This window comes from Streptomyces sp. CA-251387, assembly GCF_050936625.1.
GTDB lineage: Bacteria > Actinomycetota > Actinomycetes > Streptomycetales > Streptomycetaceae > Streptomyces.
Window position 1 is genome coordinate 1 of the sequence record NZ_JBNJMJ010000002.1, and the last position, 56,895, is coordinate 56,895.

46 protein-coding genes and 7 pseudogenes are annotated in these 56,895 nt (G+C 70.0%); 27 read left to right on the forward strand and 26 right to left on the reverse strand.

Annotated features, from left to right (window positions below; all coding sequences use genetic code 11):
* Positions 1–2,655 precede the first annotated feature (2,655 nt).
* The gene (locus tag ACQEV2_RS41530; protein ID WP_433055325.1) at positions 2,656–2,904 is read left to right on the forward strand and encodes a hypothetical protein; all 249 of its coding nucleotides are present in this window, start codon (positions 2,656–2,658) and stop codon (positions 2,902–2,904) included.
* A 558-nt stretch (positions 2,905–3,462) separates the two neighbouring features.
* Here the strand turns inward: ACQEV2_RS41530 and ACQEV2_RS41535 are convergent.
* Positions 3,463–3,651: pseudogene (locus ACQEV2_RS41535) on the reverse strand (cold shock domain-containing protein).
* Positions 3,652–4,013: 362 nt separating this feature from the next.
* Entirely contained in the window at positions 4,014–4,160 is a 147-nt protein-coding gene (locus ACQEV2_RS41540; protein ID WP_433055328.1) for a hypothetical protein, read from the reverse strand.
* Between the two features lie 1,098 nt (positions 4,161–5,258).
* Here ACQEV2_RS41540 and ACQEV2_RS41545 point away from each other — a divergent pair.
* Positions 5,259–5,406, forward strand: a pseudogene (locus tag ACQEV2_RS41545) (IS630 family transposase); the annotation flags it as partial.
* 63 nt (positions 5,407–5,469) lie between these two features.
* Here ACQEV2_RS41545 and ACQEV2_RS41550 read toward each other — a convergent pair.
* The 6 genes and pseudogenes from ACQEV2_RS41550 to ACQEV2_RS41575 all read right to left on the reverse strand — a co-directional run.
* Positions 5,470–5,721: pseudogene (locus tag ACQEV2_RS41550) on the reverse strand (NPP1 family protein); the annotation flags it as partial.
* 688 nt (positions 5,722–6,409) lie between these two features.
* Positions 6,410–7,890: pseudogene (locus tag ACQEV2_RS41555) on the reverse strand (UvrD-helicase domain-containing protein).
* Entirely contained in the window at positions 7,887–8,174 is a 288-nt protein-coding gene (locus ACQEV2_RS41560; RefSeq protein ID WP_433055330.1) for a hypothetical protein, read from the reverse strand. The pseudogene ACQEV2_RS41555 and the gene ACQEV2_RS41560 overlap by 4 nt, the downstream one beginning before the upstream one ends.
* A complete protein-coding gene (locus tag ACQEV2_RS41565) occupies positions 8,171–8,365 on the reverse strand; it encodes a hypothetical protein (protein WP_433055333.1) in 195 nt (64 codons plus the stop codon). The genes ACQEV2_RS41560 and ACQEV2_RS41565 overlap by 4 nt, the downstream gene beginning before the upstream one ends.
* Positions 8,366–8,586: 221 nt before the next feature.
* Positions 8,587–8,922 carry a hypothetical protein gene (locus ACQEV2_RS41570; RefSeq protein ID WP_433055336.1) on the reverse strand — a complete coding sequence of 112 codons (336 nt, stop codon included), beginning with the start codon at positions 8,920–8,922 and terminating at the stop codon, positions 8,587–8,589.
* A 31-nt stretch (positions 8,923–8,953) separates the two neighbouring features.
* Positions 8,954–9,709 (reverse strand): DUF6083 domain-containing protein, encoded by a 756-nt coding sequence (locus tag ACQEV2_RS41575; protein WP_433055339.1) that lies wholly within the window; start codon positions 9,707–9,709, stop codon positions 8,954–8,956.
* A gap of 825 nt (positions 9,710–10,534) precedes the next feature.
* Between ACQEV2_RS41575 and ACQEV2_RS41580 the strand changes: the two genes are divergently transcribed.
* Both ACQEV2_RS41580 and ACQEV2_RS41585 read left to right on the forward strand, forming a co-directional pair.
* Positions 10,535–10,888: a hypothetical protein gene (locus ACQEV2_RS41580; protein ID WP_433055342.1), complete on the forward strand. Its 354-nt coding sequence runs from the start codon at positions 10,535–10,537 to the stop codon at positions 10,886–10,888.
* A gap of 202 nt (positions 10,889–11,090) precedes the next feature.
* Complete coding sequence (locus ACQEV2_RS41585) at positions 11,091–11,717, forward strand: hypothetical protein (protein ID WP_433055344.1); 627 nt, start codon at positions 11,091–11,093, stop codon at positions 11,715–11,717.
* A 423-nt stretch (positions 11,718–12,140) separates the two neighbouring features.
* Here ACQEV2_RS41585 and ACQEV2_RS41590 read toward each other — a convergent pair whose 3' ends face one another.
* From ACQEV2_RS41590 to ACQEV2_RS41615, 6 genes are all read right to left on the reverse strand, one after another.
* Positions 12,141–12,854 carry a helix-turn-helix domain containing protein gene (locus tag ACQEV2_RS41590; protein WP_433055347.1) on the reverse strand — a complete coding sequence of 238 codons (714 nt, stop codon included), beginning with the start codon at positions 12,852–12,854 and terminating at the stop codon, positions 12,141–12,143.
* On the reverse strand, positions 12,854–14,548 hold the full coding sequence (locus tag ACQEV2_RS41595; RefSeq protein WP_433055350.1) for a hypothetical protein: 1,695 nt from the start codon (positions 14,546–14,548) through the stop codon (positions 12,854–12,856). Before ACQEV2_RS41595 ends, ACQEV2_RS41590 begins: the two co-directional genes overlap by 1 nt.
* A 374-nt stretch (positions 14,549–14,922) precedes the next feature.
* Positions 14,923–15,528 carry a helix-turn-helix domain-containing protein gene (locus tag ACQEV2_RS41600; RefSeq protein ID WP_433055353.1) on the reverse strand — a complete coding sequence of 202 codons (606 nt, stop codon included), beginning with the start codon at positions 15,526–15,528 and terminating at the stop codon, positions 14,923–14,925.
* Between the two features lie 100 nt (positions 15,529–15,628).
* Positions 15,629–15,838: a hypothetical protein gene (locus ACQEV2_RS41605; protein ID WP_433055356.1), complete on the reverse strand. Its 210-nt coding sequence runs from the start codon at positions 15,836–15,838 to the stop codon at positions 15,629–15,631.
* 374 nt (positions 15,839–16,212) lie between these two features.
* Positions 16,213–16,590 (reverse strand): hypothetical protein, encoded by a 378-nt coding sequence (locus ACQEV2_RS41610; RefSeq protein ID WP_433055359.1) that lies wholly within the window; start codon positions 16,588–16,590, stop codon positions 16,213–16,215.
* Between the two features lie 16 nt (positions 16,591–16,606).
* Positions 16,607–16,978, reverse strand: a complete 372-nt coding sequence (locus ACQEV2_RS41615) for a hypothetical protein (RefSeq protein ID WP_433055361.1) — start codon at positions 16,976–16,978, stop codon at positions 16,607–16,609.
* A gap of 103 nt (positions 16,979–17,081) precedes the next feature.
* Between ACQEV2_RS41615 and ACQEV2_RS41620 the strand changes: the two genes are divergently transcribed.
* Positions 17,082–18,134, forward strand: a complete 1,053-nt coding sequence (locus ACQEV2_RS41620; protein WP_433055364.1) for a hypothetical protein — start codon at positions 17,082–17,084, stop codon at positions 18,132–18,134.
* A 53-nt stretch (positions 18,135–18,187) separates the two neighbouring features.
* On the opposite strand, the gene ACQEV2_RS41625 is transcribed toward ACQEV2_RS41620, so the two are convergent.
* Entirely contained in the window at positions 18,188–20,353 is a 2,166-nt protein-coding gene (locus ACQEV2_RS41625) for a helix-turn-helix domain-containing protein (protein WP_433055367.1), read from the reverse strand.
* 428 nt (positions 20,354–20,781) lie between these two features.
* Between ACQEV2_RS41625 and ACQEV2_RS41630 the strand changes: the two genes are divergently transcribed.
* The 5 genes and pseudogenes from ACQEV2_RS41630 (at position 20,782) to ACQEV2_RS41650 (ending at position 24,815) form a co-directional block, all read left to right on the forward strand.
* Complete coding sequence (locus ACQEV2_RS41630; protein ID WP_433055370.1) at positions 20,782–21,501, forward strand: hypothetical protein; 720 nt, start codon at positions 20,782–20,784, stop codon at positions 21,499–21,501.
* A gap of 32 nt (positions 21,502–21,533) precedes the next feature.
* A complete protein-coding gene (locus ACQEV2_RS41635; RefSeq protein ID WP_433055373.1) occupies positions 21,534–23,099 on the forward strand; it encodes a hypothetical protein in 1,566 nt (521 codons plus the stop codon).
* Positions 23,051–23,293: pseudogene (locus ACQEV2_RS41640) on the forward strand (Mu transposase C-terminal domain-containing protein); the annotation flags it as partial. The gene ACQEV2_RS41635 and the pseudogene ACQEV2_RS41640, both read left to right, overlap by 49 nt.
* Positions 23,294–23,442: 149 nt before the next feature.
* Positions 23,443–23,706, forward strand: coding sequence for a hypothetical protein (locus ACQEV2_RS41645; protein ID WP_433056130.1), 264 nt, complete (start codon positions 23,443–23,445; stop codon positions 23,704–23,706).
* A gap of 80 nt (positions 23,707–23,786) precedes the next feature.
* The gene (locus ACQEV2_RS41650; RefSeq protein ID WP_433055376.1) at positions 23,787–24,815 is read left to right on the forward strand and encodes a TniB family NTP-binding protein; all 1,029 of its coding nucleotides are present in this window, start codon (positions 23,787–23,789) and stop codon (positions 24,813–24,815) included.
* Positions 24,816–24,946: 131 nt separating this feature from the next.
* On the opposite strand, the gene ACQEV2_RS41655 is transcribed toward ACQEV2_RS41650, so the two are convergent.
* Both ACQEV2_RS41655 and ACQEV2_RS41660 read right to left on the reverse strand, forming a co-directional pair.
* A complete protein-coding gene (locus ACQEV2_RS41655) occupies positions 24,947–26,206 on the reverse strand; it encodes a GNAT family N-acetyltransferase (RefSeq protein ID WP_433055379.1) in 1,260 nt (419 codons plus the stop codon).
* Positions 26,207–26,368: 162 nt separating this feature from the next.
* Positions 26,369–27,109, reverse strand: coding sequence for a hypothetical protein (locus tag ACQEV2_RS41660; protein ID WP_433055382.1), 741 nt, complete (start codon positions 27,107–27,109; stop codon positions 26,369–26,371).
* A gap of 604 nt (positions 27,110–27,713) precedes the next feature.
* Here ACQEV2_RS41660 and ACQEV2_RS41665 point away from each other — a divergent pair.
* Positions 27,714–29,489 (forward strand): hypothetical protein, encoded by a 1,776-nt coding sequence (locus ACQEV2_RS41665; protein WP_433055385.1) that lies wholly within the window; start codon positions 27,714–27,716, stop codon positions 29,487–29,489.
* 17 nt (positions 29,490–29,506) lie between these two features.
* Here ACQEV2_RS41665 and ACQEV2_RS41670 read toward each other — a convergent pair whose 3' ends face one another.
* The 3 genes from ACQEV2_RS41670 to ACQEV2_RS41680 all read right to left on the reverse strand — a co-directional run bounded on the left by ACQEV2_RS41670 (position 29,507) and on the right by ACQEV2_RS41680 (position 33,590).
* Positions 29,507–30,985, reverse strand: a complete 1,479-nt coding sequence (locus ACQEV2_RS41670) for a hypothetical protein (protein WP_433055388.1) — start codon at positions 30,983–30,985, stop codon at positions 29,507–29,509.
* Positions 30,986–31,119: 134 nt separating this feature from the next.
* Positions 31,120–32,190 carry a DUF6615 family protein gene (locus ACQEV2_RS41675; RefSeq protein WP_433056074.1) on the reverse strand — a complete coding sequence of 357 codons (1,071 nt, stop codon included), beginning with the start codon at positions 32,188–32,190 and terminating at the stop codon, positions 31,120–31,122.
* Between the two features lie 41 nt (positions 32,191–32,231).
* A complete protein-coding gene (locus ACQEV2_RS41680; protein WP_433055391.1) occupies positions 32,232–33,590 on the reverse strand; it encodes a hypothetical protein in 1,359 nt (452 codons plus the stop codon).
* A 432-nt stretch (positions 33,591–34,022) separates the two neighbouring features.
* Between ACQEV2_RS41680 and ACQEV2_RS41685 the strand changes: the two genes are divergently transcribed.
* From ACQEV2_RS41685 to ACQEV2_RS41700, 4 genes are all read left to right on the forward strand, one after another.
* The gene (locus ACQEV2_RS41685) at positions 34,023–35,336 is read left to right on the forward strand and encodes a hypothetical protein (RefSeq protein ID WP_433055394.1); all 1,314 of its coding nucleotides are present in this window, start codon (positions 34,023–34,025) and stop codon (positions 35,334–35,336) included.
* 115 nt (positions 35,337–35,451) lie between these two features.
* Entirely contained in the window at positions 35,452–38,622 is a 3,171-nt protein-coding gene (locus ACQEV2_RS41690) for a DEAD/DEAH box helicase (RefSeq protein ID WP_433055397.1), read from the forward strand.
* Positions 38,623–38,750: 128 nt separating this feature from the next.
* The gene (locus ACQEV2_RS41695) at positions 38,751–39,851 is read left to right on the forward strand and encodes a YecA family protein (RefSeq protein ID WP_433055400.1); all 1,101 of its coding nucleotides are present in this window, start codon (positions 38,751–38,753) and stop codon (positions 39,849–39,851) included.
* 210 nt (positions 39,852–40,061) lie between these two features.
* Positions 40,062–40,388, forward strand: a complete 327-nt coding sequence (locus ACQEV2_RS41700; protein ID WP_433055403.1) for a hypothetical protein — start codon at positions 40,062–40,064, stop codon at positions 40,386–40,388.
* Between the two features lie 229 nt (positions 40,389–40,617).
* Here the strand turns inward: ACQEV2_RS41700 and ACQEV2_RS41705 are convergent, their stop codons facing one another.
* On the reverse strand, positions 40,618–41,253 hold the full coding sequence (locus ACQEV2_RS41705) for a hypothetical protein (protein ID WP_433055405.1): 636 nt from the start codon (positions 41,251–41,253) through the stop codon (positions 40,618–40,620).
* Between the two features lie 505 nt (positions 41,254–41,758).
* Here ACQEV2_RS41705 and ACQEV2_RS41710 point away from each other — a divergent pair.
* Positions 41,759–42,502: a hypothetical protein gene (locus tag ACQEV2_RS41710; RefSeq protein ID WP_433055408.1), complete on the forward strand. Its 744-nt coding sequence runs from the start codon at positions 41,759–41,761 to the stop codon at positions 42,500–42,502.
* A 51-nt stretch (positions 42,503–42,553) separates the two neighbouring features.
* Here the strand turns inward: ACQEV2_RS41710 and ACQEV2_RS41715 are convergent, their stop codons facing one another.
* Together ACQEV2_RS41715 and ACQEV2_RS41720 are read right to left on the reverse strand one after the other, a co-directional pair.
* Positions 42,554–43,192, reverse strand: coding sequence for a hypothetical protein (locus tag ACQEV2_RS41715; RefSeq protein WP_433055411.1), 639 nt, complete (start codon positions 43,190–43,192; stop codon positions 42,554–42,556).
* Complete coding sequence (locus ACQEV2_RS41720; RefSeq protein WP_433055414.1) at positions 43,090–44,301, reverse strand: hypothetical protein; 1,212 nt, start codon at positions 44,299–44,301, stop codon at positions 43,090–43,092. The genes ACQEV2_RS41715 and ACQEV2_RS41720 overlap by 103 nt, the downstream gene beginning before the upstream one ends.
* A 162-nt stretch (positions 44,302–44,463) precedes the next feature.
* Here ACQEV2_RS41720 and ACQEV2_RS41725 point away from each other — a divergent pair, with 162 nt between their 5' ends.
* The 8 genes from ACQEV2_RS41725 (at position 44,464) to ACQEV2_RS41760 (ending at position 51,950) form a co-directional block, all read left to right on the forward strand.
* Positions 44,464–44,742, forward strand: a complete 279-nt coding sequence (locus tag ACQEV2_RS41725) for a hypothetical protein (RefSeq protein WP_433055417.1) — start codon at positions 44,464–44,466, stop codon at positions 44,740–44,742.
* 481 nt (positions 44,743–45,223) lie between these two features.
* Positions 45,224–45,577, forward strand: a complete 354-nt coding sequence (locus tag ACQEV2_RS41730; RefSeq protein WP_433055420.1) for a Pycsar system effector family protein — start codon at positions 45,224–45,226, stop codon at positions 45,575–45,577.
* Between the two features lie 38 nt (positions 45,578–45,615).
* Positions 45,616–46,275, forward strand: a complete 660-nt coding sequence (locus tag ACQEV2_RS41735) for a Crp/Fnr family transcriptional regulator (RefSeq protein WP_433055423.1) — start codon at positions 45,616–45,618, stop codon at positions 46,273–46,275.
* Between the two features lie 114 nt (positions 46,276–46,389).
* A protein-coding gene (locus ACQEV2_RS41740; protein WP_433034809.1) for an IS5 family transposase occupies positions 46,390–47,207 on the forward strand; the annotation gives its coding sequence in 2 pieces (ribosomal slippage) (positions 46,390–46,750 and positions 46,750–47,207; 819 coding nt in all).
* 56 nt (positions 47,208–47,263) lie between these two features.
* Complete coding sequence (locus ACQEV2_RS41745) at positions 47,264–48,064, forward strand: hypothetical protein (RefSeq protein ID WP_433055426.1); 801 nt, start codon at positions 47,264–47,266, stop codon at positions 48,062–48,064.
* A 48-nt stretch (positions 48,065–48,112) separates the two neighbouring features.
* Positions 48,113–50,374, forward strand: a complete 2,262-nt coding sequence (locus ACQEV2_RS41750; protein WP_433055429.1) for a hypothetical protein — start codon at positions 48,113–48,115, stop codon at positions 50,372–50,374.
* On the forward strand, positions 50,371–51,210 hold the full coding sequence (locus ACQEV2_RS41755; protein ID WP_433055432.1) for a hypothetical protein: 840 nt from the start codon (positions 50,371–50,373) through the stop codon (positions 51,208–51,210). Before ACQEV2_RS41750 ends, ACQEV2_RS41755 begins: the two co-directional genes overlap by 4 nt.
* Positions 51,211–51,587: 377 nt before the next feature.
* Positions 51,588–51,950, forward strand: coding sequence for a tetratricopeptide repeat protein (locus ACQEV2_RS41760; RefSeq protein ID WP_433056077.1), 363 nt, complete (start codon positions 51,588–51,590; stop codon positions 51,948–51,950).
* Between the two features lie 46 nt (positions 51,951–51,996).
* On the opposite strand, the gene ACQEV2_RS41765 is transcribed toward ACQEV2_RS41760, so the two are convergent.
* Complete coding sequence (locus tag ACQEV2_RS41765) at positions 51,997–52,254, reverse strand: zinc-ribbon domain-containing protein (RefSeq protein WP_433055434.1); 258 nt, start codon at positions 52,252–52,254, stop codon at positions 51,997–51,999.
* Positions 52,255–52,383: 129 nt separating this feature from the next.
* Between ACQEV2_RS41765 and ACQEV2_RS41770 the strand changes: the two genes are divergently transcribed.
* A protein-coding gene (locus tag ACQEV2_RS41770; protein WP_433056080.1) for an IS5 family transposase occupies positions 52,384–53,207 on the forward strand; the annotation gives its coding sequence in 2 pieces (ribosomal slippage) (positions 52,384–52,716 and positions 52,719–53,207; 822 coding nt in all).
* Here the strand turns inward: ACQEV2_RS41770 and ACQEV2_RS41775 are convergent.
* Together ACQEV2_RS41775 and ACQEV2_RS41780 are read right to left on the reverse strand one after the other, a co-directional pair.
* Positions 53,152–54,045 (reverse strand): zinc-ribbon domain-containing protein, encoded by an 894-nt coding sequence (locus ACQEV2_RS41775; protein WP_433056083.1) that lies wholly within the window; start codon positions 54,043–54,045, stop codon positions 53,152–53,154. The two genes, ACQEV2_RS41770 and ACQEV2_RS41775, sit on opposite strands and share 56 nt — an antisense overlap.
* Before the next feature lie 42 nt (positions 54,046–54,087).
* Positions 54,088–54,528 (reverse strand): annotated as a pseudogene (locus ACQEV2_RS41780) (zinc-ribbon domain-containing protein); the annotation flags it as partial.
* 551 nt (positions 54,529–55,079) lie between these two features.
* Between ACQEV2_RS41780 and ACQEV2_RS41785 the strand changes: the two are divergent.
* Together ACQEV2_RS41785 and ACQEV2_RS41790 are read left to right on the forward strand one after the other, a co-directional pair.
* Positions 55,080–55,502, forward strand: a pseudogene (locus ACQEV2_RS41785) (SIR2 family protein); the annotation flags it as partial.
* A 209-nt stretch (positions 55,503–55,711) separates the two neighbouring features.
* Positions 55,712–56,632, forward strand: coding sequence for a hypothetical protein (locus tag ACQEV2_RS41790; protein WP_433056133.1), 921 nt, complete (start codon positions 55,712–55,714; stop codon positions 56,630–56,632).
* Positions 56,633–56,895 lie beyond the last annotated feature (263 nt).

Sequence of the window (56,895 nt, forward strand, 5' to 3'; positions counted from 1 at the left end):
AGAGAGATTCGCCCACGTCCGACCGCCTGCGGAGTTCCGGGCGCCTTATGAGGTGGCCCAGTCGTGTCTGCGGGTGCGCTGGACAGCGCTGAGTATCGCTGTGAGACTTCCCTGGGCTGCGTAGCGCTACCAGGGCGGTCTCTGAGCGGCTGGGCGTGGCGATGCCTGGCGGCACAGGGCAGGTTGGGTGCCGGGAGCTTGACTGTCCTCGTGGGTGCGGTCGAGGAGCTGCGTGCCGAGCAGCGCGGAAGCGCGGTGGGTTCCGTACCCGGCAGAATCGGGCACTGGTGGCTGCGCAGAACCCGGCAGGAGATGGGGCTGGCCCGAAGACGGAGGCGGCCCGCAGTTGGAGTGCTTTCTACAGCAGTGCCTCGGGTGTGCTGCACTGGCTCCAAGCAGCGGTGCCGACGAGGCACGCCCGTCAGTCGAGGAACGTCAATGGCCGCCATGGAGCAGCTGTTGGGGTCTGCCCGAGACCGGGCGGACCGGTTGCGGGAAGCTGCCGCCTGGATAGGTGCCCGGTGCAGCTAGGACGCGGAACAGGTTGCGCCGGATGACCGACCCGCGGGCCGGGGATGTACTTCTTCAGTGCTGGCTGGTGAGCGGGGCGCTGGCTTGGGCCTGCTGCCGGCTCACCGCCTGCTGCCCGAGGAGGGGCCGCTGGTCGGCCGCGCCCTCACTCTGCGGCGGCTGCCGTGGCGAAGGAGCCGAGCGGGGTGTGCCTGGGTGGAAGGGGCATCTGGAACGAGATCCGTTGCGCCACCGGGCCTGGTGCGCACTGTCGCAGGTGGTCGCCGTGGTGAGCTGACTGTCCGGCATGGCGGCGTGCCCGCGCTGCTGACCGAGAATTGTGCGGGCGTCAGCCGACCGGGAAATTCGCCGCCCTGCGGCGGGCCGCGTTACTGGGCTGTGGACATGTCCCGTCGTCATCGGAGCGCTTTCTCCGGCCGTGGGTCGCCGTGCACGGAGAAAAGCCATCTCTGCGTGGCGCGCTACGTTTCACGTTGACGCGAACGAATACGTGGGAGAGCGGTCGCCTGTTTGCTGCGGGCGGCTCGTGATGACCTGGTGGCCCACTTGTCTCTGGCGGGTGCCTGCGCACGGGGTGAGGACCGGCTCGGCGTGATCATCCGTTCCGCGCTCGCCGGTGTGCTGGCCGATCATCTCGGCGACGAGGAGGCGCGCTTGCAGCCGAGATCGTCAACGACCTCGGTGAGGTCACTTTGGCTGACGCCGCCGCATGCGAACCGTCGGACGCTGATGCGGGCTGTGCTCGATCTCGCCTTGGCCGAGGCGCGGCTGGGTGTGCCGGTCGCGCAGCGGCTGCGGGGCGTGCACGGCAAGCTGTCGCAGGATGAGCGCGGGCGCGGCTGGTGGCCGTGCATCTGGCCGAGTCCTGGCCCCTCGACAGCGGGCGTGCCGAGGCCGCGCGGGATGGTGGCAGGCTGCGCTCGATGCCGCACCGGGAGGTGGGTGGAACGTGGCCGAGCGCGGATCTCGCCGACTTCCTCGCCTCGTTCACACTTCACTGTCCCCAAAGAGCTGCGCGCTGAGCTCGAGGCGGCGCTCACCGAGGGCCTGGGCGTCACCGCCCGCCGCGGAGGAAATCCATGCGTGGCCGACGCCTTTCCCGGCCGTGGCCCAGCCGTGGCGCATCGTGCGGGGCCTGTCGCCCGTGCTGCCCGAGGCCGTGCGCGCGCGCCTGGCAGCCGGTCCTGGCCTGCCTGGGGAAGAAGTACGGCCCGCCCGCCGCGTCGGGCCCAAGCCCGTCGGTGAAGATCACCAGCTGGGTGGAGTCTATGGCGGGCTGTCCCTGGAGTCCTTCACCGCGCGCGCCCAGTGCCGACGGAGCGGCGGCCGCCGTCGCCCGAGCTCGCCGCTACGCCCCTCCCGTGGCCCCGGGAGATGAAGACCGATGATGACGGCGAGACGGCGATGACGGGATGGTGCACGCGCCGGCTGCTCGGCGAGCTCGTCGGCCAGGACCCCGATTGCCTGGGCGCCGACCCGGCCGCGGTGGCCGCGCCGCCGCGCGCCCGGCTCCGCAGAGCGCCTACTTCAACGCGCCCTCCACCACGTCCGCTACGAGCGGCCGCTCAGCCCCGGTCTGCTGGTCCCCCTCGCCGAGACCGCCTTCGCCGTGCGGCCGCAGGACGCCGACGTGCCGCAGGCAGCCGCGGGCTGCAGCTGGTCATCTCCAACCTCCTGCACCGGCTCTGGAACACCGGCGCGTCCCTGGGGGATCGGAGGCGGACGCCGTACTGGCTGCGCACTCTCATCACCGCTGGAGCACGCCTCGCCTGACACCTCCTCCCCGGCTGGGTGCCGCCACCACGGCGCCCGGCGGCAGCGCCCTGCTGTCGTTGACCGCCTGGGGCATCCAACACGCCCTGCGAAGCCGGCGAGGGACTGCCCGGAGCAACTGACCGGCGTACTGGGAGGAGCTGCTCGGCGCCGAGCCGGACCGACCAGTCCCTCGCCATCATCGGATTCGGGCCTCGGCAGCTCCACCACTGCGACCCGCCTGGTCACCGACCATGCCGACACGCTGCTGTCCTTGGATCCAGTGTGGCGCCCCGCACGCAGCTGGCTCACCCACGGCAGACCCCGACCCTGTCCGCTGGCCGGTGGACCGTGCCGGGCTGTGCAGGCCTTGTGCGCACCGCACGCCGAGAGCGCCCTGCCGGTGCATTCCTCGCCGGGCTCGCCGACCTCACGGGCGGGACACGCCGTCTCGGGATGCTGTCCCGGCTCGCACACCTACAGCGCCGCGGCCGGGAGCGACGAGAGGCCGAGCGGGCGCCGTCCGATCTGGCCGCCGCTGTCGCATCGCCTCCCGGCTGCGCGCTGCAGGGTGGGACACCTCCCTTCGCCGACAGCCTCGACCAGGACACCTGGCTCTGAGCTCACCGCCACCACCATCACCCAACAGACCGACCTGGAAAACGCCGACCACGTCGCCGAACGCGCCGCCCGCACCCCCACTCCCCCACCACCCAGCTCATCACCGCCGCTGCTCCTCGACCACGGGTCCGTCGACGGATACCGCCGCACCGCCACCATTCCGCCACGCCGCCATCCTCCACGCGAACGCCCCTGCCGAGAACACCCCGAGCGTGAGGCACTACGCGTCGCTCCGATCAACGGCCGACGCCATCGAAGACGCCTACGGAAGCTGACAGAACACGGTCGGGTCGCAATGGGCCATGAGAGACAGCAAACCGGTGCGCAGGGCGCTTGCTTTCTCGGCAGGGACCGGGGGCGGCCGATGCCCAGTGCGCGCCATCAGTGCCGGGGCGCCATGTACCTCACTGCCTGCCGCCGGCCTGATGGAGCGTGCCGTGGTGGCGGTTCTTGCAGCGCTGAGCGATCGGCCGGTTCGGGCAGGTTGCTGAGAACCGTCAACACCGTGGGCCGAGCTTTGTGTGGGCGTCGGATGCCCGTGGTTCGGCGTGCAGCTGTTTATCCGTTCACGTACCTCACATTTGCCGCCTGGGGGCCCGTCTGGCCCTGTGAGATGGAAACGTGACACGCATCCCTGCTTCAAGAGTCCGGTACCCGTCCATTTTGATGGCGCTGTGGTACGAAGATATCGACGGTTGATGCTCCGTCGGGGGTGATGAATCCGTATCCCTTTTCGGCGTTGAACACTTGACTGTCCCGGTCACAAAAATAGCTTTCCCGGCTGCCGGATTTTCAGACTCTCCCTCTGATTCCGGCAGCGGCGCGTCATGGCCAGCGGGCGTGCGGGCGGGTGTTCGTCCGGGCGGTGTGATGGAGGCGCGTCTCAATTGCCGTCAGCAGGGCATCGTCGGTCGTGTCCAGCACATGTCGAGTGCCTGGTCCTCGTTATGGCCAGATCCTCGTGCGCGGCATGTTTCATGCGCCGTGCTGTGCACGGCTGCGCTGTCCGGGCTGGACGGGGTCAGTCGTGGTCGGAACGCCGCCAGGAGGCTGCGTCCATCGCGTCCAGTACAGGCCCAGTTCGTCACCGGGAGTGCGCCGAGCGTTGGTCACTGCGGCCTCCTTCGGTCGGTGATGCCGAGCTGCTGCTTGAGCGTGCGCGCGGGCCCTCGAGAGGTCTGCAGGACCGCGGCGTTTTCCATACCAATCGCCCCGGCAATCTCAGCGGTGGAGAACCCGTCGAGGTGCCAGGCCATCACACTGCGCTGCTTGAAGGCAGTTGGGAGAAGAGCCGTGAGGACCCGGCGCTGCTGCTCGTTTCAGCTCCGCCGTGTGAAGGGGGGTGTGCCAGTCTGCGCTCGTCTCCGCCAGACGGTCCGTCAGGTTGTTTGTCAGGCTGCTCGGGGACCGTCTGCCGCAGAAAGGCTCGCAGAGCGACCGTGCGCAGCCACGGCCGCGGGCGCTGGCACGGGCTGCCGTGAACGCATCAGTGCCACGAACGCGCTGTGTACCGGCGTCCTCGGCTTCTGGAAGGTGGCCCCGTGGCGCAGCAGGAACCGGATGAGGTAAGGCTGGTCCTCTTGATAGGAGTAGCCAGCCTCGACCGCCGATACGGGCTGCTGCGGTGCGCCGGGCGCGGCAGCAGTGTCATCCGCCCTGCGGTCCACGGTCTCCCCCCTCACCAATATCCCCTGGACAACACGAGTAGTTGATGTCCTGCCGGTCCCTTTCCTGCAAGGTACCGCCCTTGCCCAGCGCGTTGATCCGGCCGTGCGGCCTTCCTCCTCGATGCGGGCTTTGCCCAGCAGGGCGCGGGTGCTGGATCCTGGCCATGAGCACCCGGGCGGCGCACCCGGCCACACACGCGGCCACTGTCGCTGCCACGCTGACAACTGTGCTGTCCACGACGCTTGACTCCTCTTCCTCCGGCAGGGGCGGGTGCCCCGGCTCCGGTAGGTAGTGGCGCTTCAGGCCCGTTCCTGACATCCGCAGCCGATCGGCTGCGGGGGCCGGCCCGCCGCGGCTCGTGATCCGCCGGTCGGCTCGGTCATCGCGACAGGGCAGACCGCCTTATTACCGGGACAGGCTCGGACCGAATACTGGGAGGTTTCCCACTCGCCTCGAAAAATGATTTACCGGGTATTTTCGGTGTTCTTCCTAGCGGTTTTGCAATGTGTTTATATATGGCTTTCTGGTGTGACCTGTGCGAAGGGTGGCGACGGGACTTCGGGGACGAGAGGGCCGCACAGCGCCACGGCCGCCCCTCGGATGCCCGGGTGGATCTGTGAGTACTCAGGTTGAACTCGCGGAGTCCGGGCCCGTGACGTTCTTGATCGTTGCGGTACGAGGTCGTCATGCGGTACCCGCATGGGGGCGGGCTGACGCCCAAGGAGCAGGAAAGCGGGAGCGGGTGCGCCTTGAGGCGGCCGAGCGGTTCGCTCGCGGTGAGAAAGACCGAAGCCGTCGCGAGTGCTTCGCGTGACGTCGCGGTCGGTGCGACGTGTCGGGAGCGGCGAGGAAGCGCGGCCGCTCTTCGCCCTGCTTCTGGAAGACCACGACGGACTCCCAGTCGTGCTTGTGCCCGCCGACGTCGAGGCCGTTCTGGGCCTGGTCCTTCTCGAAGTAGAGCGCGTAGACGTAAGCACACCAGCCGTTCTGGCACTTCGACTGCGCGTAGGTGTTGGCCTTGCCGAGGTGGTTGGTCCGGCAGCCGCCGACGATCGCCCCGCTGTTGTTGAGGCCCCCATTGAGCCTTCCACTCGCATCGACGGCCGCCGCCGGGAAGCAGCCGTTCGTGTCGTAGTCGAACAGCGGCATGTACTTGGTCTGGAACGTGCTCGCGTTCCACGGCAGGGGGTTCAGTATCGCGGCGTTGGCACTGCCCGCCAGGCCGGCGGTCAGGGCAGCGACGCTGCCCCAGGACGGCGGCGGCCTTGGCGAGACGGGACCCTCTGCGGGGCTTGGCTTTCTGCGACATGCGGATTCTCCAGTGGCTCGGACTGCCGGGTGTTGCCGGGATTCCGGCGTGATCTGCGCCGGGGATCCGGTGGAACGAGACCGAGACTGGAGGGCGGCGGGATTTCAGCAGCCCGTCTCGCCAGGGTGATAAATCCAGCCGTGAGCATTTACATGCTGTTTGATCGACACCACACGCCACATAACCTGTACGGCCCTTATCGGAAACCTGGATGTCACCGGGCCGATCCCGGCTGCACCGGGAAGGACTGGACGAGTTGTGATCCTCGGTCGCCCAAGGAGGACGACTGCCTCCCCACCTCGGCACCTGGATCACACGCGGTCACTGACGGAAGGAAGTCCCGAAGAGTCGCAGGTACGGCGGCTCCGCTCAGGTTTTTGCCAGGTGGCCGGTTAAGCAGCCGATGCCGCTGTGCGGCATCCGCGCGAGTTCGACGGCCGGCAGTGGACCGATCCGACGAGTTCCATCTGCTCGCCCATCCAGCACAAGGGCACCGCCCTGCCCGAATACGGCCATGTGCACACGCTTTCAGGAGGACGCCAGGCAGGCTCTCGTGCTGTCCCGCTGCTGGTCGATCCAGGACAGGCCGCCGAGGTCGAGGCGGTGGTGGGTACGGGTGACAGCCACGTAGGCGAGACGGGCTTCGCTGTCGTCGATCGTGCGGGGCGCCGCGTGCTCCGGATGGCCTGGCGGAGTGCTCGTGTCCCGGGGCGTGAAGTCCTCGGCGATCTTGACGTGGGGCCATTCACGGCCTTTGGCCTTGTGGGCGGTGGAGACGCTGACCTGCGCCTGCGGCTCGGGCGTGAGGCGGTCCACTGCGGCGAGGATGGCTTCGGCGCCGTGGGTGTCGACAAGGTCGACGAAGGGCTGCAGGTCGCGTCCGGCCGGGTCGTGGGGCGGCGTAGTCCTGCAGTTCGCCCCAGGTGGGAAAGAGGACGAGTTCGGGGTGGTGGGTGCGGCGGCCTTCCTTCAGATCGCGGGCGGCTTGGGCGAGGGCACACAGACTGTCGCCTCCTCCGACCAGGCCGACCCGGCAACCGGCGGACATCAGGGTCATGACCTGGGTCATGGCTCCGACGTTGGTGCGGCACAGCACGACGTCCGGCCGGGTGACAGGGCCGAGTTCGTGGGCACGGTGGGGTGCCCGTGAGGCGGATCGGGGCGTCGGCGAGGTGCAGCCAGCGGTTGGCCTCATGGGCGAGGTCGGGGCCGAAGCGGAAACGACTGCGAGAGGGTGAGCTGAGCGCCGTCGAAGCCGGTCATGACGTCTTTGGCGCCGCGCCAGTGGTAGATGGCCTGGGCGGAGTCGCCGACCATGACCAGCTGGGCGTGGCCGCGCTGGCTCAGGAAGATTTGCTCGACGACGGGGTTGGTGTCCTGGGCCTCGTCCAGGAGCAGGTAGTCGGCGTCGATTCTGGGCTGGGTGAGGGCCCAGATCTTCAGGTAGTGGTCGTGGTCGAAGCGTACGGCGCCCGTCGTCGGGGTTTGTAGGTCGTTCCAGGCTTTGCGGGCGAAGGGCAGGAGGTGGGTGGCGAGTTCGCGGTGCGATGCCGGTGTCTTCGAGGCCGCGCAGTTTCGGCACGTGGTGGCGGGTGATCTTCTCGTCGGCGGTGTGGCAGAAGTGGGTTACGGTGCGCAGGAGGGCGTTGGACAGGGCGCGTTGGGAGACTTCGCGGTCACCGATGCGGATGGCTTTGGTGATGCCGAGGGCTTGTCCGGTTTTCCAGGCGGGGCGGCGGGGCGCGTTCAGGCGGCTGCGGTAGCGGTGGCCGACGGCGGCGTAGGCGAGGGCGTGGGCGGTTTTGCACTGGACGGTGTTCGGGAAAGCGGGCGGTGGCGTCCTGGGCGATGGCGCGGTTGTAGGCGAGGTAGCGGCCGCGGCGCTTGGTGGTGCGGGCGAGCAGGGTGAGGGTGGTGGTCTTGCCGGTGCCGGCACCTGCCTGCAGGGCGAGGTGGTCGCCGGCGTGGAAGGCGTCGGCTGCGGCCGTCTGTTCGTCGGTGGGGTTCACGGGATGGGTCGTCCTTCCAGTGGGCGGGTGAGGGCGTGTCCGACGGCGGACAGCAGGTGCGCAGAGGTGGTACTGGCGAGGAGGTGGCGTACGGCGTGGTCGAGTCGGTCGGTCTCCCGGTCGGCGTGCTCGGCCAGGGCGCGTTGGAGGGCCTCTCGTACGTAGCGTTCGGGGGTGAGGCCCGCGCTGCGGGCGTTCCGTTTCAGGGCGGTGTGGGCGGCGGGCGGGAAGGCGACGTCAAGCAGGACGTGTCCGTGCGCGTCCGAGTAGTGGGTGGTGATCACGTCGATGGGCAGCCGGGCGGTGAGGCGTCGGCGCAGGCGGTGGGTGGCTCGTTCGGGGGTTTGCCGTCCGCGAGGGCCATGAGGCGGGTGGAGTCGTGGTTGGCGGCGAGCGGCCAGGCTTGGGCGGCGTGACAGAGTTCGGCCGCCGTCAGGGGCCGGGTCAGCGCGATTTCCAGGGCGTGGTGCGGCATTGTCACCGGTTTCTGAGCTGGCGGACCTGAGGGTGGGGCAGGCGGGTGCGGATGTGTGCCGCGTGCAGGAGTGGGTCGAAGGGCTGCCATTCGGCCAGGGCGAGATCGGCGGCGCCCGGGGCGACGGGCGTGTTGGGGGCAGCGTTGGGCGCGCCAGCGTAGTTGTTCGCTGTAGGGGAGGCGGCCCAGCTGTTGGACGGCCATCAGGACGTCGGGCAGGGTCAGTTGACCGCGGCGAGGTCCGGTGGGCAGCAGTCTCCAGGTGCCGGTGGGCCCGGCCGGGGCGAGGACGGGTGGGGGCAGCGGTGACGGTGGCGGGTCTGGGCCACGCAGCGGATGCGTTCGACCGTGTGCTCGGCGAGGTAGTGGCACAGCAGCATCTGTACGACGGGACGGGCGGGGCTGTGGGGGTCGGTGATCTGTGAACCGGTGGCGGGCGGGGTGGGGGTGAAGGCGCCGGTGTCGGTCAGGCGGCGGGTGCGGAGGGCGAGCTGGCGGCGGAGCGCGTCGAGGTAGGGGCTGGTTCGGCAGAGGGGGGTGCGGCGGGGGCAGAGCACGGCGTGCGGGATACGGCACCACGCGGTGCCGTCACCGTGGGGTGGGCGATGCCGCTGCTGAGGTGCCAGCGGCAGGGTTCGGGGACCTGGGCGGCAGCCAGTTCGGCGGGTGCAGGGCGATGGGCCGCTGGTCGGCGCGGTGGTAGAGGTCGATGCGGTTGCCGCACTGGCGGCAGCGGCCGCTCTGGCCGTGGCGCAGCAGGCGGCTGGGGCTGCTTGCGGCCGCCCGGAGGGGACGGCGTGGGTGCAGGTGGCGTGGGCTGCCGTCCCAATGGCGGCCGGTGGGGGTGCGGTTGGGGCACATGGCGGCGACCGTGCCAGGCGGCGTTCGTCCTCGGGACATGCGGCGGGTGTCATGTCCCCCGACTGGCCCCATGATTCCGAACACGTGAACCGGCGAGCGGTTGCATGTTCGAGGGCTGCTTGCCGTTCGGGTGATTTTGTCGGTGTAGGCGGTGGGAGCGGGCGGGTCTTCAGGTGCCGCGCGAACCAGGCGGGTGTGGTTGCCGCAGAGAGCGCCGAGCAGTTCCTCGATGGGCACGTCGAAGGCGTGCGCGAGGGCATGCCAGGTGGTGACATTGCCGGCGGCGCGGCCGCGTTCGAGGTCGATGAGGGTGCGCCGGGCCAGACCGCTACGGTCGGCGAGTTCGTCAAAAGTCCAGCCGCGGTCATTCCTCAGACGCGCCAGCGTGACGCGCAGGGCGGTGAGGTCGGGATCGGGCTGCAAGATCGGCACCCCATCATCCGACGGTGCAGACACCTGCCCTGTCAGTGCGAATTTCTGCACTTTCGTTCTCTGTGGAGGGTGCCGTTTACGGTCTGGGAATCTGCACTACCGTGCGTTCGTCCCAGGTGCCTCCGCTGGAGCGCACCGGCCACGGCGGCGCTGAACGACAGGAGGGCAACCAGCCGATGAGGCTTGCCGGTGCGCACGTCACAGTGCGGCGTATCTGGACGGTGGAACTGCGCTCACGGGCGGGCGGGCCGAGTCTTGTCTGTGCTCACTGCACCGCGCACCCCTCTCTCAGGGCCGCGTCCGCGCGGTCCGCCGTCCTGGCGCATCTGGCCTGTCACGCCAGGACCGATGTGCTCCCAGGACATCTGAGGACCTGCCAGTGCCGGGAGCGCGGGTGTTCATGGCATCCGCGTCACCGCGGCTGCGCCGGCCCTGTTCTGCTCGCCCTGACCCGCGACCACAGCGGCCGCACCTGGCGGCTGGCCGATGCCTGCGCTGCCTGCGCGGCAGCGACCAGCCTCACGGCCGTCGTCCCGGACACCGTCCTTGGCCCCCGCAGGCCGCGGCCTGCCAGTTGCCCGGCGCGCCCCACATCTGCCAGGGCGCAGCCGGCGGCATCCGATGAGCGGCTGCGCGTGCAGGAGATGCTCACTTACCTGGCCGCCGCGCTGCCCAGGTTCGCCTCCCCTGCCGCCCGGCTGCTGGCCCTCCAGTGCGCGCTGCGCGCCGACACCCGCGGTCATGTCCGGCTGCCGGCCGGGCTGTTGCGGGGCATGTGCCTGCGCGGGAGCCGCGAACTGTGGTTGGAGCTGGCCCATGCGGGCTGGCTGGAGTTGCCGGACTTCCGTGCGCTGCCCGTGCGCTCGCGACTGCTCGATGCCGTTGCTGGAGCAGGCGCCCGGCCGCCGCGCACGACGCCGCGCCGCCGACTGGGCGCTGCGGCCCACGCCGTTGGTCCTGCCGGCCGCACCGCCCGCTCTGCGACTGACCGCTCTCGCGCTGGCCGCGCACACCTGCGCCCGTGTCGAACACAGCACCGACATGGACATCCTCACCCGCCTGTGCGGGCACTCTCCGCAGCAGACGGCAGAACTACTCGACCGGCTCGTGACGACACGCACCCTGGGGGCATGGCATCACAGCCGGGAGACCGACGAGGTGGTCTGGCAGTTGCCCCAGCCGCAGGCGCGGACACGTCCCGTCGTACTGCCTCACGGGTACAGGGCATGACGTCCTTGGGACTGCCCCCGGGCAACAGGACACCACATGGCCGGAACAACCGGCGCTGTTTGTCCGTACCATCTGTACGCCGAGGCATAGTGCGGCACTTGCCGCGCCATACGGGGCCGCAAGGCACCTCGTCCAAAAGGGACGTCGCCCTCCTGCGGTGCCGCCCCGCAGCACGGTCATTCGCAGAGGAAAGGTCAGCACCATGCCCGAGACAACGACTCCCGCTTCTGAACTGACATCGCAGTACGCCGCCCAGGTGACGGGTGACCTCGAGCGCAACGCCAAGGAGCAGGAACGTATCGGGGCGGAGATCGCCTCCCTGCAGGAGCAGCTTGCCTCCCTGCAGCACGACCACACCGTGCTGGTGAACATGCAGCAGGCGCTGGGCATCACCGCAGCGCCGACGGCGCCTGCGGCAGAGCCCGAAAACGCAGCGGTGCCCTCTCCCCGGCAGAAGGCCGGTGCCGCGCGCGGCGAGAAGCCCAGGACGCGGAAGTCCACCGCCGCGCCGGGGAAGGCAGCAGCCAAGAAGCCCGTGGCCAGGACGGAGGGTGCCACGAAGGCGACCCAGCCCACCCTGGTCGAGCTCATTCGCCGTCACCTTGTCGAGTTGAAGGAACCGCGCTCCGCTGCGGAAATCTCTGCGGCGCTCGGCCAGGCCCACCCTGAGCGTCAGATCGCGACCAAGGTCGTGCGGGTCACGCTCGAAGGGCTCGTGGCCAAGAGCCAGGCGGAGCGCGCCAAGCAAGGCAAATCCGTCTTCTACACCGCCCCCGACGCAGCCGAACCAGCCGCAGCCGACGAGCAGAACACGCAGCCGTCCGTCTGACGGCACGCCCGAGGGCGGCTACCTCGTCGAGCGGCATTCGTTGTGAGCCCGCGGTAGGTGCACTCGATTGCTATTGACGCTGGGGGGCGGGTCGGCGTGTCGGCGGCAGGCCTTCGCACGCGCGTGTGGGGCCGGCCAGGAGATCAAGTACGTCGATGGCGTAGTGGGCCGCCACACGGTCGCAGTCGTCCAGGGGCCCTGGTGCGACGCCGGACTGGCGGCGGCTGACTTGTGCCTGGCTGACTTCCAGCGCCAGAGCGAGATCGGCCTGTGTCTCCCCCGTCAAACGCATGAGCGCGGCGATCGCAGTCCTCACGCGTTCCCTTGACGACAGCACCATGGTGTTCAACTTACCGCTGTCCCACGCCGGTACGTCTGCTCGATGATGTGCCAGGGGGTTGCTGGTGTGCGGGGGTGGGTCGGTCAGCGGGGGCGCCAGGTGCGGATTTCGAGGTGGGTGATGTGGGCGTCGGGGTGGATGCGTCCGGTCTCGACCAGCCATTGGTGCACGGCTGCGGTGACGTCGCCGCTGGCGGCGTTGACGCGGCGGGCGAAGTCGGCGGCGTCGAAGCCGCCGGTCTGGGCGGAGCCGTAGGAGCGTTCTTCGGTGTGGTCGGCGCGCTGGATGACGTCGCGGCGGATGCCGGGTGAGTCGGATCGGCTGCCGGAGGGGTGCAGGTAGGCGGTCTTGGCCAGGCGGACGGTGAAGGCCAGGCGCAGGCCGCGGCGGGCGGCTTCGGCGATGAGGGGGCGCAGGCGGGCGGAGCCGGAGGCGATGGCCTGGGCGCCGACACGGCCGCTGCCGGATCCGGTCGGGGTGATGAGGACGGCCTTGCCGCGGACGCGGGCGCGGGCGCCGGAGGCAGTAGTGCGGCGGGTGATGTGCCGACTTGCGATGGCGGCGAGTTCGGGCAGGTCGGTGATGCCGCCGGTCTGCACGGCGGCCAGGACTTCGCGCAGGGCGGTGACGAAGGCTGCGCCTTTGTTCTTGGTGTAGAACTGCGAGACCAGCGAGGGGTCGCGGTCGATGATGCGGGCGATGTCGCGTTTGGTGTAGCCGGCTTGTTGGAGTTGGTCGGCGAGTTGGGCGGCTTCGTTGCGTGCGGGCCGGGCGGCGGGGCGGCGGCGGGGCGGCATCAGGCCTCTTCTGGTGCGTTGTTCAGAGCCTGGCGGCCGGTGTCGCGCAGGGTGAGGAGTTCTTCTTCGCTGGTGGGGGCGTTGACGGGGCCGGACAGGTGGCTCTTGAGGAGGTAGTCGCCGGGGCGGCGGTGGTACGGCCAGTTCTGGGGCTGGGTGAGGTAAAGGGCGTCGGTGCGGAAGGCGACGACGGTGCCGGGGGGCGTGTGCAGGGCTCCGGCGTAGGTGTCGTCGTCGCGGTGATACTGGGTGAGCAGGGCGGCGCGTGCGGCGGACCAGATCGTGGCAGCCCATTCGGGGTGGGCGTTGGGGTCGCGGGCGAAGCCGGTGGGCCTCTGCCAGGTGATCAACTCGTCGTCGAAGCCGACGATTTCGGCGTCCGGGGGTACGTCGCGTTCCATGCTGCGGGGGGTGGTGCCGGTGACCATGCGGGGGCGCTGGGCGAAGGAGCCGATGCCGTAGAGCAGGATGGAGCGCACCGCGCGGGAGGCGAGGTAGGCGGCCCGGGCCTGTGAGGCGTCGCCCTGGAAGTGGGCCTGGGCGGAGAGGTTGGTCCAGGTGTCCTTGAGCTTCTTGGACCATTCGTCGAGGGGTTTGCCCGCTTCCCACAGGATGCCGTCGAGGATCTCCACCTTCCATGGCTGGAGGGGGTTGGTCAGGGCGGTGTGGACTTCGGGGCCGCCGGCCCAGGTGGTGAAGGTGGCGCCGGGCGTGGCTGGGTAGTGCCAGGCGCGGTCGCCGGGGGCGGGGGCGGGCAGCAGGCCGACGTGGTTCCAGCCGTGGGGGACGGTGACGCGGATGTGCCAGTGGCTGCAGCCGTAGAGGGCGTCGTGCTGTTCTTTGGCCGAGAAGGAGGCGAAAGTTTTGCCGGTGACGCGGCGGGGGGCGCCGACGGGGGATTTCCAGGTGTGTTTGGCGTAGGCGAAGGTGCGGTCGTATTCGATCAACGCGGGCAGGTGCTCGGGAACGCTGGGCGGTGTGAGGAGTTCGTTGCGGCCCTGTCCGGCGGTGGCGTGCAGCAGGCCGCGCAGTTCCTCGGACAGGACGGGGAAGCCGTCGGCGTGTTTGCCCCGGCGGGGGATGGTGCGGGTCCACAGGTCCCGGCCGGTCTGGGAGGGCGAGCCGAGGACGACAGCCTCGGGAAAGTGGCGGCGCAGTTCCTCCCACAGCAAGCGGAAGGCGTCGCGGACGATGCCGGGGTGGTCGGATGGGTCGAGGTCGAACCACTCCCCCACGCTGCGGATTTCGACGTGGTGGTCGCCGTTGGTGCGCTGGTAGCGCGCGACGGGGTTGCGGGCGTGGACGAAGTGTCCGGCCATCCGGTCACGGCCGCGGCCGGTGTCGACGCGCCAGCCGGGGGTGGGGGCGTTCAGCCAGGCGGCGACGGCGTCCCGGAGGTAGGGGTAGCGGTCGGCGTCGCGATGCCAGGGGGCCCCGGCAGTGATGTAGATGCGCTGGATGGTGTCGGGAACGGCGTGGAAGACGGCGGTCAGAATGGCTGCGGCCGACCGGTCGCCCAGGTCGAGGCGGACACTCTGGTCGCGGTGGACGAGGACCCCGGTGGCGGCGTCCAGGAAGACGGTGGGATGGGGCTGCTGGATGAAGTTGGGGTACTGGGAGGCCAGACCCGAGGTGGGGGTGAACCAGCGGTCGGTGTCGGTGTCCTGGGGCAGGGCAGGCAGTTCGCGGGGCATGGCAGGGTCGGTCGGCTGCTGCAGCGGCGCGGGAGGTGGGGGCGCATCCGGTGCGGAGGCGGCCGGTTGGACGGCCGGCTGTGCCGGTTCGGCGTCACCCGGGGCGGGGGCGGTGGTGTCCAGGTCCAGGTCTTGGGGGGCGAGTTGGGGGCCAGGGCGACGACGTCGGCGATGCTGAGCCCGGCCGCGGGCGCGATCCGCTCGGCCTTGGCCTTGCCGTGGGCGGCCAGGGCGGTGACGGTCTTGTCCCTTTGTGCTTCCAGGCGGGCCAGGGCGGCCGCGGTCTTTTTGATGTCGTCGCGCAGCGTGCGCAGCTCAGTGAGGCCATCGGTGTAGGTCTGTGCATCCATCGTGGTTCCTCGTGGGCGGCTTGGTCAGCTGGCGGTGGTGTCGGGGGTGATGTAGGCGATCGCACCGCCGGAGTGGGAGTCCAGGCGGGTGCCGAGCAGCAGGGTGGCCAGGGCGCGGTCGTCGTGTCGGGCGGAGGTCAGTTCCATCGTGGGGGCGGCGAGGTCGGTGATGTAGCCGGCCAGGCGGGCGTCGGGGAAGGCGTAGCGGCCCTGGTCGTTGCGCTGCCAGGTGTCCAGGCCGGTCAGGACGGCGACGACGTAGCCGGACAGGGTGACGGGCAGCAGGCCTGCGGCGGCGATGCTGGCGGGGTCGCAGCGCCACCAGCCGTGCAGGCTCTTGAGGAGGGGGCCGGCACCGAGGTGGGGGGCGTAGCCGATCCAGGTGCGGTCGTTTTCGTCGACGCGGCGTGCCGCGTCGACGCGCAGGACGGCGATCTCCCGGGCGTTGAGGTGGTGCAGCGGGGCATGCGGGCGCTGCTGGAGGGCCTGGACGACGTCGAGAGGGATCATGACGCGGACGCCGCGGCGGGAGAGGCCGGGCAGGACATCGGCGCGGATGAGGCGGCGCAGGGTGGTGATGGCGCAGTCCAGTTCGGCGGCGGCCTGCCCCGTGGTCAACAGCACGGCCATGTCTGCCTCCCGGTGGTGTGTGGTGCCGCAGCAGGACGCTAGCGGCACCACACCCACTATTGCAAGCCTGCTCAGATATCTGATCAGGCTTGCAATAGTGTCAGAGGGCGTTGAGGCGGGCTTGGTCCGCGGCGGGGCCGACTGCTCCGATCTTCAACAGCCGGGCGTCGACGGCCTGTTCACTGCGGCCGAACTCGGCGCTGAGTTCGGGGGTCAGTACGCCGTCGGCGCAGCGCCGGGCCAGCTGCCGCTCCTCTTCGTCGTTCCAGCGGGTGTGGGAGTTGGGGTGGGTCTGGCGGCGTTGCTGCATGGCGTCGGAGAGGGGCCGGCTGGCGGGGGCGGTGCGGTCGGATCCGGGCTTCCGGATCAGTCCCTGGCGTGTGAGTTCTTCGTAGATGGCGCCGTGGGGACAGCCGAACTCCGCGGCGAGGATGGTGAAGTCGCGTTCCTGGCGGAAGCGGGCGGCGAGCCGGGCGCTGTCCGCGGGTGCCCACCCGCCGCCCTGGCGGGGCGGCGGGATGGCGGCGGGGGTGGTGCGGGTGCGGGAGGCGGCGTCCAGGAGGCGGGCCAGGGGCGCGAGGTCGTCAGTGGTGACAGCGCCGCAGAGTTCCCCTTGGATGTCTCCCCGCTCGCCGCTGATGGTGAGTTCCAGGGTGAGTTGTCCGTTGTCGCAGCGGGTGCCGGTCAGGACGTAGCGGCGGCCGCCTTCGGTGAAGGCGGACTCCAGGCAGGGCGCCGGAGTCGGGGTGGGCGGCGTGTCGGATGGTACGGGCAGGGGGCGGTACCCATCGGGGAGGCAAGGAGGGTGTGGATGTGCCAGGTGGCCCGGAAGCTGCCGCCGGTGTCGAGTTGGTAGGTGACGGGGCCGGCCTCCAGGTCGGTGACGCCGTACAGGACGGTCAGCCGCTGGCCGGCGAAGGGACTGGTTGCGTCGGGGGTTCCGGGCACGGGCTGGTAGGTGAGGATGCCGCGGCCGGGCTCGTCGGCGGGGTCGAGGAGGGGGGCGTCGGGGTCGCCATGCCAGTGTCCGCTGCGGTCTTGGAAGGCGTAGATGACGGTCATGGGCGGGCTCCTTAACTCAGTAGTGGAACTGGATGAGGTGCAGGTCGCTGATGGTCACAGCGGCCTGCTGCTGGTCGGCGGGCAGGGCGCGGAAGAAGTGGTCGAGGATCTGCTGATGCGCACGGCGGCGGACATCCGGCTGCCAAGTGCGGTAGATCTCGCGCTCGATGAGGGTGGCCTGGGCGGGCGTGAGGTCGCCGATCTCGCCCTGGGCCCACCGGGTGAGGGCGTGGGGATAGGCGAACAGGCGCGGCGCCAGGACGCTGGGGCTGGTCTGGCTCAGCAGGTGGCGCAGGCGCGTGGCGGGGCGCTTGGGGGGTTGTCGGGTCCAGTGCCGGGCGTCGGCGAGGTCGAGCGCGTGGGCGACGGAGGTGTTCAGCAGCGGCACGGTGGGGGTGGTCTCCTGCCGGGGGTTACCGGGGTCGGCTCTGGTCGTTGTCCGTGGTGAAGGGGCCAGGCGGGGGCCCGGGCCGGGGATGCGGGAGGCGGGCATGGGCCAGGAGGCGGTGCCGAAGCTGGTGGGGTTGGAGCCGGTGCCGGGTGAGGCGGCGGCTTCCTTCGTCCGGCGGCTGGCCCACCTCAACGAGCTGCCCGTGAAGGAGGTGCTGCGGGAGGCGGGAGCACACCGGCCGCCTGGGGAGCTGGATCCGTGGGCGCAGGAGGTGTTCCTTGGTGAACAGGCCGCCGCGCGGCTGGCGGTGATGGCCTGGCGCACGCCCCAGGAGCTGTGCCGCGCCCTGCCCACGCTGGCGGCCGCCACCGGTGGCGGCCGCCGCCCGTCGGTGCGGGTGGAGCCCTGGCCCGGGCAGTGGACGCCGCTCGAGCCGTGCGCGGCGTGCCTGACCCGGCACGACGACCTCGTGACACCGGTGGTGCTGGCCGGCGGCGATCCGTGGCAGTTGTGCGTGCGCCACGGCCGTTGGCTGCGCAGCACTGCCGACGGCGGCCCCGCCCAAGTCTCTTTGGCCGGGCTCGAGGATGTGGTGCGGGCGCATCGGCGTCGGGTGCGGCTGCAGCAGCGGGTGGGGCCGTACTCGCGGGCGCTGCTGGCCGATGCGCTGCAGGTGGCTGCGGCCTGGTGGCAGGGCCGCCAGATGGGCTCGGAAACGCTTTGGGCCGACCGGGAGGCGGTGCTGGGCACCGGGCGGCAGCGGTGGGCGGTGCCGCTGGTCGTCTACCCGGAGGCCGTCATCGTCGCCGAGGCCATGGCCGTCTACGAGCGGCAGCGGCACTGGGGCCGGGAGTTCGCAGGCGGTGCACCGGGCTGGGTCTCGAAGCGCTGGATCACCTTCGTGGGCGAGCGGCTGGGCATGCCTGGCCCGATGGAGCACGGCGGCTACCGGATGCTGCGCCAGTGGACGCTGCAGCACCGCATCACCGCACCGGTGGTGGACCGGCTGGCCCAGCCGGCGCCCCCGCCCGGCTACCGGACAGGGCACCTGCCGGTGATGGACCCGCATCACGGACTGCCGGAAGGAGGGGCCCTGGAGGACGCCTCGTGTCTTGACTGGCGGCTGGGCCGGCCGGTGACCGCCGCGGAGTGAGAAGGAGGAGACCGCCCGGGGCCGGCAAGTGACGCCGGGGGCGGACTGGGCACTCACCATGACGGGCAGGTGTCCTTCAGCAGCTGGGCGGGGTTGACGCCCTCGGCGCAGCGGGCCGTGTACCAGTGCAGCGGTCGCACCGCGACGGGAAGGACGTGGCCGGGCGAGATGCCGATCCTGAAGTCGCTGCCGGGAGTGTCGGTGATCTCGGTCAGGTGCGGGGTGCGGGTGGCGTACACGATGTGGCCGCCGGCGACCGCGAGGGGCCAGTAGCCGCTGCGGGAAGTGCGGGCGAGCTTGCGGTGGAGGTTGGTGCGGGCGTTGGCGACGGCTGCGGCATACAGGTCGGGACGCCAGGTGGGCTCCTTCGGACTGGGCCAGGCGGCCAGCGCGGCCTGGTCGGGCCGGGCGGGCGGCTGGGCCAGAGCAGCCAGTGCGTCCTGGCCGGTGGCGTGCAGGGCGTGCAGCAGGGCCCGCTGCACGGGGTCGGCCCGGGGAAGGTCGGCGAGGGCGGCCAGGAGGTCGGGGGCGCCCATGGTGTCGGTGATGCCGAGGCGTTCCAGGACGGCGAGGCGGGCTAGGCGCAGGTGGTCGTACCAGGGGGCCAGGTAGGGGGTGGTCGGGCCGGGGCGCAGCCAGCCCTCGACGGGCGGTGGCAGCTGTGCTGCGCCCACGCGCAGCGCGGCGTAGGCGACGGCCGGAGTGGTGTACCAGGCTGGGCCGGTGCCGGCGAAGGCCGGGGGCAGCATCGGGTGCGGGGAAACGGCGGAGAGATCGACGAGCCAGCTGCCGGGCCGCTTGCGGTCGAAGGGCGGGCGGGGGACGTGTTTGGCCGGCCCGTCGGCGACCTGGATCTCTCTGATGCCGGCGAGGTGGAACAGGTTCACCGCCAGGCACACCACATAGGCGCGGTCGGTTTCGTCGGGGGTGGGCGGCCGCCACCAGTCGATGTCGGTGTCGGCGAGGGCGTCCTGCTCGGAGCGGTGGAGAGCCAGTTGGTGGCCGGGCGGGGCCTCGCAGGGGGCCGGGTCGACCGGCATCGTCAGGGCTCCGCCCACCCCCAGGGTCAGCAGGGCGCCGGTGGCTGTGTGGCGGTGGGCGGGCGGGCGCAGGTCGCGCATGAGCTGGTGTCCGCAGGCGCCCGGGGGGCCCAGCGGGGTGCGCACGAGCGAGGTGTACTGGCCCAGGGCGGCGGCGAGTTCGCCGGGGGTGAGCCGTTCGGGCAGGTTCCAGGCGTCGTGGTGCAGGGCGCCCCAGTCGGTGACGGCGAGGTGGATGCTGTCGCAGGCGGGATCACCGGCGCTGGGGTGCAGCCGCGCCCAGGGGCCCAGGCCGTCGGCGTCGGTCTGCCAGCCGACGGCGCGGGCCTGCTGCAGCAGCGGGTGGTCGCTGCGCGGATGCCGTGCGGGCAGGTCGGGCAGGTTGGCGGGCAGCGCCAGGCGAGCGCGGGCGGTGGATGTGAGCACCAGCAGCGGGCCGGGCGGTAGGGCTTCGCGGCGGACGGGGGCCGCGCCGAGCGGGGTGTTCACGGCCCAACACAGCAGCCCGTGCAGGTCGTCGGCGGGACAGGTCCGGGTGCGGCCGTCGGCGAGGTGGGCGATCAGCCCCGACGGGCCGGCCTCGAGGACGGCCAGGGGACCGTCGGACATGCCCCTGGCCTTGACCGGCGGATAGGCCAGCCGCACCGTGGGGCCGGCCTTGAGCGGCGGCCGCTGCGCCGGTAGTGCAGGGCTGCCGGCCGCGGGTGCAGGGGCGGTCCGGGAGGCGGGCGGGGCCGGCAGGTCCCGGTCGGTGTCGGGTGCGGGGCAGCGGGTGCCCAGGTGCTGGGGGTGGCCGCCGACGCGGTGCTGCGTGGGCTGCCGGCAGCGGCGGCACGGTGCGTGGGCTGCCGCCCGGGTGGGGATCTCGTGCCGGAGGGCGCCCAGCGCGGCCCAGTCGGGTGCCTGGGCCGGCGGGGGTTCCGGCGCGGCAGTGCCTGCCTGCCGGGCCTCCAGGGCAGCCAGCAGATGACCGTAGATGGCCGCGGTGTCGCCGCGCGGCGTGGTGCTGCCCTGTTCCCAGGCGCGGACGGTGTCCTCGCTCACGCCGCAGGCGTCGGCGATCTGGTGCAGGGAGAGTTCGGACTGGCGGCGCAGTCCGCGCCGTTGCGCCGGCACGGGCAGGCCGCCGGGCGGCGGTCCGGGTACTGGGATGGCGTCGAAGTCGAACAGTCCGTCCACGGTTGGGTCGGCTCCCCCACTGGTGCTTGGTCTCGGATGCGGCACTGCCGGTCACAGCAGATGCGCTTGGCAGCGCAGCATGCAGGAATCCGCAAAGGCATGCGTTACACGCAAGAACGTTCCGTTGGCTGTCGACCTGCACGGATGCCGCGGAAGCGGGCCGGAAATCTGCTCCGTTCGGGTGAGGCGCGCACCGGGTGTTGTCCTGCGCCCCCCTTTCCCACCTCCTCGACACGGATTCACCTGGCACAACGGCCGCTTCGTCCGTGTGATCGAACGGCGCGCGCGTGCGGTGCGCGCTCGCTCGTTCGAGGGCGTTCGACCCGGATCGCTTTCCCCGCGCGCAGCGGGCGGTCACGGTGATCGGCATCGCCCCGATCGATCACACGGGCGATATCCGTGCTTTCGCCGTCGTGAGAGGTGGTGTCGTGGCTGAGGTGGTGTGGGCGCAGTTCCTGTCCCCCGCTGGGCGGCTGCTGAAAAGACCCGTGAGCCAGGTCCGTCAGGAGCGGCTGGAGGAGCGGGCCGAGGTGTGGAGACCAAATCGGTACCGGGGCCGGCAGGCGATCGCCACCTGGTGGCGGCCGGCGGGACAGGCCCGGCACGCGGGCTGCGCCACCCTCGGCGCCCTGGAGGCGGCGCTGTCCTTGGAGTTCGATCCGCAGGTGGTGTCGTTCACCAGCTGGCCAGTACGGCTGGGCTGGGCGGACAGCGCAGAAGGGTACGTGCCGGACTTCTTCGCCCGGCTGGCCGACGGGCGCGCACGGCTGCTGGTGCGCCAGACACCGGAGCGTGCCGCAGGCGGCTGGGAGGAGACATCAAGGCTCCTGGACGCGGCCGGCGAGCAGGCCGGCTGGGAGGTGCGGGTGCATCCGGGCGCGGATGACACGGCCGCGGCCGTGAATCGGCAGCGGCTGGCCCGCTACCGGCACACGCGGCTGGCAGACGCGGACACCGCGCGCGTCCTGCACCAGGTGTTCGCCCGGCCGCGCCCGTTCACCGACGGAGTGAAAGCCAGTGCCCTGCCCGAACTGGCCACGGTGGCCCGGGCGTTGCATCTGGTCTGGATGCGCGAACTCCTCATCGACTGGAGCACCCCGTTCGTGCCCGCCCGCTCCCTGGTGTGGTCGCCGCAGGGGGTGCGCTGATGGCAGTGCCCGCACCGGCTCGCCCCGGGGCCGTGACGGTAAGCAGCGCCGTGCACTGGCGCGGCGAGACGTATCTGGTGACCGCGCTGCAGGGCAGCAAAGTCCACCTGCTCAGCCAGCACGCCGACGGCGAGGATGCCGTCGTGCTGCTGGACACGCTGCACCGCTCCCCCGGCTTCCGCGTGCTGGACGCTCCGCACTCGCCGACCACAGACGACGGCCCCGCCCCACCGTCGGCATCCGAGCTCCGGCCCCTCGGCGGCGCGGACCTGCTGGAAGGGCTGTCGAAGCAAGCCCGCCAGGAGGTCGACTTCTGGCTCGACCATGTACTGGAAGTACACACGGGACTGCCCGGATTCGCCGCCCCGGGCACTGCACCGCGCCCCTGCTACGACCCCGGGCGCACCACCCTGCGTGACCGGTATGCGACCAAGGCCGCCGAGCTGCGCGCCGCGCATCACCAAGTGTCGGCGGCCACAGTGGAACGCAAGCGTCTGGCCTGGCTGGAGCAGGGCGTGTGGGGGCTGGTCGACAAGCGGCGGGTGCGCGGCCCCAGTCGGCACGGCCGCGTCGACGAACAGGTCGTCAAGCTGCTGCGCAAGGTGCACAAGCGGCACGAGAAGAAGTCCATCGGGACCAGGTCACGGCTGTTTGAGCTGCTCAGGAGGGCATGCGTGCGGAAGTTCAAGAAGAAGGCGGAGAAGCTGATGCCCTCCCGGGCGACGTTCTACCGGCTGCTGGACCGGCTCGGGATCGTCTGCGGAAAGCAGGCCGCCGCCCGGCGCGGGGACGGCAGCCACCGCCCCGAGCCGCCGTTCACGCTGTCCATGGCCACGACGCCGGGCGAGCAGGTGCAGATCGACACGACCTCGCTGGACGTGCTGGCCCTGGACGAGACCGGACGCGTCGTCTCGCTGGAGTTAACCGCGGCCATCGACGTGGTCAGCCGGTCGGTCCTGGCTGCGGTCATCCGGCCCAAGTCCAGCGGCACCAAGACCGGTTCCACATCCCGCCGTCACGGCGGGCGGGCCACCAAGGCCGTGGACGCCCTGCTGCTGGCCGAGATGTGCACCCCGCAGCCGATGCGCCCGCACTGGTCTCTCGAGGCGGCCGCGAAGGGCTCCGATCTGCCCTACGCGCAGCTGGTGGAGGCCGACGAGCGGATGGAGGGCGCGGCCGCCCGGCCGGTGATCATCCCGGAGATGATCGTCATGGACAACGGGAAAGTGTTCGCCGGGCGGGCCTTCATGGACGCCTGCGCGCAGCTCGGCATCTCCGTACGCCCGGCCTGCGCCAACTCCCCCACCCACAAGGCGATCATCGAGCGGACCTTCGGCTCCTTCAAAACCGGCTTCAGCCAGTTCCTGACCGGCTACACCGGCAAGGACCTCACCCACCGCGCAAGCACGTCGCCAAAGAGCGGCTGTGGCGCATCGACCAGATCAACGACTTCCTGCAGCAGTGGATCGCCCTGGGCTGGCAGCAGCGCCCGCACAGCGAACTACGCAACCCGTTCCTGCCGTCCATGCCGCCGCGCACCCCCAACCAGATGTTCGCCGCCCACGTCGCCAGCAGCGGCTACGTCCCCCTCCGCCTGAGTGCCGAGGACCGGCTGCGGCTGCTGCCCACCGCCTGGGTGCAGGTCACCGACAAGGGCATCCGCCTGAACAACCGCACCTACGACAGCCGCGCCCTGAACGGCTACCGCAACACCCGCTCCGGGTGGCCGGGCAAGGGGCAGCGGTGGCCGGTGCGCTATCACCCCCACCAGCCGGAGAAGGTCTGGCTCGAGGACCGCCGCAACAACACCTGGGCGGAGGCCGACTTCGTCTACCAGCGGCTGATCGGCGATGCCTGGAGCGAACACGTCTGGACCAGGCCACCGCGGCCCACCTGGAGAAGGGCGGCCACACCCGCGACGAGTGGGCCATCGCCCGGCTGGTGCGCTCCCTGCTGGAGCGCGCCGGCCGCGGCCCCTCCCGCACCGCCACGCCGCAGCCGACCCCCGTCGAGCGCGGCATGCACGTCGGGCCGGCGCCGGTCCAGGACCCCTACCGCGGCATCCCCGCCCCCGCCTACCACAGCGTGGCCAGCCTGCCCGTCATGGACATCGACCCGCGCCAGCTGTGCGCGCTGCCGGGCAGCCCGTCGGGCGCACCCCAGCCGGGCGGCGGCCACGGCTCCGCCTCCGCCGAACAGTCCTAGCTCTCTTTCCCCGTCCGTGAGCGGTGGCTGGCGCGGATATCCGCGCCAGCCACCGCCGACTGTCCCCAAGGACACTTACCATGGCTTTCCCCCAAGCCCCTGACGCCGCCGACCGGTACCTGCCGCCGACGACCCACCCGGGCTGGCTGGCCCAGCTCAACCGCGTCATCGAGCCACCCGACCCGGCAGCCTGCCCGCAAACGCAAGACCCCCTCGGGCTCGACGACCCGCGCATCCCCTACCACGCCACCATGCGCATCGTGCAGACACCGGCGCTGAAGAAGGCGGTCGCCGTCGCACGGCGGCTGTGGCTGGTGGGCGGCCCCCGCAGCGAGGGCCCGCTGCACCTGGCCGTCGACGGGCCGGGCGAGACCGGGATGACCACGGTGCTGCGGCAGATCGGCCGGGCCTACGAGGGCATCATCCGCGACCGGCTGCCCGCCGGCCCTAAACGGATCCCGGTCATCCACATCAACACCCCGCTGGCCCCCAGCAGCAGGCTGGACATGTCGGTCCCGTTCGCCGAGTTCCTGGGCCACAAGCACACCAAAGACCCCGAGACCAGCCAGCGCAGCACCGACATGACCGGTCCCGTCTGCCACGTCATGAAGACCCGCGGCACCCGCCTGGTCCTCGTCGACGGCATCGACCGGCTGGACAACTCCGAACTGAAGACGGCCTTCGACTACTTCGGCTACCTCGCCGACGAATGCAACGTGTCCTTCGTCTACGGCGGGGTCGGCTCCCGCGAGATCGTCAACGAGGCACGGCGCGGCAAGCGGCCTGGCCCGCCCGATGGCGGCGCCGGCGGCATCCCCACCCTGGCGGTCAACCCGATCCCCTACAGCGCCGACGACTACGAACTGTTCCACCAGGTCGTCAAGGCTCTCGACGAGGACCTGCGCCTGCACCACCACCGCCCCGGCGACCTGCTCAAGCTTGCCGCCCACCTGCACCGCCGTACCGGCGGCTACATGAAGCCGCTGTCCTACCTCGTGTGCCAGGCCGCGCAGGAGGCCATCGAGACCGGCACCGAGGCCATCACCGAGGAACTGCTGGACAGCCAGCTGGTGGGCCGCTTCGACGACGATCCACTCCAGGCCTGGTGATGGAACGCATACGTCGGCGTGTGCCGCAGCCCGCCAGTGCGGGCGCAGCCGGGCCGGCCGGGCCCGGCTGCTCTTTCCCCGGATGAACCGGCCGGGCGCCGAGGACGCGGTGCCCGGCTGGTGCGGCGTGGTCAAAAGGGCGGCTCGGCGCTGCGATGCGGGCTGGAGAGGGAGACCAGGAGCGAACAATGGAGCCTGCGCAGCAACGCCGCCTGCTTGTCCTGACCGTTACGGGACCAGTCGAGCACCATCAGGCTGGGACCGACGCGGTGGAATCCGGCGGCTTGTACGAGGCGGCTGGCCGGAGAGTCTGTGTCGTCGACATCGGTGGCGACCACCCGGCAGTCCTGGCCGAGGACCTCAAGGGCCTGGCGAGTGAGGATGGCGCCGAGCCCGAAGCCCCGCCACGCCGGGTCCAGTTCCACATTGAGCAGGAGCAGCAGGCCACCATCTTGGCCGACACCCAGCTGGTGAATCGGGCTGTGCGGGTTGTCGACAGCGTCGAAGGCGGCGGCCGCAGTGACGCCGACGCAGAATGGCGCACCGTCGGTGCCGAACAACTGGGGGTCCTGCCTCCAGATGGTCTTCGCCAGCACCAGCTCGCCGACCTGGCCCAAATCGCGTTCGTCCTCTGTCTCCACCCCGTCCGGCAGGCGGTGGTGCACGCCCACATGCCAGTACTGGATGTTGTTGTCGGGGTCCCAGGACGGCAGAGCCTCCGTGGTGCACCTGTAGTCCAACACCAAGTGGTCCGGAGAGCCGGGAAGTTGGAGCGGATCGAGCGGGCCGATCTGGCGGGCGGCGCCGCGGCTGGTCAAGGCTGGCTCCTCTATGGGCCGCACCCCGACATAGCCCAGCAGGCGCCACCTGTCCTCGTTGATCTCGATCTCGTGATCGTCATACTCCCAGTCCTGCGCGCTGTCGGCGTCGGGCAGGTGGAGCCGCACGGCGAAATAGTGTGCATGCTCTGCGGCCGGAATACCGACGGCGAGCGCGGCCTCCATCAGCTGGCGCAAGGCCTGGTCGCGGCTGAAGTGGCCGAGTTCACCGTCCACTTTCAGGCCCGCAGCCACCAGGCAGGTCTCTTCCCTCACCGCCGGCGCGCCGCCTGCCTTCATATGCGGGTCGCACAGAGTGCGGTGCTGGTCGAGTCCGAGGCTGCAGCCGGGCTGCCGGCACAGCTGGTACACCCCGGAGCTGTAGCCGCGGCCCAGCCGGAAGCGCCGGGCACGCCGTGTGGTCTCGGCCAGTAGGGTGCCCTCCTTGTCGTGGCCTTCCAGACGCAGGGATGTGTCTTCCAGTTCGCTGCCGGAGGCGGCCAGCAGGTCGGCCAGGCCGAGGAGGCTGTCGCGGGCCACCGGAACGCCCAGCAGGCTGGAGGTGTAGGTCATGGTGCCGCCTTGGCAGGGATGGGCAGGCGCGTGCAGGGCCTCGTGGAGAAGCTCCCACACGGACACCGCACGGGATACGCCGGGGTCAGGCGCAGGCGGACGGGAGGCAGGCAGGACAGGGACGTTCACTGGGATGGTCCTTCGCGGCGCAGGTGCGGGAACTCAGACGTGCTGCATGTTGGTGCAGGGGCAGTGCGAGCACGGCTCGCCCTGCCCTGCCTCGCCGGGGTGGCACGACCAGTCGTGGCCGCAGGCACACAGGATGCCGCCCTCGGCGGCGGAGAAGGAGCAGATGTTGCAGGCCGCGCTCTCCGGCTGGGGGCTGTCGGGGGAAGAAGTCCGGAGCTGTTCGGGCAGGTGCTCGAGCACTTCCCGCGGCAAGGCGGAGCGGCCCTGGTTGAGGATGATCTCGCACAGCTCGTGCTCGAGCCAGGCCTGGGCTGGATCAGCAGTGTTGGCGATCAGCCAGCTGCGGAATCCGGCCGGTGCGTCGTCCAGGAGTGCCTGCTCCCCCCGGCCGGCGGTCTCCACTACGTGGGCGAGGCGGGTGGCGAGTTCGCCGCCGAGCTCGTAACGGTCGGCGGCGGCCTTGCGTGCGTGCAGAAGCACACTGGTGCCGTGCGGCTGGACGACCAGTTCGTCGGGCAGATCGGTGCCGGATGCCCCGGCCAAGGAATCAGCGTGCCAGGGGCAGACCACGGCCAGACGGCTGGGGCACCACTGCATGAACGTCATCGGGTCGGCGGTCTGGCTGCTCCATCCCCAGTCGACCACGCAGCCGCACGCCTGCTTCAGCGGGGTCCAGGCGATCTGCGCCGTGCGTGCCTTGGCGCTGCGGCGCTGGCTGGCGTCCTGCAGTCCGCGCAGCTTGTGGCGCGGCTTGTTCTTCTTCATACGTCCCATGGATGCCCCCTGCTTCGTCGCGGAGATCACCAGCCCGTGTGGCCAGTGGCGCTCCCCCAGGGCAACGACCGATGACACGAAGAGCAGTGGATGCGATCGCCTTATCGCTACTTCGTGTGATGGTCGAGCATTCACGCGATCCGGTGGGTGGCCCTGTGACGCACTCCCCGGGCAGGATGCGCTTGCCCAGGCAGCCTGGGGCGTCTGCGTGGGGGTGACATCGCGTCAATTCTGCGCTGTGGTGCCGGGTTGACGCTCCAAGGGGAGTCCCCTTCGTCACCACCGGGCGATGCCTTGGCGCCGTGGGTGGTGCTTCGAGGCCGTACGTCGGCAGCGGTGTCGTGGCAGCGGCCTGAAGCGGTGGAGGTGGCCGCGCGGGGCCGGCCGGACGCCACGCCCGCGGAGTCGCGTCTGCTGATCATCCGTGCGGATGAGATGCGCCACCACCCGTCACGTGCGGCGCAGGCCGTTCGTTGGCGCCAGGGCACTCGGCCATGCGGGCCGGGCGGAGGGAGTATGCGCGGTGCGCCGGCGATCTTTCATTATCGAACGTCACGAATTCCAAGTCCAAGGCTCCTGGGTGGGCCAGGTTTTCACCGGCGTGATGACCTTGCTCGTGGGCTGCTCAGGATCCGGCAAGTCGACGGGCTTTGAATCCCTGCTGTACCCGCTGGGACTGAACAGCGGAAAGATCATGCATGCGGTGCGGTCGTGCACCCAGGTCCGGCTGGTCTTCCGGGTCGGCGACACACGGTGGCAGGCGACGCGGCCGGCTGTGCACCGCGGCGGCTATGTGTGCTTCGAGAATCTCAGCGACCCGACGGTCGGCCAGGTACGCCGACCAGTCGCTCGCGAACGCGGCGGCGAGCAGAGCGCCGGCGAGTTCGTCATGGAGTTGCTGGGCATCCCGCTGCTGGGCAGCGGCGGAGGCCGGGTCGGGCTGGCCGAGGTGGAGCGGTGGATGGCGTTGCGGCAATCCACCATCGCCACCGCCTACCTGGGCGGAGGAAGCGACGCGGTCCGCCGGTTGACGGGGCGGGTGCTGCTGGGCCTGCACGACGAGCACATCGACGGCCTCCAGCAGCGGTTCCAGGAGGCCAAGTCGGCCCACGCACAGGCGAAGGCGTCAGCCGCGGCAATGCTCGCGGCGCGCCGTGACGCCGGGCTGCCCGGCCCGATGGACCTGGAGGCGACCGAGCAACTGTGGAGGCAGGAGCACGCGGCCGTGGCCGAGCGGGTGCAGCAGGCTCAGGCGGAGCTGAGCAGGCATCAACGGCACGTAGCCGAGCTGGATAAGCAGCGCGACCAGGCCAGGGCGGCACAGCAGTCGGCGCGCCGCCATACCGGCGCGGTGGAGGAGCGGCTGCGGCAGGCCCAGCGCCATGAGGGCCGTCTGGAAGGCCGCCTGGAGGGGCTCAAGCAGCAGACGTCCGTACCCCAGCACTGCCCGCAGTGCACCCAGGTGCTACAGGTGGACGCCCTCCCCGACGACCATTGCCGGGTATGCAAGCAGCAAGACCGGCTGCACGCCCAGCGGCTGGCTGACCAGGCAACCCGGCTGGCCGAGGCGCAGCAGACGCTCGCCTCGGCGCGGCAGGCCTGCGGGCGGCTGGAGAGCGAGCTGGCACGGGCGCACGAGGCGGAAGGCACGGCCCGCCAGGTAGTGCGGGCGGCCGAGCAGTCGATCAGTGACTTCACGCGTTCCACCCTCGCCCCGTGCCGGACCTCCGCCCTGGCGCACGAGAAGGAGGCCGCTCACCTGGCCGGACGCCTGGAGCAGCTCCAGGAACGCATCAAAGAAGTCGGGGTGCTGGCGGCGCTGGAGGCCGAACGGGACCGCCTGCTGGAAGCGAAGGACCAAGCGCACGAGGTGTGGAAGGAGGCGGAGAAGAAACTCGCCACAGAGCTCAAGCAGTTGGTGGAGCAGTGGTCGCACCATTTCCTCGCCCGGCTCAGGGCCATCAACCCTGACGTGCGGCATGCCCACATCGATCCGGAGACGTTCCTGCCCCACGTGGACGGGCTGGCCTTCGACGACCAGGCGGTAGCCGGCGGCCCGCAGACCCTGGCCAACCTCTGCGCCATGCTGGCCCTGCGCGATCTGGCCCGTGCCGTGCCGACGGTGCTGCTCCCGCTGTTCTTCATGGTCGACTCGCCGCTCAGCGGGCTGGGCGGCCAGGGCCTGGACGGGCAGATGGCCGAGCGGCTCATGGAGCAGCTCGCCGACGCGGCAGCCGTCGCTGATGCGGACGGAACACCGATGCAGATCATCGCCGCGGTCAACGATCCCCTCGCCCACCCGCTCACCGGGGTGCGTGAGATCCGCCTGGACCGCAGCAACCGCTACATCCCCGCCCAGCTGGATGCCGAGGCGGCCTGACCAGCAGGAAGCGTCAGTCACGACGAGTCGGTGCGGTCGACCGGCCCTTCGCGTCCGTAGGCCGGCTCGTCGGCCAGCCATCGCGCGGCGTGGGTGTCGTAGTTGGGCGCTAGCAGGCGCTGGACGCCGGTGACGTACTCGGCGGCCGATCGGCCCTCGGGCGCAGCCAGGACACCGGCGTGGACCAGGTTGGCGGACACCACGCGCATGGTCGGCACGGTCGGACCGGACCAGCCGCCGAAGTCGGGCACGTCCACCGTGGGCGCCCTGCCCGATGCGCGCCAGGCGGCCTGCCGCAGCTGGCGGTTACTGTCGAAGGCACGGTGCGCCGCGAGGTCGGCCAGGACCCGTGCCGTGGTGCCCGCCGCCAGCCCCAGCCGTTCGTCCGTCCCGGGCGCCACATCCGGCCCCAGCGCGCGCAGGGCCTGCGGATCCAGCCGCAGCAGCAGATCCGCCATCGACTGGGTGAGCATCGGATCGCGCAGCAGATCCGCCAGCAGACGGCGCACCTGGTCTTGCAGCGGAGCCGGGATGTCCAGGTGGCAGTGGGCGGCGGCGGTGGCCAGCAGGCAGGTCTCCGGGCGCACCCGCCCATCGTCGTGGGCGTGCTCGAGCATGAGGCACAACCGGCGTTCCTCACCGGCCAGCAGCTGCAGCGCGCGGGCCGCCGGGGTGTCGCCGAGCCACCGGATGAACTGGGCGGGGCTGTCGACCAGGCGGCCGGCCTGGGCCATGCGATACCAGGGTGCGACGGCATACATGCACCAGGGCACGAGCCCGATCATCTGCTCCAGCCGGGCAAGGTCAGTACGTCGTCGGCGCAGCGCGATGGAGCAGATGCGGTAGTGCAGCTTTTGGCGGGAGTTTTTGTCGCCGTAGCTGTGCAGGTCCTGCAACTCGTAGAACAGGGCGTCGACCGCGTCCGTCAGTGGGCCTTCGAGGCGGTCGGTGTGTTCCCGGGTGCTGAAGCGTTCGGAGAAGGTCAGGGTGTCGCGATCGGTGTCGGGCAGCAGGGGGATGTGAGTCCTGACCGGCTCGGGCAGTCGCATCGCCGTCGTGGAACTCGGCGGGAGGGGCCCGCCGAGGTATGTGCGCAGGGCGTGCGCCATCTCGGCCCAGGCGGCGGCCTCGTCGGCTGCGCGCTGGGCCATCACCCGTTCCTGGCGCAGCTTGCGCCCCTTGGCGGCGCCCTGTTCGTTCAGGAGCGGGGCTCCCGCGGCAAGGCGCTCGGTCAGCTCCTCCTGCAGGACACGCTTCGACTCGGCGGCCGGCACCTGGTCACGGACGACCTCCACTGCCGGGGTGTGGCCGGCTTCCGCCAGCACCCGCACCCAGGTGGCCACCGCACGGGCGGCGGGCTGCCTCTTCAACACGGCCTGGGAGACGGGCAGTTGGGTGGGGACGGGGATCTGCCCCAGGTATCGCTGGGTGTTGTCCCGGGGATCGACCAGCGCGTAGATGACGCGGGCGCCGGCGGCAGGGCGTGGAGATGACACGGACGCCGATGGTAGAAGGCGGGCACCGGTGGCAGGCCTTCCGTCACCCGGGCGAGTGGTGTCGTTTGAGGCGGATGACGTCAGGCACCGGGCAGGCTGACATGACGATGGCGGGCCGCGGCCGTCCTCAACAGCTAGACGTCCGTGAGGTCCACCAGCACCACTCCGGCCGCGCGTGCGTCAGGCGGCTCGAAGCCCCGCTCGCGGATCATGGATTTCACCCGGTCGGGCAGCCGGGACAACGGATGACCGGCGAGCTCATCCAGCCCCGGGTAGACCGGGTCATCCAGCGGCTCACGCCCCCAAGCTGCCGCCGCGGGCGTCGATCGCCTGGGCCGCGCTGATCCACCACCAGTGCCACCCGTCGGCCCGGGACGGGCCGCTGCGTCCCGGCGAGTTGATGTGCGCAGCCGGTCCACCTCGGCCTGAGCCGCAGCCCTCAGGTCATCGCTCCCGCGGCGGTGGAGATCCTCAACCGCCGCATGAGCTGCCTCAAGGCCGCTCCGCCCGGTATCCGGCGCATCACACAGGACGCGATGCCACGGCACGCTCCGGTCCCGGACATAGGACGCCCTGATCGGCCGGTGCCGAAGGACGGCTTGCACGGTCAAGGCGGACACGATGGTGCATCCCAGCTGGGTCGGCGAGCCGCGGCCGTGACGGCAGTCGACCACCAGGCCTGTCGGTGACCTCGGCACCCAATTGCGGTGGTTGTACAGCACGTAGACGGGCAGGCAGCCGGCGGCCAGCGCATCGCGGACCAGCAACTCGCTTTGACGCTCACCGGTGGTGCGCACCACATGCTCAAGGTCGTATCCACCGCCGCGCTTGGCGCGTTTGGCCTGCACGCGCAACCCGAATCCCCGGCCTGCCGTGTGGAACCACCACTCCCAGTCGGCCCCGTTGCGAGCCTCCTGACGCCGGTGGAACTCGCGCACGACGATGCGGTCGCTGTGCAGGCGCTGCAGATCCCCGAGGTTGAGCTGCGTGTACATTTCCTCCCCCGACGCGGAGCCGGTGAAGTGGTCAAGCGCCAGCCGCTCGAAGGTACGCGTGGCGCAGGCGCGCAGGGTCCGGCACACCGAACGGGCCTCTGGGGAGACCCCGAGGACGGCCGCCTGCCCCGGCCCGCGCAACTCCACGCCGCAGTGCGGGCAGAACACGAAGCGGTCAGCGATTTCCTCACCGCACAGACATAACGACACCAAGAACTCCTCCCCCGGCTTCTACCGACGCTACTGCGCGTTCAGGGGGCGGTGGTTCGCGGTTTTGCCGTGGCGCTCAGGTAGTGCGTGTACTGCTCTTCGGTCAGACGCTGTCCCGACCAGCCGCTGCAGAACGAGCACATGGGCCCGTTCCATTGCCAGAAGTCCTCCAGCTCCAGCAGTTGCGCGAGGGAGATCCGTTCCAGGCCCGGGCCCAGGGACCTCGCATGCTGGCAGGCCTCGCCCACTCCGTGGGAACGGCCCGCGTACCGGCCGTACAGGTTCGACCCGTACACCCACACTCCGGCCAGCGGCCCCAGCTGGCCGGGGTCCTCCCGGAAGGGGCGGACGTCGAAGGAGTCGGCGGAGAAGGTGACCGCGTCGGCAAAGGCCTTGTGCAGCCCGAAGTGGACGTCTCCGAGCTGTGCGCCCAGCTCCCGCAGATCCGCTTCACTTGTCACGTCGGCGGCCAGGGCCAGTGCTGTTCGCTTGTCGCGGCTGTCCCACCCGGCCTGCTTACAGCGGCCCTGCAGATAGAGCAGGGAGTCCCGGGCACGCACGCTCCCGATGGTCTCCAGCCAGCCCTCCTGAGCGTGCAGCTGCTGGTCCGACGCTCCCCGCGCTGCCGCGGGCTCCTGCTCCTCCTGCTCCTTCTCCCGAACGATCGTGAGCGAGGCGGCACGTGGACGGTAGGCCTGCGAGAGCTCGAGCAGTTCCTCGCGCCGCTGGGCCAGAAGGTCGCCCGGTTGCCGCAAGGCGGGGTCCAGCAGGTAGACGCCGTCCTGGAAGTGGGTGAATCCGATGCTCTCCCACAATGCGGCGATCTTGCGGCGGGCCTGTTGCCGATAGGACTCGGACGCCTCCTCCCGGTTGTCGGGCCATTCGGCCATGCCGGGTTCAGCTGCCACCGCGCAGCAACCGCCGGACAGACGCCGGATCGCCTCCGCGGCCAGGACGGGACCGAGTCCAAAGCCGCGCCACGCCCTGTCCAGGAAGACCCGGTCGAGGATCAGCAGGTCACCGACCGGGCATTCGATGGCCTCGTCAAAGGCGTCGGTGTATTGCCCGGTCCGGGGGTCGAGGACGGTAGAGGCGATGGATTCCAGATCGCCCGACTCCGCGTCGGCGGCCTCCCATCGGTTGTCTGCGGTGTAGTCACGCAGCCGGCACAGGAGCAGGTAGCCGATCTCCGTGCCCTCCTCGATGGCCCGCTCGCAGGCCTCGCTGCACCCCTGGGGGCACTCCTCTTCCTCTCCGTGGAAGAGGCGCACCGAGACGTGCCACTGCTCCAGGGTGTCCTCGAAGTCGAAGGGCTCGACGGGATGGTCGTGGGTGTAGACCAGGCGCAACCGGGCCGGGTCGCCGGGCAGTTCGCGTGCCGGACGGCGGGATGCAGTCATGTCTGGGGAGGGTAGTGGGCAGGTCTGACAGCCGCCGCGGATGCAACCCAGGATGAAGGACCCGCGGCCGCCCCACGCGCGCGTGACGCAGGCACCCTGCAGGCGCTGTCCTGGCCTGCCGGGGACAATGATGCCGAAAAGCCTTACGCGGACGGGCCGACCGGCTATGGTCGTTCGCGGACCCGGGTTGTCGATCGCATCGACGACACCAGTCACCTTTCGATTCTTGCGCTGTCCGGAGATGCGGCTGTACCGCGCCTACCAGCAGCTTTCCCTGTCGTATGCGGTTGGCCCGTGGCTGGCCGCGGTCGTTGGAGCGCCCCTGTGTCAGCCCCACCGGTTCCGGCCGTACCCCGTAACTTTCTCTGCGAGCACGCAAGCAGTAAAAGTCGTGTCCTTGTCCTGCTGGCTCATGCGAACGGACCCGCCTGCGTGCAGGCCGTGTTCACCTGCCGGGACGCCCACGTGGCCCAGCACGCGGCCGGGCTGCTGTCGTCCGCCGCTCTCGACGGGGCCCTCACTGAGCAGCAGGAGATCACGGCACGCAAGATCGCCACGGCGCTGCCGGACGCCCCGGCCGCGTCCTTCCGTCAGGCCCTGGAGCGTGCTCGGGCCGGCGTGTGGCCCAGTGCCGCCCCCGCGTTGTTCTCCTGGCCTGACGACGACCCGCTCGAGGGGCCGGCGCTGGACGAGCCCGAGCTTCCCGTCTCGGCTACCCGATCGCCGAAGGACGCCCGGCTGGCCGACCTGCCGGGCCCGGTGGTACGGGTGGTGCAGTTGCGTGAGTTCCACGTGTACGACCAGGCCAAGGTGCTCGTTGCCGCGGCGGCCGGCGGCTGGGAGCCGATACCGGATGAGGAACTGAGCGAGGACGACCCGCATGATCTCGTGGGCGCGGTCATGTTCGCTGCGGAGACCGCGGGAGAGCTGCCCGGCATGGACTGGCTGACCGATGCGCAGGAAGGCCATCTGCTGCTGTCCGCACGGGGAGACGAGGTCGCCGACTGGTCGACCGAACCCGTCCGCATCAACTTCGGTACCGGTTGGCGGCTCCAGCAGGCCGCCAACCCCTATGCCGCATCCCCGCACCCCGGCGCGACTCCGCCTGCCCCTGAGGAGCCGCAGCCGGACTTCGCCTCGCTGTTCGCCTTGCCCGCGGCGTGCGACTGCGAGGAGGAAGACTGCCAGAAGTGTCACTGGACGTTCACGCCGCGCACGGCCGATCTGCTCTTCAGCGCGCTGGACGAGCTTGCTGAGGCGGCCTACGACGACGCCGCCGAGTTGGGTGAGCGTCCGGTCACCCAGGACGACGACGGTGCGTGGGGCTTCTTCTCCCGCCTGCCCCAGGTGACGTGGCGCCAGAACATGCAGTGGCGCCGCAACCTGGCTCGGGCCTGCGACGATCTGGCAGGCGACCTCCGGCGCGGCAGCTGGCCCCGGCCCACCTGTGCGGCCGAGGAGATGGTCTTGCACCTCGCTCTCGGCGATGCCCCCGCCCATCTGGAAGCCGGCGACAGCGCGCATGCGGCGCTGCCCAAGCACCGTGACGACTACGACTTCGACGCGTGCTCGGATTTCTTCTTCCAGGACCACGACGTGCTGTGGCTGTACGACAGCAAGTACAGCTCCGATGCAGCAGACGGTGCAGGGGCCTCCCCCGTCCCGCCCGCCCTGCATCCGGACAACTGGTTCGAGGACTTCCTCAACGTCCCTGCGCGCTCTGCCGAGCGCGGGCACCGCCGCTGAACCGCGGGCATCGCCCGGGCTGCGTGAGCCGATCCGCAATCCCTCGCAATCGCCTCCCTCATCTGCCCCGGCCACGGCGGGCCGTCACCCAGATCTGCAACAGAGAGCACCCGGTATGAACGTGAGCACGCAGCCCGTGTGGGCTGAAGAGAGATTCAAGCGCAACAAGGTCCGCCAACTGCTGATCCCCGGCGGCTCATTGGAGGTCACGGACGAAGATGGGCTGCTGCGTGTCTCCAACGTCTACGGCAATTGGCCCGCCGTGCGTACCGCAGCGGAGGCGACCGACGGGCTGACGGCCGTGCTGCCCAGCCGGTCCGGCCGCGAGGTGCGCTGGCAGGGCAGCCTCTCCTGTACGCCGCTGACGGTGGTGGAGTCGTATCGGGAGGCCATCGGCTTTCGCCCGTACGGTGAGCCGCGCAGCCTGCGCCGCCCGCAGATCGGCGCCCTGCACGCGGTGATGGGCCACTGGGCCTCGGGCCTTGCCGACCCGGGCATCGTGGTCATGCCTACCGGCACCGGCAAGACCGAGACCATGCTGGCGCTGCTGGTGGCCGCTCGGATGGAACGACTGCTGGTGCTGGTGCCCAGTGCGGCGCTGCGAGACCAGATCGCGGGGAAGTTCGAGACGCTCGGCATCCTGCAGCAGGAGCAGATCGTCACTCCCGCCGCCCTGCGACCGCGGGTGGGCCGGCTCGAGCACGGGTTCAAGAACCCTGACGAGGCGGCGCGGTTCGTTGCAGCCTGCAATGTAGTCGTCGCCACCCCGCAGATCCTCAGCAGGAGCGTGGGAAATGTGCGGACGGCGCTGCTGTCGTCGTTCTCCCATCTGATCGTGGACGAGGCGCATCACTCCCCCGCGGATACGTGGGCGCGGGTGATCGACGACTTCTCCGACCGTCCGGTGCTGCTGTTCACCGCCACCCCGTTTCGGGAGGACGGCCGCCGACTGCCCGGCCGTACCGTATTCCGTTTCCCGCTGCGGGAGGCCCAGCGGTTGGAGTACTTCAGGCGCATCAACTACCGGGCGGTGTTCGGTGTCGAGGACGTCGACCGGGAGTTGGCCGAGCTGGCCGTGGGTCAGTTGCGCGCTGATCTGGAAGCCGGCCACGACCACCTGCTGATGGCGCGGGCCGAGAGCATCCCGAAGGCCGAGGAACTCGGCCTGCTCTACCAGGAGTTGGCGTCCGACCTCCATCCCACCGTGGTCCACCAGAACGTGGGTGTCACGCGCCGCAAGGCGGCCGTGACCGCGCTGCGGGAGCGCGAGTGCCGCATCATCGTCTGTGTCGACATGCTCGGTGAGGGGTTCGACGAGCCGGCCCTGAAGATTGCGGCCATGCACGCGGCCCGCAAGAGCCTGAGCCCGATGATCCAGTTCATCGGCCGGTTCACGCGGGCCGCGGGCGGGCTGGGTGAGGCCACCGTGTTCGTCGCGCAGGAACCGGGCGCCGGCGCGTCACCGCTGCGCCGCCTGCTGCGCGAGGACGCCGACTGGAATCATCTGCTGCGCGACCTCACCGACCGCGCCACCCTGGCCGCGGAGGAGACCAGCGCCTTCGACACCACGTTCACCGGCGCGCCTGAGGACGTTGCGGTCAGCGTGCTGGAGCCGAAGATGAGCGCGGTCGCCTACCGCGCGGCCACCGCAGAGTGGAGACCCGAGGCCGCCCTCACACTGTGCAAGGACAACGAGCGCGTCCTGGACGACGCCATGGCGCTGGGCGGCGAGGACTCCCCCGTCGCCTGGTATGTCATCGAGCGGCGCACCCCCGTGCGCTGGGGCGCACCGCAGGAGTTGGAGCAGGTCGTCTACGAGCTGATCGTGCTCTACTTCGACACCACCCGGCGGCTGCTGTACATCCACGGCTCGGAGAAGTCGAGCACCTACAAGGACCTGGCCGAGGCGGTGCTGGGTGAAGACTGCGAGCTGATCAACGGCAAGCGCACCTTCCGGGTGCTGGCCCGCCTGGACCGGCTGGTGCCGACCAACGTGGGCCTGAAGGATGCCCGGGACTACTTCACGCGGTTTTCCCTGCACGTCGGCAGTGACGTCTCGCAGGGCTTCACGACCGCCCAGGAGCACAAGAGCCAGACCCACATCGCTGCGTCCGGTTTCGACGACGGTGACAGTGTCTCGATCAGTGCGGCGCACTCGGGCCGGTTCTGGGCCCCCGCCACTGCTCCGAGCCTGAAGGCCTGGACCGACTGGTGCGACGAGCAGGGCACCAAGCTGCTGGACAGCACCATCGACCTGGAGCGGGTCTTCGACGGGTTCATCATCCCCGAGGACATCACCGCGCGGCCGCCGTACGCGCTGCTGGGCGTGGAGTGGCCCTGGCAGGTCTACCTCGGCTCCCGCGACCGGTACACCCTCACCTACGACGACCGCAGTTACGCGCTCACCGACGTGGACTTCGGGGTCGACGACTACTCCCCCACCGGCCCGTTCCTTTTCTCCCTGACGACCCCCGCCTGGCGCGTCGCCTATCAGGCGGACTACGACACCAAGGGCCTGGTCTACCGTCCGCGGGAGCAGGATGCCGTCATCGTCGGCAGCGGCCCGACTGCCGAGCCGCAGCCGCTGGAGGAATGGCTCAACACGCACCGGCCTGACCTGTTCCTGGAGGGCGACCGCCTCATCGACGACGAGGGCAAGCTCATCGCCCCGCGCTACACCCGCCGCCCCTACGACCCGTCCCTGCTCACGCCGCTGGAGTGGCAAGGCGTGGACCTCAGCAAGGAGTCCCAGAAGCCGCAGCGCCGGACCGACTCCATCCAGTACTACATGTCGGCCCACCTGCAGGCCACCGGCTCCTTCGACGTCCTTCTCGACGACGACGGCTCGGGCGAGGCAGCCGACCTCGTAGGCCTCAGGGTCGACGGCCGCTACCTGGACGTGACGCTCGTGCACTGCAAGTACTCCTCCAAGCCCGCTCCCGGTACGCGGCTGAAGGACCTGTACGAGGTGTGCGGCCAGGCGATGCGCGGTGCCAAGTGGCGGCGCCAGAACGCCCTGCCCCTGCTGGATCATCTGCACGGCCGGGCCGTGCAGTATGCCCGGCGCACCGGCGGTATCTCGCCCTACGAAGTCGGCGGGCCCAAAGATCTGTTCGCCATCCGTGACCAGGCCCGCCTGCTGCGGCCCCGCTTCCACACGATCATCGCCCAGCCCGGACTTCAGGTGCGCAAAGCCACCGACGAGCAGCTCCTGCTGCTCGCGGGCGCGGAGAAGTTCGTGCGGGACACCAGCGCCGGCGACTTCACTGTCTACTGCAGCCGGTAGATCCGCGGGCGAGCTGCGCAGCCGGGCAGCTGCAGGCACTGCCCGGGTGCCGCCCTGGTACCAGTCGGGGCGGCGGCACGTAGGCGCTGGTCCGTCGCGCAGACCCGGATGGCCCCCGGGGTGGGTGCATGAGCTCGTACATCATCTTTCGTGAGACGTCTGACGGTTTGCCGTGCATGATGACTTCTTGTTCGTACGGCCCGAGCGTGATCGGGCCGAGTGTGAGGGGGATGAGGGTGAAACACACGCCGCAGGGGACGGTTGCGTTGCCCCGCAGGATGAGGCACCTCGAGGTCGACCGCCGCGGCTATCCGGTGATTGCGACGGTGGACCGCAGCCCGAAGGAAGTGAACTTCGGCGGCATCAGCGAGCGGCGGAAGCTGGCATTGGCCGCGTTCGACTGGTGTGCGGTGTGCGGTATGCCCTTCGCGGACGAGCTGCGCTGGCAAATGGTCTTCCAAGAGGGGCCATTGCCGTCCTCCGTCATCAGCGGGGAGGCCCCGGTGCACGAGGTGTGCGCACTGTATGCGGCGCAAGTGTGCCCCTACCTGTTCTCCCCTCACTCGCGTCTGGGGGACGAGATGCGCAAGGGAACGGTGCGCGACCCCATGGTGCGATTCGCGGGCTTCGAGTCCACCAGCGCGGTAACCGCCCACGAGTCGCAGCTGCAGCCCGGCATCTACACCCTGCACTTCGAGCACCGGGGCCAGGCAGACGAGTTCTCCTACCGCACCCCGGACGACATCCGCGGGCGGTTCGCCGATGCCCTGGAACGAGAGAAAGACCTTCCGGCCAGCGATCCGGAACGTGAGCTCATCAGGCTGTTCAACCGGCTGGATGAGGGAGGCGAGGTGGCCGGTGCGGCGCTGGCGGCGGGAGCCGCCTTCGCCAAGGACATCTTCGAAGTGCAGGGATTTGGCCCGTACCGCGGCAAGAGCTACCCGGTCGTCGCCGGACTGCTGCTGAAGGGGACCGAGCAGGAAATCCGCGAGTTCTCCGATGGCTCTGGTGACGAGGCGTTCAGTGCCGTCGGCCCCTGGGTGCTCGAGCGCGCTGGCCAGTTTCCCACCGCGCTGCAACGCTGGCGGGCCCGTGGGCAGAGCATGGTCCGCCGCCCCAGTCCTCCCTCACCGCAGGGCCCCGGGCGCAGTGTGGCCAAGAACGCGCCCTGCCCCTGCGGATCAGGCCGCAAGGCCCGCCGCTGCCACCCCTCTGGAATTGCCGGCTGACAGCGCCTCGCGCGGCTTCCCGGCTGGATAGTCCGCCGCAGGCTGGCTGTGCCACACCGGTCGGCACTGACTTGCACCGGTCTCGGTGTCCCCCGTCTGTCGCACGTCGGCGTTGCGCACCAGGCCAGCGTGTCGTTACGGGTATACCCCTATCAAGGACGAAGGACGGAAGAGACTGCGATGTCATACGGCGGAGGCCCGAACTGGCCGATGATCCGCGCCAAGCAACGCGCCGAGAGCGAGGCCAACAGCGCTCGCCGTCAAAGCGCGGAGCTGCAGGCGTCGGCATCCGAGTGGCAGGCGAAGTTCGAGGCGCTGGCCAAGCGCGTGCGAGAGGCCGCGGATCGGGCCGGCAGGGAGCACCAGCAGGAAGGCAGCTGGTTGTGCCGCTCCTGCTGGGATGCCGTGATCACCAAGATCACTGAGGAGCCGCAGGCCGGTGGAACGGCCACCGGGTATCCCGGCAATGCTGCTGGCACATTCTCGTTCTCGTTCGACGATCTGTTCGGCCGTTCCACCCCACCGGGGCATGGTTGACGCCACCGAGGGGGCGCCGCTGGGCCAGGGCCCGTGCCCGTCGGCCGGGCCAACGACAGCGTCCCGCACACCCTCCCGCAGCTCTGCGCACCGGGAGTCGCCTCGCGACCTGGGCCGATCCGGGTCAGTTGTCGACATTCCGTCAACTTGATGCTCGCACTGATGAGTTGGGCGGGACGCGGTGTCGGGAGCCGTGACGGCAACGGCCACGTACACCTGTGTCGGATCGTCACTTCTGCCGCCAGCGGCGGGTGATGAGGTTCAGTTCGTCCAGGAGGGTGGCGTCGCGGACGAGGGGCTGCAGCCAGTCGATGTCGGTGGGGCGCAGGCGTTGCAGTCCGTCGGGGGTGAGTGTCTTCAGCAACGGCTCTGCGTGTTGGGCGAGCCAGTCGTCGGCGCCGAGGTCGCGGGCCAGGCGGAGCAGGCCGATGACGGCCTGGGGCGGTCTGGGGTGGGGAAGGCGCTCTAGCAGGGTGCTGGCTTCGGTGAGTGCGGCCTGGCCCGGCGGGTGGTCGGTGGCGTGCCACATGGTGCTGGTCTGGGCTTCGGTGAGCAGGCACAGGAGTCGGGTCAGTGGGTCGCCGCCGGTATCGAGGGCGGGTGCACGGTGGCCGAAGCGGCGTGTGATCCGGCTCAGCTGGTCGTGCGGGATGTCGGGACGTCCGGCGAGCTCGTGGACGCATTGGGCGAGGACCAGCCAGGTGGGGGCGGACAGGCCGCCGGCTCCGGTGAACTGGGGACTGGTCAGCTGGTCGAGGATGTCGATGGCAGTGCTCGCGGGCAGGCCGGTGGCGGCGTGGAGCAGGTGGCATCCCAAGATGTCCGCGGCCAGCAGGCGTTCGTCGCCGGACAGGCTTTGCAGCATCAGGAGGAGTTCGGCATAGGGGGCGCCGGGCGGCCAGGGCTCGTTGGCGGGCCCGGTACAGCAGACAGATCAGCGCATGGGCGAGGTACAGGCTGCGCTGGCGGTCCACCCCGTGGTAGGTCTCCAGGGCGGCGGGCATCCGGTGCAGGACCGGCGCCACGGCGTGCAGCACGTGTTGTGCGCCGAGGTCGTAGGTGAAGGCCGCCTGCCGGTACAGGCCGGCCGGGGCGGCGCCGTCGCGATGGTGGAAGGTCTGTGTCGTGGTGTCGTCCCGGGTGGCGAGGTTCACGGCCCAGCCGAGTTCTTGTTCGGGCTGGTGCGTGGCCAGCCCCACGTGCACGTCCCTGGGGCCGGTGGCGGGATGGGTGAAGGGCTCGGCGGTCAGGGTGCGGGTGAAGGCGTCCCAGGACCCGTCGCTGAACTGCGAGCGCCACAGCAGGGTGTAGCGGCGCCACCGGTCGGCCGTGTTGCGGGTGCCCACAACGGTGGAGGCGCGGAGGGTGGAGTGGGCGAGGACGGCCAGCAGGAGCAGGTTTGCGCTGTAGACGGCGTCCTGCTGGGTGCGGTGGGTGGCGGCGGGGCGGTAGGGCACCTGGGTGCGGTGGTGGGTGTCGCCGGGCCCCTGGTTGAAGAGGCTGGTCAGCAGCGTGGTCAGGCGCTCGCGCTGGGCCTGGGTGAGGCGGGTGAGCTGTTCGCTGGTGTTGCGCACGACTTCGGCCCGGTCGGTGAGCGGGACGTGGGAGAGCAGCGCATACAGCCGACCGTCGTCGACGGGATGGTCGCTGTCCGGTCTGGTGGTGGCCAGCAGATGGCGCAGCTCCCCGGTGACGAGCCGGGTCAGAAGGTACTCGCCGAAGGTGGCGTGCAGGAATTCGTAGGCTCGGCGTTCGTGGCCGGTGACGACCGCTTGGGCTTCGTGGATGAAGAAGAAGCGGCCGAACAGCAGCGGCGTGGCGTCGGCAGGGGCGGCCTCCAGCAGGGCGGCCAGGTCTTTTTCGGCGTCGGTGGCGGTGATGCCCTGCCGGTGACGGTTGAACATGCCGATCGCGATGACGGACAGGCGCTGCAGTTCGTGTTCCACGCGGGCGGCTTCCGTGTCGGCCGGCAGGGCGTTGTGTTTGGTGACCTGGCGGCGGACGAACTCGGTCAGGAGCCGCTCGTACAGGCTCAGGCGTTGGATGTCCTCACCGTGCAGCTGGTGCAGGGCGTTGTCGGAGGCGTCGTAGAGGGCGAGCATGAGCAGCAGTAGCGGCTGGCCGGCGAGTTCTTCGTGGCGGCCCACCACCTCCCACGTGAGGGGCTACAGGGCGTGGGTGGAGAAGTAGCGGCGGTTGGTGGTGTTCCAGACCTGGAGCCAGTCGCGGATGCGGTCTGCGTCGAAGGGTTCCAGGCGGATGACGGTGCTGGGATGAGGGGTCAGGGCCTGGTCGGCGACCACGGTGCGGCTGGTGACGATGACGATCGTGGGGCGTGCGTGGTCGGCCTCGCGCTGCTGGAACTGCTGGACGCTTTGCAGGTAGGTGAAGTGACGTGCGGGATCCATGTGGTCGGCCGCGGCTTGGAGCAGTTCGTCGAAGCCGTCCAGGAGGACGACTCTGACGACGCCGGCGTCCGGGTCGGCGACGTCCGGCCAGGGGATGCGGCGGCCCGTGGAGCGCAGCAGGGCCTCCTCGAGCTGTTCCTGGATGTCCAGGTCGGCGGGGAGGTGGCGCAGTTCGACGCGCTGGCAGAAGAATTCCGCCGCGGGCAGCCGGGCGGCGATCAGCTTGGTCAGCAGCGACTTGCCGGATCCGGGATGGCCCAGGACCAGCAGCGGCGCGCGGGTGGCGTCCTCGGTCAGCAGATGGGCGGCGAGGAAGTCCTCCAGGTCGCCCCACAGCGGCTGGGCCTCCCACCAGTCGTCACGGGCCAGGGTGCGGTCGCCTGAGCGGCCGGCCACGCGGAAGGCGGGGTTGATGTAGCCGGCTTCCAGGTGGGGGATGCGGGGCCCGACTCCTCGACATGGGCAAGCGGGGCACGGAGGTGCTGCTGGTACGCGGGGGCCGGGGCGGCGTTGTCCTGGGCGAAGGTCTCCAGCAGCCGGGACAGGCCGGCCAGGCCCCGGCTGGGTGGGCCGGCCGGTGTCGCGGCCTCGGTCGGGTCCAGGGCTTCGGGCGGATCTTCCGTCTCGGAGGTCAGGCGCAGTTCGGGGCATTCCCACGTCACCTGGGCCAGCAGGGCTTGGTAGCGGCGCCAGGCGCGGTGCGCGAGTTTGTCTGGCTGCTGGCCGCCCACGCCGCTTTCGTCGCACACGGTGTCGGCCGCGTAGGCATAGGCGGCGGCGATTTCCGCGCGTAGCTCGGCGGGATGCCGCACGCGCTGTGATCCCAGGGTGACGCGCTCCAGTTCGGCCACCACGTCGCCGGTGAGGTCTGCCTGCTCGTGCCCGAGTTCTGTCGTGTAGTAGATGCCGGAGGTGCCCACGGCCTCGCAGAACGCCGTCACCAGGATGACCAGATCGGCCGCGCGCAGCAGGGCGGTGCGGGTGGTGCCGCAGCTGGCCCTTACCCGGTCGGCGAACCCTTCCAGCACGGCGTTCAGATCGGTGACGACGGCGCCGTGCAGCTTCAGTGGCTCCAGCAGTTCTGCGGTCAGCCGGTCGAAGCCCGTCCTTTCTCCGATGAGGACGCTCACGGCGCTCACGAAGTCGTCGGGGATGGTCTCGGCGCGTGGCGGAGCAGGCAGTTTGGCGGCGCGTGGCCGCGGTGGCGCCTGGTCGGCGTCGGTTTCCGCCTCATGGTGGCGGTGGCGCCAGTAGGCCAGGTCGGGGGTGAGTCCGGACGGCGGGGTGGTGGTGGCGCGTTGGTGGCAGTACTCCACGATGCGGGCGACATCGTCCCAGGGGGGCAGGGTGGAGCGGTGCCCGTTGAGGAGCATGGAGATGGCGGCGGGGCTGCGGTTCACGGCGCGTGCCAGGTCGCTTTGTTGAACGCCGCACTCGCTCACCAGGCGTCCCAGCAGCTTGCAGAAGACCGCTACCGGTCCCGAGGTCTCCCCACGCTCACGCACCCACCCCCGCCGTTCACGCTGATTCAGTGTGATCTCTGGCAGCGTAGGCAGTGACCTGCGTCAACTCCCGTCTGCTTTGGGACTTTTCAGCGAAACCCCAGCCCGGGCCTGCCGTCCGTCACGGTCGATGCGACACAACCCCATCCCCTTTGAGGAGTGCGCATGTCCTGGCTCATCGCCCCTGTCCCGGCTCTGGTGCTGGCCCTGGTGTTCTCCGTGTTCGCGGGCGTCGTGCTGCCCGCGGTGTGGTCCACGCAGCCCGCACGCCGACAGGCAGCCGCCGCCGTCCTTGCCCAACTCCTCCGAGCTGGGCGCGATGTCGACGGCAGCGCCCGGCCGTCCGGGCTGTCGTCCTCGCTGCCTGCCGCCCCTGCCGATCACCCACAGGCGCACAGCCGATCACACCACTGGGACAACGACACGCATGGCACGGCGTCCTGAGCCCGCCGGGCACGGCAGCAGCCAGCACGTGCTGGGGCGCGTGGCTGCGTGCTGTCTCGGAACACCTGTGGGATGCCGAGGGCGCATCTGCCCCGCCCTTCGCGTGAGGCCCTCCGGTGAAACAGACGAGACGTGGCGGTTCTGAAACGCCCCTGTCGTCCGTCGCCGCCGCAGGACGTACCCGGCCAGGACCTGCCGTTGCGGTGGCCCATGACGCCTGGATGGTGCCCGGTGGTGGGCACTGCCCGGTGCCGGATCGGAGGACAGTCAAGACCTCGGCACGGCGATGGGGTTCGCCTGAGATGCAGGGGGTGCTTCATGGAGGACAGGGCAGGTGGCACGGTGGCAACGGGCGGACAGCAGCCGCTGGTACGACTGCGGGCCATGGCTGCGGACATGGTGGTTGAGTTGCAGCGGGCGGATGGCAAGGCCACTGCGCTGTGCGGGGCCGCCGGGGGGGCTTCTGGCGGCTGCTGTAGCGATGCTGTCCGGAATTGACGCCCCCCAAGGCCTTGTCATGGCCTTGGTGTCGGCGTCGGTGCTGCTGGCAGCGGCGGTGGGCGCGGCCTTGTGGGCTCTTCGTCCGGTCCTTCCCCGGGCCGGTACGCCTGGCGAGCTACTCGGGTTGCGGCGGGGAGCGGACGCCGGGCCGCTGGTGGCGTCGTTTGCTGCGATGAGCAGCGTGAGCCAGCAGAGCCTGGAGGAGCGACGGCTGTCAGTGATGGCTGTCCTGGCACGGCGGAAGTTCCGGGCGGTCCGTCTTGCAGCGGACCTGGTGATGGCCGCCCTGGCGATGGCCGGAATTGGGCTGTTGATCACCTACATTCCATGTTGAGACCATCTGGGCGTGAAGGGCGTCGCAGAGGGGGGACTGTGTATCAGCCGCATGTCACGGTGATCGGTGAGCAGTTGTGGTCTCAGTTGCGTGATCTCGCACCGCGGAGGGTGCGGCCGGCGCGCAGCGTGCTGTTACGCCAGGGCGATCCCGGGACGCATGTGATTCTGCTGGACTCCGGTTCCACCCTCGTGACGCTGACGGGCCTGAGTGGGGAACGGACCCTGCTGGCCGTGCGGGGGGCCGGTGAACTGCTGGGCGAACTGGCAGTGCTGGACTCCCAGCCGCGCACGGCGTCGGTCATCGCGGCGGAAACCTGCCGCGTGCACATCATCCCGGCCGCGGACTTCCTTGCCTTCGTGGACAAGTACGACTTGCTGGCGTCGCTGCTGCGGCATGCCATTGCCCGTGTGCGAGAGGCGGAGTCGGTGCGGCTCGAGCTGGCCACCGCGTCGGTTCCCGCCCGGCTGGCCTCGGCCCTGGCCCGTCTAGCGGATGTCTCCTCCACAGCGGCACGCGAGTTGCCGGTTCGTCTCACGCAGACAGAGCTCTCCCAGATGATCGGCGCCTCCCGCAATGCTGTCGGCGTGGCTCTCAGGCCGTGGCGCGAGCAGGGCTGGCTGGACACTGCGCCCGGTGGAGGGCTCGTCATCCGCGACATCGCGGCCATCCAGACGCACGCCCACGCGGGGACGTGACGCACTGCATCACGGTGGTGCCCATTTCTGGGCACCACCGCCAGAGGGTCTAACTGGCTCTAACAAAAGCGGGTTGATCATGTGACTGTCTGCTTTGTCGCTCGTTGAGGGGGCGTGGGGAAGCGTCAGTCGCGGCCGTGGATCGTGTCGGACGAACTGTGGTCGCTCATCGAGCCGTTGCTGCCCGAGCCTCCGCCGAAGCTGGTGGAGGGACGGCCGCGAGTGCCCGACCGTCAGGCCTTGTGCGGCATCCTGTTCGTGCTGCACACCGGCATCCAATGGGAGTACCTGCCCCAGGAGCTCGGCTTCGGTTCGGGCATGACCTGCTGGCGTCGCCTGGCGGCCTGGAACGAGGCAGGCGTCTGGGACCAGCTGCACCAGCTGCTGCTGAACAAGCTGCGGTCGAAGAACCAGCTGGACTGGTCGCGGGCGGTGATCGACTCCTCCCACGTCCGGGCCGCACGGCGAGGCCCAAAAGCGGGCCCAGCCCGGTCGACCGTGCACGCCCGGGCAGCAAGCACCACATCATCACCGACGGGCAGGGCATCCCGCTCGCGGTGTCTTTGACCGGTGGCAACCGCAACGACGTCACTCAACTGCTGCCACTGCTGGACAAGATCCCGGCAGTGGCGGGAGTGGTCGGCCGACCGCGCCGACGGCCCGACATGCTCTTCGCGGACCGCGGCTACGACCATGACAAGTACCGCCGGCTCCTGCGCCAGCGCGGGATCAGGCCCGCGATCGCCGAGCGGGGACAACCGCACGGCACCGGCCTGGGCACCTTCCGCTGGGTTGTCGAGCGGACAATCTCCTGGCTGCACGGTTTCCGCCGCCTGCGGATCCGGTGGGAACGACGCGACGACATCCACGAGGCGTTCCTCGGACTTGCCGTCTGCCTGATCACCCATCGGCACGTCCAGAGGCTTTGTTAGGGCCAGTAAATCAGCATGGCGCCTGTTGTGACCGCCATGACTGAAAGGCCCGGCCCATGGACCCTTCTGTCCCTCCGGACCGTCTCGATGTGCCGCCGGAGCATGCGCTCCTGGTCGTCGACATGAAAAACTACAGCCAGCTGCCTGAAGCGAAGATGGCTCCGATCCGTTCCGACCTGGACGACATCCTCCTCAGCACCGTCTTCCCGCAGTGCGGGCTCGACGATCCCCGGTCGCGGGAGGGCGCCTACCAGGACACCGGTGACGGCGCCATCTGCGTGGTACCAGCTCGTGACACGGCACGGCTGGTGGACCCCCTGCTCGGGCACCTGAACGCGGCACTCGGTCGCTACGACCAGACGCGGCTGCCCGGCGGATCCACGATCTGGCTGCGCGTCAGTGTCCACGTAGGCCCCCTGTCCTTGCCCGACCACCGAGGCGACGCCATCAACGACGCATGCCGACTGGTCAACAGCGAGGCAGTGCGGCAGGCCATGACCGCGGCGACGGATCACGGGGCCTATGTAGCGGCCGTCTTGTCCACCCCGGTGTTTGACCGCACCGTGCACGCCGGGCGCACGCCGAACCTGCTGCAGACCCAGTTCCTGAAGGCTGTCGCACGCGTTGAGGGCAAGACGGGCTTCGAGCAACACTGCCGGCTCCATGTCCCGGGGATGGCCGCCGAAACGCTGCAGCGCTACGTCACCGAGCCGGCCCCGAACGGCGGAGCAGGCACGGCTGATCCGCCGCCGGTCCCCGCAGGTTCCGGGACGACGATGCAGTTCCTCGGCTCCATGAAGGACACCAACGTCATCGGCAACGTCGGCACCTACTACCACAACAGCCCTCGGCGCTGACCCCGCCGCCGCGTAAGCAACACACCTACACCACAGACGAGGTAACGCATGTCAGAACAGGGTTTCGGGTCGTTAGGGCCCGACCAGCCGGGCACCTCCCAGTTGCCTGGGGAGGAGTCGAGCGGATCCGGCGGCTGGCGGCCGCCCTGGCGGCGGCAGGAACCGAACCGGCCGGACGAGCATCCCTCGGGCGGTGTGCCGGCGCAGGCGTACGTCCCTGACAGCCCGCGTGGGGACAGCCGTCTGGAGGAGGTTGTGCCGGGCGTCATCCTCGTCAACGAACCCGGCACCCATCTGCACGGCAATATCGATGTGGTCGCAGGCAGCATCCATAAGCTCATCAAGGAAACACGCAAGCGGGACCTGCTGGAGGGCGGGCAGCTCGACCGCGAGGATGTCCTGGGCCAGCCCTTCGTACGCGAGGGGCAATGGGCCGAAGCCTGGCAGCAGGCGCTCGCCCCGGACGTGCCGCGGCCGCGGCAGCGAGTGACGGTCGTGGTGGCGCCCCGTTCCTTCGGTGCCACCACCTTCGCGTTGCGGCTGCTGGCCGAGCACACCGACAGGGCGACCGCACTGGTCAAGCTGGATGCGGACTGGAGCACTCCGACTCAGGGCCGGCTGCCGCTGGAAGAGGAGCACGCCTACCAGCTCGATCTGAAGGATCCCGAGACCGACCGGCCGTCCGCCGATTTCCTCAACTCCCTCAGCGGATTCGCCGACGACCTCGAGACCTGCCGCTCCTATCTGGTGCTCACGGTCGCCGAGGAACTCTGGGACGACCGCTTGACCACCCGCAAGGGCATGCACGTCGTGTATCTCACCGAACCTCCGAATGCCCAGCGGGTGGTGGAGGCACACCTGAACGCCGCCGGGCACGCACCGCTCGTTGCCGAACTCCGGTCCTTCCCGAAGGCCAGGGCTTCCTTGCAGGGGTTGCACGCGGTCGCGGCCGTACGTGCTGCGGGCACCATCGCCATGACCTGGCAGGAGCACAGGCGCCTGCAGGACGCGCGCACGTCATCGACCTCCTACCAGTCCGGGCCGGCCGACGCCGACCTCAGTCTGGAGGACCGCATCACCGCGGCGCTGTCGGACTGGAGGGAGCACCTGGACCGGCTCTTTGGCGAGCTGGCCACTACCCACGACGCCGCCAACCCGTCCCTGACGCTGGAGGACCGCTGCCTGCTGCTGGCCCTGTCCGTGCACCAGTCGGCTCCCCTGCCCGCTGTGGCGAATACCGCGCGCGCCCTGCAACAGGCCCTCACCCCGAAGGACGTCGGCAACCCGTCGGGATTCTCCCCCGCTCAGAGTGCCTTCGCCGGACGTGGGCTGCGCCGGCGCATCCAAGATGTCGGCGCTGCTGTCGGCTCCCACGACACCGTGCTCTTTGACCGGCCCGCCTACGGCCGGGCCATCCTCGAGTACGTCTGGGACAACTACGAGGCGATGCGCGAGGCGATGCTTGCCTGGCTGGTGCAGAGCGCCGGCAGCGACACAGCAGTTCCCTCGGTTGCCGCCCTCTCCACCCTGGCCCTGCGCCACGGCACAGCCACCCACCTCAACACCCTCGGCACCATCGCCCGCGAGGCCCGCCCGGACCTGCTCAGCGCCGTCCTGGTCGTGGCCGTGCACGACGAACACGTCGGCCGCCAGGCCTGGGACGTCCTGTACCGCTGGGCCGAGCAGAAGGACTACGCGCCGACCGTCATCTCCACCTGCCGTCGCGTCCTGCACGACGACTCTGCCAATGCATCGACGGCGAAGAGGGCCATGGTGCGGCTGCGGCGCATCGCGCACACCACGAACGAGTCGGCCCTGCGCCGCGACGTGCTCAAGACCTTCGAAGAACTGGCTGACCGCCCCTCGGGCACCGGCCGCCTGGTGGCAGAGGTCTGCGACTGGCAGGAGTCCAAAGCGTCCCCGAAGAGCGGGAGTCTGGCCTTCATGGCCCTGATGCCGCTCCAGGCCGACGGCGTGCCCTGGCTCATGTCCGACGACGCCCCAGACATCGACGTCCAGCGGGCCTTGCAGGACCTTCTCAGCACCCAGGAGACGACGGCTGAGATCATCCCGTACCTCACCGGATGGATCCGCACCTGCGCGCCCGACCCCGTCTCCTACGACCGTCTGCGCGACCAGCTCCTGCCGGCCCTGCGCGATCACAGGTTGTTCCACGCCGGCATGGAGCTGATGGGAGCCCTGGCCGACATCACGACGCCCCAGGGCGTCAACGCGGCCGAGGATTTCTACCAGCACCTGGTCGATCCTCGCCTGCAGCAGGTGTTCTCTCTTACGAAGACCCCGACATGAGGTGGCCCTGGCAGCGGGCACTGCGCACGACCACGTGCCCGCTTCCACGGCTGCTGGCCAGCGCGACCCCCGGCATCCCGTTCGAAGCCACCTACACGCTGCGCTGGCGCCCCACGCTGCGCCAACACGCCAACCTCGAAGACCTTGTGCGCACCGGCATCCATCAGAAGGCCGCCGAGACGGCGGCACGCTGGGACGCCTCCGATCTGCCCGCTGCCCAGGACGCCCTGAACGCCACGTTGGGCGCTCCGCACGAGAGCAACCGCTACTACCGGATCCTGACAGCCCAGGTGGTATTGCGTCTGTCGCCGGACGCCCGGGAACGTCTCGCGCAGCGCACTGCGGACACCGAACGCGTCCGGCGTCTGCAGTTCCTCAAGGCACACCTCTACGACCACCCCGGCCTCGTCGTACTCGACCGCCTCGAAAACCATCCCGAACGCCTGCCGGATGAGGAGACTGCCGCGCTGCAGCGCCTTGCCCGCATGATCAAAGCCTGTGACCAGTGGTGGTATCCGCTGCTGGAGCAGTGGGAACAGCTCGGCGACGGCTTCAACGACACCAGAAGCAGCAGCTGGCGATGCTCGCCCTGCTCAACGCCGTTACCACACTCAACGGCGGCACTCCACCCGCGCAGGCGAACGCCGGCTGACGTCCACCCCACGGCCCGGCACGTCCACGAACAAGGACTTCTCACGATGAAGCTTGTCCTGTGGAGAGCCCTGCTCTCCCCTCTGACCCAGTCTGCAGGCCCTGCTCCTGCAACGGCGAAGCAAGACACCTCTGTCCTACGACACGGCCTGGCGGCAAGCACGCATGCTGCGAGCACCCGATGAAATGGTCTACCGGCTCCACGGACACCAGGCCGCCCCCGAGTTCCCCGATGTGCCTGGCCCTGTCCGCTCGTCCGCTGCGGACGAGGCGGGACGCAATGGCGCCGGCGGCTCACGCTAGCCTGCCCCGGTGCCGGGCGGCGCCAGCTCAAAGCACACGCACTGCAGCACAAAGAACGACCCGCGACAGTGTGGGTCGGCAGCTCACTGACCTGGAAACCTGGTGGAACCCGCCCTGGCTAGTGGACCGGCAGCGGTACTACTGGGCCACCCGCCATCACCTCCACGGCCTGCCCGGAGACATGGTGTAGTAGCCCAGCAGACCAGACGAGGGCCAGACCCGGCAGTGGCTGCACGAGTAGCAGACCTCATGGCAGCACCTGCACGACGGGAGTTGGTGTACAGCCTGGCAGCGGACACATCAGGCACGGGCTTCCGAAGCCGCTGATGAAGGCCTTCGCTTTCGGTTCTCCGTCAGCGCCGTTGCGTTGCTGGAGGACACCGTCACCGTTCGTCAACGGCTGTTGGGCCGAACACACCCGGCGACCCTCACAGGCCAAGTCAACCTCGTGCTGGAGCGTTCTCTCGCCGGCTACCGGGCGACATTCGGCCCCCGCCATCCGTACACGATCTCGGTAGACAACCGGCTGCGCAGCTGGCGAGAGCAGCACACGTGGCGCTGGTGGAGACGCACACGCGGCCCGGCCGGACCGGCGGGGGTGGGCGGCGACGTGACGCGGTGACGGGCCTGACCGGCATCGCGGTGAGAAGGCGCGAGGCAGGCCGGGATCACGGCCGGGTGGGGCTTTTGCGCGGCGGGTGACAGACCGGGCAGCGTTTGCCGGTGCCGCCGCGGCGGGAGCGCTGATCGGGCGTGGCGTCCCAGCGTCCCGGGCAGCCAGGCTTCGAGCAGGCCCACCGGCACAGTTTGGTGGAACTCGGCCGGAGGTCCTTGGAGGTCAGGTTCGGTTCGTCGATCACTTCGAGGAGCTCGCCGGCGAGGGCAGGGTGCACGTCCTGCAGGGATTTGCCGGTCTTGGGGCGCACCCTGGCGGCGACGGTGCGTCGGCGAGCGCATCGGGGGCATCCGCTCGACTGACCCGTGCGGCGGTTTAGAGCTCCTAACGGAATGCGGGATGACCGTGTCCTCCTACGGAGTGGGTCGGTTGCTTGAGTGTGAGGAAGCGCGATCCCCAACCGTGGCTGGTCGATGATGAGTTGTGGGCTCGAATCGAGCCGCTGCTGCCTGTCCGGCAGCGGCGGCATCGGCACCCGGGCCGGAAGGCGTTGGATGACCGCAAGGTGCTGTGCGGGATCTTGTTCGTTCTGTACACCGGCATCAGGTGGGAGTGGCTGCCTGCCGAACTGGGCTTCGGCTCGGGGATGACCTGCTGGCGACGCCTGAGGGACTGGAACAACGCCGGGGTGTGGCAGCGGTTGCACGAGGTGCTGTTGGCCGAGCTGCGGGCGGCAGACCGCCTGGACATGTCTCGGGCGGTGATCGACAGCTCACACATCCGGGCGCTCAAGGGCGGCCCAAAACCGGCCGGAGCCCGGTCGACCGAGGCCGGCCGGGCTCCAAGCACCACGTGATCTGCGACGCCACCGGCATCCCACTCGCCGTCGCCCTGACCGGCGGCAACCGCAACGACATCACCCAACTCATGCCACTGCTGGCGGCGATTCCGCCGATCCGAGGCAAACGCGGCCGTCCCCGGCAGCGGCCGAGAGAGGTCTACGCCGACCGGGGCTATGACCATGACTGCTACCGCCGCCAGGTCTGGACGAAGGGCATCAAGCCCGTCATTGCCCGCCGCGGCACGGAGCACGGCTCCGGCCTCGGTACCAAACGGTGGGTGGTCGAGCAGACGATTGCGCTGCTGCACTGGTTCGGCCGCCTGCGGATCCGCTGGGAGATCCGTGACAACATCCACGAGGCATTCCTCAAGCTCGCATGCTCACTGATCTGCTGGCGCCGCCTACGAACCGCATTCCGTTAGGAGCTCTTAGCGGAGCGGGGTACTCGAAGCGGCAGTGCGGTTCGGGGCACCGCCACTGGCATGTCTTGTTCGACGTGGGGAGCAGGTCGAACGCGGTCCAGCCGGGGTGGCCGACGACCCCGATGAGTTCTTCGGCCATCGCCGGATTGACCTCGGCGAGTGATTCACCGGGACCGGGCCTGCTGTTTGCCGCGCCCACCTGTGCGTGACCGCACTGGCTGCAGCCGCGACCGGCAAGTGCCCGGCTGTTCAGTATGGCCTTCCATGCGTAGCCGCAGTCCGGCTTCCGGCACCGCCACAGACACACGTCGTTGCAGCCCGGCGGCATCCGATCAGGGGTCTTGCCCGGGTTGGTGAGGTTCGCGACGAACTCCTCCTCCAAGTGGGGCGCCACGTCCACCGCCGATACCTCGGGGCCGGCCACGGCCTTCTGCCACAGCTGCGCCCCCTTCGTGAGCGCCGCGGTGACCTCGGCCGGTGTGAGCTGTCGCCAGGAAAGGCCACGGCCTCGCAGTACGACACCCACCGCCTCCGCCCAGTCCTGGGGGTTCACCCCCGGCCCGGCCTCATGGTGGACCAGGCCGTGCACCGGGACGGGCGGCAGCCCACGGCTTCGGATACGTTCCACGTCGAGTCCGGCGGCGAGGGCTGCCGCGGTCTTCGCGGTGTCACGCTCCAGGCTTCCTGGCCTGTTGTGGGTCCATTCCGGATCCAGGTCGATGAGCAGGCCCGGGGCCGGCTCGGGCAGGTACAGGTCGAAGCGGTCCTGACGGCGCCCGGGCAGGCGGAGGCGGTGGTCCAGCTCCACGGCGAGCCCGGAGGCAGCCTGGACGAGCATGGCGACGTTGCACTCGAACGGGGAGCGGCCATGGCCGGTGCAGTCCGAACAGCCGCTTCCATTGGTGCGGTTGGCGAGCGTCGCCGGCCAGAAATGCCCTTGAGAGCACTCCCACTCGCACAGGTCATGGGACTGCGGGCGCAGGGTGTCCGGACCACGGTCGGGACGGCTGAGGTTGCGGCGGAACTGCCGTGCCAGCGCAGGATTCAGATCGGCCAGCGATTCTCCCGGGCCGGGAACCCGGTTGCGGCGTTTCCAGCACTCAGGGCACCCCGAGGGTTTGACAGTACGGGTGCGAAACTGCAATCGGGCGGGCCACTGGTGACCGCATCCTTGTACCGAGCAGCGCCACTGGCACCGGTCCGTGGAAGACAGTCGCATGTCCTCCAGCGTCATACCCGGGCTGGACAGGTTGGACACGAACTCGGCCTTCAGCCGAGCCCGAACTGCAGCCACCTCGGTAGCACTTCGCCGTTTACCCATGACGGCAGATCCTGACAGCCGCCACTGACAACGGCCGCCCACGACCCGGGCTTGTGCTGCCGGGTACCCCCACAGCGGCCCGGGAGAGCCAAGTCTAGTGCTGGGCAAGCACGTTCGTAGTCCGGATCATTCTCTGCACCGAGCAGCCTGCCGGAGACCGCGCACCCCACCGACACGTGGTCGGCCAGTGCCTGATGGCTCCACTCCAGCCCTATTCGTCACTTCGACGATTAAGGCGTATGATCTACCGCCGGGTGTGGCGGCTTCCGTCGGGCAAACCGTCGCAGCCGGAAGGAGGCATTGGTGGACAACGAACAGACCGCGCGGCCTGCAACTGCTGGTCCGGTCACGGTGCAGGCCGGCACGCTGCTCCAGCCGTCGATGGCGCTCGCCCTCAACATGCACGCCAGCCCGGGGGCGTATGCCCTGTTGCTGGGCTCCGGCATCTCGATCGCTTCGGGAGTGAAGACGGGCTGGGGCGTCGTGCAGACCTGGTCGGCAAGGTGGCCGCGGTGCACAGCCCGGGTGACGCCGAGGCCCGGGCGGCAGCCATGGCGGATCCGGAGCACTGGCGGGAGGCCAACTACGGGGAGCCGCGGGGCTATTCGGGTCTACTCGCGGCGGTGGCGCCAACGCCGGCGGCGCGCCAGGCACTGTTGGCCGGGTACTTCGAGCCCGACCGGGCGATCGCCCGGCTGGTCAAGCGGGGCAGTGTCAAGGTCATCCTGACGACCAACTTCGACCGGCTGATGGAGCGGGCGCTGCAGGAGGCCGGTATCTCGCCGCAGGTGGTGCGTCGGCCGGATGAGATCGATCCCATGATGCCGCTCCCCCACAGCCAGATCACGGTGATCAAACTGCACGGCGACTACGCGGACCTCGATCAGCGCAATACGGTCGATGAGCTAGAGACGTATCCGCAGGCGCAGCAGCAGTTGCTCGACCGGGTGCTGGACGAGTACGGGCTGGTCGTCTGCGGCTGGTCCGCGGACTGGGACAAGGCGCTGGTGCGTGCCGTCGAGGGCACCCGTTCGCGCCGGTATCCGATGTTCTGGTCCCAGTACGGCCAGCTAGGCCACGCGGCCTCGCTTCTCGCGGCCCGACACAGGGCCATGGTGGTGGAAGGCATGAGCGCCGACGAGCTGTTCACAGACCTCCTACAGCGTGTCGAGCGCTGGACCGCTTGTCGGTCGCCCCGATCGGCCGCGACGTCGCGGTGGTGCAGCTCAAGCGTGCGCTGCCTGACCCGGTGCGCCGGATCGAGCTGTCCGACCTGGTCGGCCAGGCGGTCACCGCCGTCGTTGATGCGAGCACCGCCGAGCGTCGACCACTGCACCCTCCGCCAAACGCCTGGGCCGACACCTTCGTCGACAGCGTGCGCAGCTACCGGGCGGACAGCGACACCCTGCTGCACCTCCTCGCGAACGGCGTCTTCCACGACGACGGCACACACGACCAGCTCTGGCAGCGTGTCGTCACCCGCCTGGTCCGTCTGCGCGACACCACACCGAGCCCATACAACGAGCACCTGGAGACACTGCGGCACCTGCCGGCCCTCATGGCGACCTGGACGATCGGCGTCGGGGCCATCCTGAGCCGCCGCGAAGACCTGCTGGCCGACCTCCTGACCCACCCGGCATGGGCACGCCCCGGCTTCGGGAAACCGCGACAGCAGCCGGTGTGGTACCTCAACCCCAACCGTGTCATCGAGCGCGAGGGCCTCAACGACCTGTACCGCCAGAAGCAGGGGAACGGCTACCTCTACCCGCAGAGCCACTGGCTGAAGGAAGAGCTGCGTGAGCCCTTCCGGCTGGTCGAACCCAGCGACCACGCCTACCTCGAGGCGTGTACCAGGTTCGAGTACCTGACCTCCATGATCGCCATGGATGCGGGTCACGACGCCCGGGCCTATCCCTGGGCGGGCGAGTTCCTCCTCGACGACATCTGGGAGTACGAGCGGCCTGATCTCTCCTCATCCATCGAGCACGAGCTCACCGCGGCCTGGCCCCTCCTACGAGCCGGCGCCTTCGGCGGAGACGTCGCCCGCGCCAAGGCCGCGCACCAGGCCCTCGCCGAGTGTCGCGCCAAGTACCCGAGGGACTGACAGCCCGCACTCGCTACTTGTCCCCCAGGGCGTGGTCACCGAGCCGCTGCCAACCCCGCGCGCGGCGTCGTACCCGGCCAGGATCAGTCACCAGAGTCGGCGGCGAACCGATCCCGGCCGTACGGTTCAAGGCATCACCGTCGGCATGGCTTGTCGAACGCCGAGGAGCCCCGCTCCGCCCGCTACCGCCCCGCTGCATAGCCAGTACGCCAGCCCAGCGCAGCATCTGTGCAGCCCAGAGCCAGCGCGCAGAGGAAAATAGG

What these genes read in the sequence shown, in the direction of transcription:
- ACQEV2_RS41540 (WP_433055328.1), bottom strand. Translation starts at nt 4,160, where the DNA reads ATGGCCTGGCACCTCGACGGGTTCTCCACCGCTGAGATTGCCGGGGCG.
- ACQEV2_RS41565 (WP_433055333.1), bottom strand. Translation starts at nt 8,365, where the DNA reads ATGCCGCACCACGCCCTGGAAATCGCGCTGACCCGGCCCCTGACGGCG.
- ACQEV2_RS41580 (WP_433055342.1), top strand. Translation starts at nt 10,535, where the DNA reads ATGCCGTTGCTGGAGCAGGCGCCCGGCCGCCGCGCACGACGCCGCGCC.
- ACQEV2_RS41585 (WP_433055344.1), top strand. Translation starts at nt 11,091, where the DNA reads ATGCCCGAGACAACGACTCCCGCTTCTGAACTGACATCGCAGTACGCC.
- ACQEV2_RS41590 (WP_433055347.1), bottom strand. Translation starts at nt 12,854, where the DNA reads ATGCCGCCCCGCCGCCGCCCCGCCGCCCGGCCCGCACGCAACGAAGCC.
- ACQEV2_RS41595 (WP_433055350.1), bottom strand. Translation starts at nt 14,548, where the DNA reads ATGCCCCGCGAACTGCCTGCCCTGCCCCAGGACACCGACACCGACCGC.
- ACQEV2_RS41600 (WP_433055353.1), bottom strand. Translation starts at nt 15,528, where the DNA reads ATGGCCGTGCTGTTGACCACGGGGCAGGCCGCCGCCGAACTGGACTGC.
- ACQEV2_RS41605 (WP_433055356.1), bottom strand. Translation starts at nt 15,838, where the DNA reads ATGCAGCAACGCCGCCAGACCCACCCCAACTCCCACACCCGCTGGAAC.
- ACQEV2_RS41610 (WP_433055359.1), bottom strand. Translation starts at nt 16,590, where the DNA reads ATGACCGTCATCTACGCCTTCCAAGACCGCAGCGGACACTGGCATGGC.
- ACQEV2_RS41620 (WP_433055364.1), top strand. Translation starts at nt 17,082, where the DNA reads ATGGGCCAGGAGGCGGTGCCGAAGCTGGTGGGGTTGGAGCCGGTGCCG.
- ACQEV2_RS41650 (WP_433055376.1), top strand. Translation starts at nt 23,787, where the DNA reads ATGGCTTTCCCCCAAGCCCCTGACGCCGCCGACCGGTACCTGCCGCCG.
- ACQEV2_RS41655 (WP_433055379.1), bottom strand. Translation starts at nt 26,206, where the DNA reads ATGACCTACACCTCCAGCCTGCTGGGCGTTCCGGTGGCCCGCGACAGC.
- ACQEV2_RS41660 (WP_433055382.1), bottom strand. Translation starts at nt 27,109, where the DNA reads ATGGGACGTATGAAGAAGAACAAGCCGCGCCACAAGCTGCGCGGACTG.
- ACQEV2_RS41665 (WP_433055385.1), top strand. Translation starts at nt 27,714, where the DNA reads ATGACCTTGCTCGTGGGCTGCTCAGGATCCGGCAAGTCGACGGGCTTT.
- ACQEV2_RS41680 (WP_433055391.1), bottom strand. Translation starts at nt 33,590, where the DNA reads ATGACTGCATCCCGCCGTCCGGCACGCGAACTGCCCGGCGACCCGGCC.
- ACQEV2_RS41690 (WP_433055397.1), top strand. Translation starts at nt 35,452, where the DNA reads ATGAACGTGAGCACGCAGCCCGTGTGGGCTGAAGAGAGATTCAAGCGC.
- ACQEV2_RS41695 (WP_433055400.1), top strand. Translation starts at nt 38,751, where the DNA reads ATGAGCTCGTACATCATCTTTCGTGAGACGTCTGACGGTTTGCCGTGC.
- ACQEV2_RS41700 (WP_433055403.1), top strand. Translation starts at nt 40,062, where the DNA reads ATGATCCGCGCCAAGCAACGCGCCGAGAGCGAGGCCAACAGCGCTCGC.
- ACQEV2_RS41705 (WP_433055405.1), bottom strand. Translation starts at nt 41,253, where the DNA reads ATGCTGCAAAGCCTGTCCGGCGACGAACGCCTGCTGGCCGCGGACATC.
- ACQEV2_RS41725 (WP_433055417.1), top strand. Translation starts at nt 44,464, where the DNA reads ATGTCCTGGCTCATCGCCCCTGTCCCGGCTCTGGTGCTGGCCCTGGTG.
- ACQEV2_RS41730 (WP_433055420.1), top strand. Translation starts at nt 45,224, where the DNA reads ATGCTGTCCGGAATTGACGCCCCCCAAGGCCTTGTCATGGCCTTGGTG.
- ACQEV2_RS41745 (WP_433055426.1), top strand. Translation starts at nt 47,264, where the DNA reads ATGGACCCTTCTGTCCCTCCGGACCGTCTCGATGTGCCGCCGGAGCAT.
- ACQEV2_RS41750 (WP_433055429.1), top strand. Translation starts at nt 48,113, where the DNA reads ATGTCAGAACAGGGTTTCGGGTCGTTAGGGCCCGACCAGCCGGGCACC.
- ACQEV2_RS41755 (WP_433055432.1), top strand. Translation starts at nt 50,371, where the DNA reads ATGAGGTGGCCCTGGCAGCGGGCACTGCGCACGACCACGTGCCCGCTT.
- ACQEV2_RS41775 (WP_433056083.1), bottom strand. Translation starts at nt 54,045, where the DNA reads ATGCTCGTCCAGGCTGCCTCCGGGCTCGCCGTGGAGCTGGACCACCGC.